The organism is Methylobacterium komagatae, assembly GCF_042661665.1.
Lineage (GTDB): Bacteria > Pseudomonadota > Alphaproteobacteria > Rhizobiales > Beijerinckiaceae > Methylobacterium > Methylobacterium komagatae.
The window spans coordinates 2,999,508-3,053,928 of sequence record NZ_JBHSWN010000001.1 but is presented as its reverse complement, the minus strand read 5'-3'; the positions used below and the strand labels follow the sequence as shown (position 1 = coordinate 3,053,928).

56 protein-coding genes, 1 tRNA gene, 5 pseudogenes and 1 riboswitch (2 of these 63 only partly in view) are annotated in these 54,421 nt (G+C 67.1%); of the genes and pseudogenes, 28 read left to right on the top strand and 34 right to left on the bottom strand.

The genetic code is table 11. The features are described from left to right. From egtD to ACFQE0_RS15175, 3 genes and pseudogenes are all read right to left on the bottom strand, one after another. Positions 1 to 455, bottom strand: the start of a protein-coding gene (gene egtD / locus ACFQE0_RS15185) for an L-histidine N(alpha)-methyltransferase (RefSeq protein ID WP_378971057.1). The gene continues 463 nt to the left of window position 1, outside the view; the window shows 455 of its 918 coding nt (coding positions 1–455); the start codon lies at positions 453 to 455; its stop codon lies off the left edge, out of view. Beyond that, positions 452 to 1,386, bottom strand: a pseudogene (locus tag ACFQE0_RS15180) (methyltransferase). Before ACFQE0_RS15180 ends, egtD begins: the two are co-directional and overlap by 4 nt. Positions 1,387 to 1,470: 84 nt before the next feature. After that, positions 1,471 to 3,465 (bottom strand): OPT family oligopeptide transporter, encoded by a 1,995-nt coding sequence (locus ACFQE0_RS15175; RefSeq protein ID WP_378971055.1) that lies wholly within the window; start codon positions 3,463 to 3,465, stop codon positions 1,471 to 1,473. Between the two features lie 106 nt (positions 3,466 to 3,571). Here ACFQE0_RS15175 and ACFQE0_RS15170 point away from each other — a divergent pair, with 106 nt between their 5' ends. After that, positions 3,572 to 4,219 carry a cysteine hydrolase family protein gene (locus tag ACFQE0_RS15170; RefSeq protein ID WP_378971053.1) on the top strand — a complete coding sequence of 216 codons (648 nt, stop codon included), beginning with the start codon at positions 3,572 to 3,574 and terminating at the stop codon, positions 4,217 to 4,219. A 44-nt stretch (positions 4,220 to 4,263) separates the two neighbouring features. Here ACFQE0_RS15170 and ACFQE0_RS15165 read toward each other — a convergent pair whose 3' ends face one another. Further along, positions 4,264 to 4,914: an SOS response-associated peptidase gene (locus ACFQE0_RS15165; protein ID WP_378971051.1), complete on the bottom strand. Its 651-nt coding sequence runs from the start codon at positions 4,912 to 4,914 to the stop codon at positions 4,264 to 4,266. A gap of 51 nt (positions 4,915 to 4,965) precedes the next feature. Next, entirely contained in the window at positions 4,966 to 5,205 is a 240-nt protein-coding gene (locus ACFQE0_RS15160; RefSeq protein ID WP_378971049.1) for a hypothetical protein, read from the bottom strand. A 135-nt stretch (positions 5,206 to 5,340) separates the two neighbouring features. On the opposite strand from ACFQE0_RS15160, the gene ACFQE0_RS15155 reads away from it, so the two are divergent. From ACFQE0_RS15155 to ACFQE0_RS15130, 6 genes are all read left to right on the top strand, one after another. Then, positions 5,341 to 6,420, top strand: coding sequence for a YeiH family protein (locus tag ACFQE0_RS15155; RefSeq protein ID WP_378971047.1), 1,080 nt, complete (start codon positions 5,341 to 5,343; stop codon positions 6,418 to 6,420). 131 nt (positions 6,421 to 6,551) lie between these two features. Next, on the top strand, positions 6,552 to 9,788 hold the full coding sequence (locus tag ACFQE0_RS15150; protein ID WP_378971045.1) for a PAS domain-containing protein: 3,237 nt from the start codon (positions 6,552 to 6,554) through the stop codon (positions 9,786 to 9,788). A 19-nt stretch (positions 9,789 to 9,807) separates the two neighbouring features. Next, positions 9,808 to 10,038, top strand: coding sequence for a hypothetical protein (locus tag ACFQE0_RS15145; RefSeq protein ID WP_378971043.1), 231 nt, complete (start codon positions 9,808 to 9,810; stop codon positions 10,036 to 10,038). A 145-nt stretch (positions 10,039 to 10,183) separates the two neighbouring features. Further along, positions 10,184 to 10,257 (top strand) — tRNA-Gln (locus tag ACFQE0_RS15140). 200 nt (positions 10,258 to 10,457) lie between these two features. Continuing rightward, a complete protein-coding gene (locus ACFQE0_RS15135) occupies positions 10,458 to 11,015 on the top strand; it encodes a sigma-70 family RNA polymerase sigma factor (protein WP_378971041.1) in 558 nt (185 codons plus the stop codon). After that, positions 11,012 to 11,719: an anti-sigma factor gene (locus ACFQE0_RS15130; protein WP_378971039.1), complete on the top strand. Its 708-nt coding sequence runs from the start codon at positions 11,012 to 11,014 to the stop codon at positions 11,717 to 11,719. The genes ACFQE0_RS15135 and ACFQE0_RS15130 overlap by 4 nt, the downstream gene beginning before the upstream one ends. Positions 11,720 to 11,839: 120 nt before the next feature. On the opposite strand, the pseudogene ACFQE0_RS15125 reads toward ACFQE0_RS15130, so the two are convergent. The 14 genes and pseudogenes from ACFQE0_RS15125 to ACFQE0_RS15060 all read right to left on the bottom strand — a co-directional run bounded on the left by ACFQE0_RS15125 (position 11,840) and on the right by ACFQE0_RS15060 (position 26,620). Beyond that, positions 11,840 to 12,389: pseudogene (locus tag ACFQE0_RS15125) on the bottom strand (fasciclin domain-containing protein). Between the two features lie 89 nt (positions 12,390 to 12,478). Then, positions 12,479 to 13,057 (bottom strand): glutathione peroxidase, encoded by a 579-nt coding sequence (locus tag ACFQE0_RS15120; protein ID WP_378971037.1) that lies wholly within the window; start codon positions 13,055 to 13,057, stop codon positions 12,479 to 12,481. An 89-nt stretch (positions 13,058 to 13,146) separates the two neighbouring features. After that, positions 13,147 to 13,800 (bottom strand): DJ-1/PfpI family protein, encoded by a 654-nt coding sequence (locus ACFQE0_RS15115; RefSeq protein ID WP_378975490.1) that lies wholly within the window; start codon positions 13,798 to 13,800, stop codon positions 13,147 to 13,149. Positions 13,801 to 13,913: 113 nt separating this feature from the next. After that, positions 13,914 to 16,598 carry an ATP-binding protein gene (locus ACFQE0_RS15110; RefSeq protein ID WP_378971035.1) on the bottom strand — a complete coding sequence of 895 codons (2,685 nt, stop codon included), beginning with the start codon at positions 16,596 to 16,598 and terminating at the stop codon, positions 13,914 to 13,916. A gap of 56 nt (positions 16,599 to 16,654) precedes the next feature. Further along, positions 16,655 to 17,689 (bottom strand): HD-GYP domain-containing protein, encoded by a 1,035-nt coding sequence (locus ACFQE0_RS15105; protein WP_378971033.1) that lies wholly within the window; start codon positions 17,687 to 17,689, stop codon positions 16,655 to 16,657. Between the two features lie 37 nt (positions 17,690 to 17,726). After that, entirely contained in the window at positions 17,727 to 19,142 is a 1,416-nt protein-coding gene (locus ACFQE0_RS15100; protein ID WP_378975488.1) for a TadE/TadG family type IV pilus assembly protein, read from the bottom strand. Between the two features lie 221 nt (positions 19,143 to 19,363). Beyond that, complete coding sequence (locus tag ACFQE0_RS15095; RefSeq protein WP_378971031.1) at positions 19,364 to 19,969, bottom strand: SOUL family heme-binding protein; 606 nt, start codon at positions 19,967 to 19,969, stop codon at positions 19,364 to 19,366. 66 nt (positions 19,970 to 20,035) lie between these two features. After that, a pseudogene (locus tag ACFQE0_RS15090) lies at positions 20,036 to 21,522 on the bottom strand (HWE histidine kinase domain-containing protein). Between the two features lie 152 nt (positions 21,523 to 21,674). Further along, positions 21,675 to 22,424: a COG3904 family protein gene (locus tag ACFQE0_RS15085; protein WP_378971029.1), complete on the bottom strand. Its 750-nt coding sequence runs from the start codon at positions 22,422 to 22,424 to the stop codon at positions 21,675 to 21,677. Between the two features lie 42 nt (positions 22,425 to 22,466). Then, entirely contained in the window at positions 22,467 to 22,721 is a 255-nt protein-coding gene (locus ACFQE0_RS15080) for a hypothetical protein (protein WP_378971027.1), read from the bottom strand. A gap of 249 nt (positions 22,722 to 22,970) precedes the next feature. Continuing rightward, complete coding sequence (locus tag ACFQE0_RS15075; protein ID WP_378971025.1) at positions 22,971 to 23,690, bottom strand: cytochrome c biogenesis CcdA family protein; 720 nt, start codon at positions 23,688 to 23,690, stop codon at positions 22,971 to 22,973. A 4-nt stretch (positions 23,691 to 23,694) separates the two neighbouring features. Then, on the bottom strand, positions 23,695 to 24,474 hold the full coding sequence (locus ACFQE0_RS15070) for a HesA/MoeB/ThiF family protein (protein WP_378971023.1): 780 nt from the start codon (positions 24,472 to 24,474) through the stop codon (positions 23,695 to 23,697). Positions 24,475 to 24,548: 74 nt separating this feature from the next. Then, positions 24,549 to 25,070, bottom strand: a complete 522-nt coding sequence (gene infC / locus ACFQE0_RS15065) for a translation initiation factor IF-3 (protein ID WP_243929520.1) — start codon at positions 25,068 to 25,070, stop codon at positions 24,549 to 24,551. 251 nt (positions 25,071 to 25,321) lie between these two features. Further along, complete coding sequence (locus tag ACFQE0_RS15060; RefSeq protein ID WP_378971021.1) at positions 25,322 to 26,620, bottom strand: glycosyltransferase family 4 protein; 1,299 nt, start codon at positions 26,618 to 26,620, stop codon at positions 25,322 to 25,324. 92 nt (positions 26,621 to 26,712) lie between these two features. Between ACFQE0_RS15060 and ACFQE0_RS15055 the strand changes: the two genes are divergently transcribed. Further along, positions 26,713 to 27,477: an alpha/beta fold hydrolase gene (locus tag ACFQE0_RS15055; protein WP_378971019.1), complete on the top strand. Its 765-nt coding sequence runs from the start codon at positions 26,713 to 26,715 to the stop codon at positions 27,475 to 27,477. Between the two features lie 2 nt (positions 27,478 to 27,479). On the opposite strand, the gene ACFQE0_RS15050 is transcribed toward ACFQE0_RS15055, so the two are convergent. Further along, the gene (locus tag ACFQE0_RS15050) at positions 27,480 to 27,764 is read right to left on the bottom strand and encodes a BQ00720 family protein (protein ID WP_378971017.1); all 285 of its coding nucleotides are present in this window, start codon (positions 27,762 to 27,764) and stop codon (positions 27,480 to 27,482) included. A 106-nt stretch (positions 27,765 to 27,870) separates the two neighbouring features. Beyond that, on the bottom strand, positions 27,871 to 28,299 hold the full coding sequence (locus tag ACFQE0_RS15045) for an Hsp20 family protein (RefSeq protein WP_378971015.1): 429 nt from the start codon (positions 28,297 to 28,299) through the stop codon (positions 27,871 to 27,873). A gap of 394 nt (positions 28,300 to 28,693) precedes the next feature. Here ACFQE0_RS15045 and ACFQE0_RS15040 point away from each other — a divergent pair, with 394 nt between their 5' ends. The 7 genes from ACFQE0_RS15040 to ACFQE0_RS15010 all read left to right on the top strand — a co-directional run bounded on the left by ACFQE0_RS15040 (position 28,694) and on the right by ACFQE0_RS15010 (position 32,807). After that, on the top strand, positions 28,694 to 29,176 hold the full coding sequence (locus tag ACFQE0_RS15040; protein WP_378971013.1) for a hypothetical protein: 483 nt from the start codon (positions 28,694 to 28,696) through the stop codon (positions 29,174 to 29,176). 35 nt (positions 29,177 to 29,211) lie between these two features. Further along, positions 29,212 to 29,673 (top strand): Tat pathway signal protein, encoded by a 462-nt coding sequence (locus ACFQE0_RS15035; RefSeq protein ID WP_378971012.1) that lies wholly within the window; start codon positions 29,212 to 29,214, stop codon positions 29,671 to 29,673. 126 nt (positions 29,674 to 29,799) lie between these two features. After that, positions 29,800 to 30,489: a MotA/TolQ/ExbB proton channel family protein gene (locus ACFQE0_RS15030; protein ID WP_378971010.1), complete on the top strand. Its 690-nt coding sequence runs from the start codon at positions 29,800 to 29,802 to the stop codon at positions 30,487 to 30,489. A 42-nt stretch (positions 30,490 to 30,531) separates the two neighbouring features. Further along, positions 30,532 to 31,002 (top strand): protein TolR, encoded by a 471-nt coding sequence (gene tolR / locus ACFQE0_RS15025; RefSeq protein ID WP_378971008.1) that lies wholly within the window; start codon positions 30,532 to 30,534, stop codon positions 31,000 to 31,002. Positions 31,003 to 31,010: 8 nt separating this feature from the next. Beyond that, a complete protein-coding gene (tolA, locus tag ACFQE0_RS15020) occupies positions 31,011 to 32,009 on the top strand; it encodes a cell envelope integrity protein TolA (RefSeq protein WP_378971006.1) in 999 nt (332 codons plus the stop codon). A gap of 211 nt (positions 32,010 to 32,220) precedes the next feature. Then, on the top strand, positions 32,221 to 32,547 hold the full coding sequence (locus tag ACFQE0_RS15015; protein WP_378971004.1) for a hypothetical protein: 327 nt from the start codon (positions 32,221 to 32,223) through the stop codon (positions 32,545 to 32,547). A gap of 8 nt (positions 32,548 to 32,555) precedes the next feature. After that, entirely contained in the window at positions 32,556 to 32,807 is a 252-nt protein-coding gene (locus ACFQE0_RS15010; protein WP_378971002.1) for a BrnA antitoxin family protein, read from the top strand. A gap of 29 nt (positions 32,808 to 32,836) precedes the next feature. Here the strand turns inward: ACFQE0_RS15010 and ACFQE0_RS15005 are convergent, their stop codons facing one another. Beyond that, complete coding sequence (locus ACFQE0_RS15005; protein WP_378971000.1) at positions 32,837 to 33,916, bottom strand: adenylate/guanylate cyclase domain-containing protein; 1,080 nt, start codon at positions 33,914 to 33,916, stop codon at positions 32,837 to 32,839. A gap of 165 nt (positions 33,917 to 34,081) precedes the next feature. On the opposite strand from ACFQE0_RS15005, the gene ACFQE0_RS15000 reads away from it, so the two are divergent. Beyond that, positions 34,082 to 34,921, top strand: a complete 840-nt coding sequence (locus ACFQE0_RS15000) for an aldo/keto reductase (RefSeq protein WP_378970998.1) — start codon at positions 34,082 to 34,084, stop codon at positions 34,919 to 34,921. Positions 34,922 to 34,927: 6 nt separating this feature from the next. On the opposite strand, the gene ACFQE0_RS14995 is transcribed toward ACFQE0_RS15000, so the two are convergent. Next, a complete protein-coding gene (locus ACFQE0_RS14995; RefSeq protein ID WP_378970996.1) occupies positions 34,928 to 37,126 on the bottom strand; it encodes a transglycosylase domain-containing protein in 2,199 nt (732 codons plus the stop codon). A 254-nt stretch (positions 37,127 to 37,380) separates the two neighbouring features. Here ACFQE0_RS14995 and ACFQE0_RS14990 point away from each other — a divergent pair, with 254 nt between their 5' ends. Then, positions 37,381 to 37,893: a hypothetical protein gene (locus tag ACFQE0_RS14990; protein ID WP_378970994.1), complete on the top strand. Its 513-nt coding sequence runs from the start codon at positions 37,381 to 37,383 to the stop codon at positions 37,891 to 37,893. A gap of 40 nt (positions 37,894 to 37,933) precedes the next feature. Then, on the top strand, positions 37,934 to 38,182 hold the full coding sequence (locus ACFQE0_RS14985; protein WP_378970992.1) for a PilZ domain-containing protein: 249 nt from the start codon (positions 37,934 to 37,936) through the stop codon (positions 38,180 to 38,182). 1 nt (position 38,183) lies between these two features. Here the strand turns inward: ACFQE0_RS14985 and ACFQE0_RS14980 are convergent, their stop codons facing one another. Beyond that, positions 38,184 to 38,555 carry an HNH endonuclease family protein gene (locus tag ACFQE0_RS14980; RefSeq protein WP_378970990.1) on the bottom strand — a complete coding sequence of 124 codons (372 nt, stop codon included), beginning with the start codon at positions 38,553 to 38,555 and terminating at the stop codon, positions 38,184 to 38,186. A gap of 99 nt (positions 38,556 to 38,654) precedes the next feature. After that, positions 38,655 to 38,760, top strand: a riboswitch (TPP riboswitch). A 70-nt stretch (positions 38,761 to 38,830) separates the two neighbouring features. On the opposite strand from ACFQE0_RS14980, the gene thiC reads away from it, so the two are divergent. Both thiC and ACFQE0_RS14970 read left to right on the top strand, forming a co-directional pair. Then, the gene (gene thiC, locus ACFQE0_RS14975) at positions 38,831 to 40,720 is read left to right on the top strand and encodes a phosphomethylpyrimidine synthase ThiC (RefSeq protein ID WP_378970988.1); all 1,890 of its coding nucleotides are present in this window, start codon (positions 38,831 to 38,833) and stop codon (positions 40,718 to 40,720) included. 235 nt (positions 40,721 to 40,955) lie between these two features. Next, complete coding sequence (locus ACFQE0_RS14970; protein ID WP_378970986.1) at positions 40,956 to 41,279, top strand: hypothetical protein; 324 nt, start codon at positions 40,956 to 40,958, stop codon at positions 41,277 to 41,279. A gap of 6 nt (positions 41,280 to 41,285) precedes the next feature. On the opposite strand, the gene ACFQE0_RS14965 is transcribed toward ACFQE0_RS14970, so the two are convergent. The 3 genes from ACFQE0_RS14965 to ACFQE0_RS14955 form a co-directional block, all read right to left on the bottom strand. Continuing rightward, positions 41,286 to 42,407, bottom strand: a complete 1,122-nt coding sequence (locus tag ACFQE0_RS14965; protein ID WP_378970984.1) for a glycosyltransferase family 2 protein — start codon at positions 42,405 to 42,407, stop codon at positions 41,286 to 41,288. A gap of 81 nt (positions 42,408 to 42,488) precedes the next feature. Continuing rightward, complete coding sequence (locus tag ACFQE0_RS14960; protein ID WP_378970982.1) at positions 42,489 to 42,875, bottom strand: thioredoxin family protein; 387 nt, start codon at positions 42,873 to 42,875, stop codon at positions 42,489 to 42,491. 69 nt (positions 42,876 to 42,944) lie between these two features. Then, on the bottom strand, positions 42,945 to 43,244 hold the full coding sequence (locus tag ACFQE0_RS14955; RefSeq protein WP_378970980.1) for a hypothetical protein: 300 nt from the start codon (positions 43,242 to 43,244) through the stop codon (positions 42,945 to 42,947). Between the two features lie 234 nt (positions 43,245 to 43,478). On the opposite strand from ACFQE0_RS14955, the gene ACFQE0_RS14950 reads away from it, so the two are divergent. The 5 genes from ACFQE0_RS14950 to ACFQE0_RS14930 all read left to right on the top strand — a co-directional run bounded on the left by ACFQE0_RS14950 (position 43,479) and on the right by ACFQE0_RS14930 (position 46,878). Next, positions 43,479 to 44,099: a TetR/AcrR family transcriptional regulator gene (locus tag ACFQE0_RS14950; RefSeq protein WP_378970978.1), complete on the top strand. Its 621-nt coding sequence runs from the start codon at positions 43,479 to 43,481 to the stop codon at positions 44,097 to 44,099. 80 nt (positions 44,100 to 44,179) lie between these two features. Next, a complete protein-coding gene (locus ACFQE0_RS14945; protein WP_378970976.1) occupies positions 44,180 to 44,641 on the top strand; it encodes a DUF2852 domain-containing protein in 462 nt (153 codons plus the stop codon). Between the two features lie 116 nt (positions 44,642 to 44,757). Next, on the top strand, positions 44,758 to 45,393 hold the full coding sequence (upp, locus tag ACFQE0_RS14940) for a uracil phosphoribosyltransferase (protein ID WP_378970974.1): 636 nt from the start codon (positions 44,758 to 44,760) through the stop codon (positions 45,391 to 45,393). A gap of 61 nt (positions 45,394 to 45,454) precedes the next feature. Then, positions 45,455 to 46,468 (top strand): NAD(P)H-quinone oxidoreductase, encoded by a 1,014-nt coding sequence (locus ACFQE0_RS14935; protein ID WP_378970972.1) that lies wholly within the window; start codon positions 45,455 to 45,457, stop codon positions 46,466 to 46,468. 110 nt (positions 46,469 to 46,578) lie between these two features. Next, the gene (locus ACFQE0_RS14930) at positions 46,579 to 46,878 is read left to right on the top strand and encodes a hypothetical protein (RefSeq protein WP_378970970.1); all 300 of its coding nucleotides are present in this window, start codon (positions 46,579 to 46,581) and stop codon (positions 46,876 to 46,878) included. A gap of 59 nt (positions 46,879 to 46,937) precedes the next feature. Here the strand turns inward: ACFQE0_RS14930 and ACFQE0_RS14925 are convergent, their stop codons facing one another. The 7 genes and pseudogenes from ACFQE0_RS14925 to ACFQE0_RS14895 form a co-directional block, all read right to left on the bottom strand. Continuing rightward, entirely contained in the window at positions 46,938 to 47,819 is an 882-nt protein-coding gene (locus tag ACFQE0_RS14925) for a 3-hydroxybutyryl-CoA dehydrogenase (RefSeq protein WP_378970968.1), read from the bottom strand. Positions 47,820 to 48,029: 210 nt separating this feature from the next. Next, positions 48,030 to 48,974: an electron transfer flavoprotein subunit alpha/FixB family protein gene (locus ACFQE0_RS14920; protein ID WP_378970965.1), complete on the bottom strand. Its 945-nt coding sequence runs from the start codon at positions 48,972 to 48,974 to the stop codon at positions 48,030 to 48,032. Between the two features lie 73 nt (positions 48,975 to 49,047). Further along, a pseudogene (locus ACFQE0_RS14915) lies at positions 49,048 to 49,798 on the bottom strand (electron transfer flavoprotein subunit beta/FixA family protein). A 161-nt stretch (positions 49,799 to 49,959) separates the two neighbouring features. Further along, positions 49,960 to 50,532 carry a cob(I)yrinic acid a,c-diamide adenosyltransferase gene (locus ACFQE0_RS14910; protein ID WP_378970963.1) on the bottom strand — a complete coding sequence of 191 codons (573 nt, stop codon included), beginning with the start codon at positions 50,530 to 50,532 and terminating at the stop codon, positions 49,960 to 49,962. A 42-nt stretch (positions 50,533 to 50,574) separates the two neighbouring features. Beyond that, on the bottom strand, positions 50,575 to 51,207 hold the full coding sequence (locus ACFQE0_RS14905) for an acyloxyacyl hydrolase (RefSeq protein WP_378970960.1): 633 nt from the start codon (positions 51,205 to 51,207) through the stop codon (positions 50,575 to 50,577). A 126-nt stretch (positions 51,208 to 51,333) separates the two neighbouring features. Continuing rightward, positions 51,334 to 51,519, bottom strand: coding sequence for a twin transmembrane helix small protein (locus ACFQE0_RS14900; protein WP_378970958.1), 186 nt, complete (start codon positions 51,517 to 51,519; stop codon positions 51,334 to 51,336). 103 nt (positions 51,520 to 51,622) lie between these two features. Next, a complete protein-coding gene (locus ACFQE0_RS14895) occupies positions 51,623 to 52,384 on the bottom strand; it encodes an MJ0042-type zinc finger domain-containing protein (RefSeq protein WP_378970956.1) in 762 nt (253 codons plus the stop codon). 205 nt (positions 52,385 to 52,589) lie between these two features. Here ACFQE0_RS14895 and ftsE point away from each other — a divergent pair, with 205 nt between their 5' ends. The 3 genes and pseudogenes from ftsE to ACFQE0_RS14880 all read left to right on the top strand — a co-directional run. Continuing rightward, on the top strand, positions 52,590 to 53,282 hold the full coding sequence (ftsE, locus tag ACFQE0_RS14890; RefSeq protein ID WP_378975486.1) for a cell division ATP-binding protein FtsE: 693 nt from the start codon (positions 52,590 to 52,592) through the stop codon (positions 53,280 to 53,282). Beyond that, positions 53,279 to 54,240: pseudogene (locus ACFQE0_RS14885) on the top strand (cell division protein FtsX). The gene ftsE and the pseudogene ACFQE0_RS14885 overlap by 4 nt, the downstream one beginning before the upstream one ends. Before the next feature lie 154 nt (positions 54,241 to 54,394). Beyond that, positions 54,395 to 54,421, top strand: the start of a protein-coding gene (locus ACFQE0_RS14880; RefSeq protein WP_378970954.1) for a YdcF family protein. Its footprint extends 771 nt past the window's final position; 27 of the gene's 798 nt are visible here — the first part of the coding sequence; it begins with the start codon at positions 54,395 to 54,397; its stop codon lies beyond the right edge, outside the window.

Below are 54,421 nucleotides of genomic sequence, written 5' to 3'. Positions count from 1 at the left end.
ATGCTGGTGCCGGGGAAGAAGCCGAGCACGAGTCCCTCCCCTCGCCCCACCGGCAAATCGACCCGCCGCGAGTAATCCGCCCGCACCGCGACCATGGCGATGTCGGGGTAATCCCCCGCGAGCGTCCTGAGCGACGCTTCGAGATACTCGCCTGAGATATCGATCGCGATGTAGCGAGCCGGGTCGTGCAGGGTGTCCAGCAGAACACGGATCTTCCGGCTCGCGCCGCTCCCGAATTCCACGATGGTCGCGCGCGGCCCGATCCGGTTCGCGATGGCCGGAGCCACGCGGGAGAGAAGGGCCATCTCGCACTGGGTCGGGTAGTAATCCGGGCTGCCGCAGATGCGGTCGAACAGAATCGAGCCCGCCTCGTCCCACAGGTACTTGCCCGGTAAATGCTTCGGCGTCTGGGAGAAGCCTGCGAGAACGTCCGCGAGGAAGGCGGGATCGCTCATGCCGTGGCCCGCGTGGCCGTGAGGACGACGAGAGCGATCCGCTCGGCCACCGCATAGGCGGGCTCGTCCAGTTCCTCCCCGTATTCGTCGGGGTCGAATTCGCGGTAGGTCCACTCAAGCCCAGCGGCTTCGCATGCGGCGATCGCCGCGGTCCGGAACGGGTCTTCGCCCTCCACGATCACCGCGCCGGTGAACAGGACCAGCGTTCCGCCCGGCGCGAGTCGGCTCGCAGCCGCCTCGACCACGGCGAGCGAAAGCCCTTCGCCCAGCGCACCGCCGCCGTCACGATAGGAGCGGCCCGCCCGGTCGATCATGAAGGGCGGGTTGGAGACGATGAGGTCGAACTCGCCCGAGACATCGTTGAGTAGATCGCTCTGCCGAGGCTCGACACGCACTCCGGCCAAGCGGGCATTGAGGGACGCGAAACGCAGCGCCGCAGGGTTGATGTCCACAAGGACGATGTCGGCCTCCGGTGCGCGTTTGGCGATGGCGATCCCCGCTGCGCCCGAGCCCGTGCCGATATCGACGGCGCGATGAATCGGCCGAGACCGACCGGCGATATGCTCGGTCACGGCGCCGACGAAGCGGAATGTATCCGGGCCGAAGAACACCACGTCCGCCGCACTCGGCGGGTAGGCGGAATGCAGGAACAGCTCACCGTCCAGGCTGGAGACGCGGACCGTCGCCCGCCACAACGCGCCTTCTCTGACGAGGAGGCCCGCGTCGCGCATCCGTGCAAACAGGGGGGCGGAAGCACGGCTTCCTCGAAGGGGCGGCTCCAGCCGAACACGTCGCGCAGGCTGCGCGCCCGCTCAGCCCCGGGCCGGGCGTTGACCCGCGCATGTGTCGCGGGCGTAACCGTGGTAAAGTCGTAGCCGAGGTCCTTGAGCCCATCGACGAGGGCGATGAGCGCGGTATCCGAATCTTGCATCGTGGAGCGATCTCGTGCCGGATGGTCCCCCCGTCTCGTCACGTCACCCGTGAACCCCACGCGAGAGCGCAGCGTTCCTGCCCCTCACGCCGGGCGTGAGACGAGACGATAGGTGACGGCGAGACCGGCCGCGAAGGTCGCTGCCCCGAGCCACGCGGCGGCGCGGTAAAAATCCGGCCCCACCAGCGCCAGCGACGAACCCCGCCCGACTGCAAGGTCGGCCCCCGCGAGAAGCACCCCGACGAAGCTCTCGCCCACAAGGAAGCCGGAGGCCAGCAGCACGCCCCGTCGTCTTGCATCGGCCACGACCTCGTCCCGCCGGTCTTCCCCGGTGGTCGCGCGCAGGCGCCTTTCCGCGAGCCAGCCGAGCACGCCGCCGATGGCGATCGTCACCTCGACGGAGAGAGGGAGATACATGCCGATGCCGACCGTGAGCGCCGGGAAGGTCAGGCCGCGCTTCTGCAGCCTCGTCTCCACGACGACCAGAACCGCGCCGAGCCCCGCACCAATCGCCACCATCGTCCAGGGCAGGCGTCCGTGGGCGATGCCATCCGCGATTTGCGTCATCAGGGCGGCCTGAGGCGCGGGCATGGCGCTCGCCCCATCCTGCCCCTCATGCGCCGGGGCACCGACGAAGCCATAGGCCTCATAGAGCAGGGAAAGGAGCGGTGCGATCGCCAGGGAGCCGACGACCACGCCGATGAGCAGGGCGACCTGCTGGTGCCAGGGCGTCGCGCCGACGATCTGCCCCGTCTTCAGATCCTGCAGATTGTCGTTGGCGATGGAGGAGGTGGTGACGATGAGCGCGGTGAGGAGCAGCGCCGTGCCGGTGGCGAAGTTCTCGCCGTCGGGCCCGGTGACCGAGCCGATGACCCATGTCAGTAGAAGCGTCGTCGCCATGGTGGTGAGGACGCCGATCCCCGAAATGGGGCTTGATGAGGAACCCAGCAGCCCCGCGAGGTAGCCGCAGGCGGCAGCCATCAGGAAGCCGAACAGCACCGCGAATAACGTGACGCCGAGGACGAGAAGCGCGAGACCCCCGCCGAGCCCCGCCCCCCAGGCGAAGGCGGTGAAGGTCGCGGCGAGCGGCAGACACAGGATCGCGATCCCTGCGGCCACCCAGGTGATCGGCAGGTCGCGCTCCTCCCGCGGGAGGTCGTCGCGCAGCGCGCCGGAGCCGCCACCTGCATCGGACAGGGCCGAGCGGATGCTGTCGAAGATCGGCTTGCCCAGCGAGACGACGGTCCAGAGGCCACCGACCGCGATGATCCCCGCTCCGATCAGGCGCACCTGATCGGACCAGATCGCTTCCGACAGTTCCTTCGCGCTCTTGCCGTCGTCGGGGGACAGGGCGGTCAGGACCGGAACAGCGATGCCCCAGGCGATGACGACGCCCGTGAACAGGGCGAGACACGCACCGATGCCGACGAGGTAGCCGACGCCGACCAGAGCGAGGGAGAAGCCCGTGCCGCTGCGGAATACCGCGCCGCCGAGGCTCACCGCGCCGCTCACGCTCTCGCTGAGGAGCTTCAGTCCGTTGGAGGCAAGCCCGATCAGTCCAGCCGCCCCAGCGGCGCCGAGGAGGACGCGCAGGCCCCTCGCCCCCGCTTCGCCCTGCCCGGTTTTCAGCACTTCGGCAGCCGCGACACCCTCCGGGTAGGGCAGGCCCGCGCCCGAGACGAGGGCGCGACGCAAGGGAATGGAGAAGGCGACCCCGAGCAATCCGCCGATTCCGCAGACGGCGGTGGTCTGCCAGAACGGGAAGCCGTGCCAATGGCCGATCAACACGAGGCCGGGCAGCGCCAGGATGATGTTGCAGAGGGTGCCCGCCGCCGAGGCCTGCGTCTGCACGATGTTGTTCTCGTGTATGTCCGCCCCGCCCATCAGGCGCAGCGCCCCCATGGAGATCATCGCAGCGGGGATCGAGGACGAGAACGTCATGCCCGTCTTCAGGCCCATATAGACGTTGGCGGCCATGAAGATGATCGTGATGGCCGCGCCGAGGATCACGCCGCGGATTGTAAGTTCGGCGGGGTTCGCCTCGGCCTTGTTTGGCCTCGTCGCGGTCTGCGCGTCCATTCCGGCCCCTGGCTGATCCAGGGTGAACCACCGCTCGCGCTCGACCTTTCCCGGCGGCCGGTCGTCGCCACCAGGAACGCGCGCTCCGCGGCGTGATTGCGCAGGAATGAGTGAATCCTGTCTCCCCTCCAGCGGCAACTTCGCCGACGACGACGTCACAACGGTTGTCGAAGACCTGACTGGCACCTGCCTTCATCTCTGCGTGGACATGCAACGCATGTTCGCGGAGGGGACCGAATGGCGGACGCCCTGGATGCCGAGGGTGCTACCCCGGGTCGAAAGGCTCGTCGCGGCCCACCCGGACCGGACCATTTTCACGCGCTTCCTCCCCGCCGACCGGCCGGGCGAGGGCAAAGGGACCTGGGCCTCATACTACGAGCGCTGGGCGAGCATGACCGCCCAGAACCTTGCACCGGGCCTCATCGATATCGTCCCGAGCCTCGCGCGATATGTGCCGCCCGCCGACATCCTCGACAAGCGAGTCTATTCCCCCTGGCTCGGGACCAATCTCGACGAGCGCCTGCGGGCGCGCGGCGTCGACACCCTGGTCGTGACGGGAACGGAGACGGATGTCTGCGTGCTGGCGGCCGTGCTCGGCGGGGTCGATCTCGGCTACCGGATCATCCTCGTCTCGGACGCGCTGTGCTCATCCTGCGATGAAGCCCACGATGCCCTCATGGTGATGTACCGGATGCGCTACCGGCATCAGGTGCACACGCTCACCACGGAGGAAGTGCTGGAGCGTTGGCGGTAAGACCTGCGCTCGCAATGACGAGAAGGGTTTGCATCCAGGAGACGCTAAGGATCGTGCCGGGCGCCGCGCGCGACCTCGATCATCTCGTCATCCGGGAGCGGGCGTTGAAGTTTCAGGGCCTCGGCGGTGGGGGCTTCGAGCCAGGCTGCCCATTCCTCGGGCTTCGTCAGCAGGACCGGCATCGCCTTCGGATGGACCGGCCCCACAACGCCGTTCGCGTCCGTGGTGAGGAACGAGAACAGCCTATGCTCGGCTTCCGCTCGGTCGGGATTCTCCGCCTTCGTTCCCCGCACGCCTGTCCAGGGGCGCCAGATCCCGGCGAAGGCGAAGAGAGGCCGGTCCTCGTTCAGGGCGAACCAGACCGGTGTCTTGCGCGGCTTGGTGTCGGCATATTCCGAGAAGGACGCCGCAGGAACGAGGCAGCGATAGGCTGGCTTGAGCCACGGCCGCCAATGCGGCGACGCGACGTTGCGGACATTCGTGACCGGATGCTCACCGAAGGCCTTCGGCCCGGGAATGCCCCAGCGCATCATCGTGAGGGTTCGCCCGCCCTCCCCCGCGAGGATGACGGGTGCCATCTGGTCGGGAAAGATAGCCGGAAGCTCCGGCATGTTGCCGGTCTCGTCCTGCTCGGCACCGAAGTAGGCGCGCAGGGCAGCGGGGCCCTGACGGCCCAGAGAGTAGAGATTACACATGAGAACGCCCGGTCACCGCACCTTGCGGCGTCCCGGGCGGAATAGCATCCGTCAGTTGAAGCTGACGAGCTGCGTCGCGTAGGCGAGAACCGTGTGCGCCTCGGGCAGATCCGATGCGTAGATGCGGCCCGCCAGGATCGCGAGCGCAAGGCTCCAGAACACGGCGCCCCCGATACGGCGCGCGGTGCGGTCGCCTGCGCTGGTCGTGCAGGCGCGAGCTACGCCCTCGGTGACAGGCTCACCGAAGGGATCGTAGGCAGTCTCAACCTGAAGGGACGACGTGTTGCGCATGAGCAGATATGTCGCGCCCAGGGCGGTTTCGTGCAATGGACGCGTATTCCGAAGTTCGGGCGGATGGGAGAGTGTCCTTCTCCCCGACGGCCCGACGACGACCATTTTCTTTTCCGGTGGGGCGGAAGGCTGATCGTGAGCTCGAAAGCATCCTCGCACACGCCAGGTCAGGCCGAGGCCGCCCGCTCCCACTCGGTTCTGCCCGGTATCGGCCTGTGCCTCGCCATTTCCGTGGTCGCCATGTCGGGACAGGCGGTCGAGGAAAGGATCTTTTCTCACCCCTATGTCGAGGCCCTGGTCCTGGCGATCCTGCTCGGCATCGCAGTGCGCACGGTCTGGTCGCCGGGAGCGCGTTTCCGAACCGGCATCGCCTTCTCGGCCAAGCAACTGCTCGAGGTCGCCGTCACCCTGCTCGGCGCCTCATTAAGCCTTGGAGCAATCCTGGCGTCCGGCCCGCTGCTGATCGGCGGAATCGTGGCGACCGTCGCCATCGGGATCACCGCAAGCTACGGGATTTGCCGTCTCCTTGGCCTGCCGGAACGGATGGCGATTCTCGTGGCCTGCGGCAACGCCATTTGCGGAAACTCGGCCATCGCCGCGGTCGCCCCGGTGATCGATGCCGAGCCGAAAGACATCGCCGCCTCCATTGCCTTCACCGCCGTACTCGGCGTGCTGATGGTGCTCGGATTGCCACTGTTCGTGCCGCTGGCCGGCCTCAGCGACAACCAGTACGGCGTGCTCGCAGGATTGACCGTCTACGCCGTGCCGCAGGTGCTGGCGGCGACCGTGCCGGTGAGCCTGCTCGCCACCCAGGTCGGCACCCTGGTGAAGCTCGTGCGCGTGCTGATGCTCGGCCCGGTCGTCGTGGCCTTCTCGCTGATCGCCCCGCACTTGCCCCATGACCAGAGCCGTCCTGCGGGCACGGCTGTTCGCAAGGGGCGCCTGTCCTTCACCAAGCTGGTGCCGTGGTTCATTCTCGGCTTCCTCATCCTTGCGAGCTTGCGCTCGCTCGGCTTGATTCCGGATGCCGCCGTGCAACCGATCACCCATCTCGCGGGGTTTCTCACCGTGCTGTCCATGGCGGCCCTCGGGCTCGGCGTGGATGTGCGCGTCCTCGCCAGGGTTGGCGGCCGAGTGACCCTCTCGGTGACGGCTTCCCTCGTGGTGCTCGTCGCGATCAGCCTCGCACTGATCCGGCTTCTCGGCATCGCCTGACGAAGGACACGTCTGTGAGGCTTCGTCGCGCTTGCGTACGGCGACGCCCTTGGTCATAGGCCCGTCCATGCGGCTCGCGAACATCGTACCCGTCATGGCGTCATGGATGTCTCCCGCGCGGGGCCGGTACGTTGCCTGAGTCCCTCCCCTTCCTTGCAGGCGGCGGTGAAGCCGCGCGGATGATCCGGGAGCGAGACTGGACCGGCCATCCCCTCGGCGCACCCGAGACGTGGCCGCCGGAGCTGCGGACGGCCCTGAGCCTCGTACTCAATTCACCCGAGTCGATGATCCTGGCCTGGGGGCCGGAGCTCAGCTTCTTCTTCAACGAAACATACTTTCCACTGCTCGGCCCCCGCCTGCCGTGGGCGATGGGTGAGCGGTTCGACAAGGTCTGGGCCGACGGCTGGGATCAGGCCAAGCCGATCATCGACGAGGCCTGCGCGGGCCGTTCGACCCGCTTCCAGGATCTGCCCTGGACGCTCGATACGGACCGGGGCGATGCACAGACCTGGTGGAGCTTTTCCTATTCACGCGTCCTCGATGCGGAGGGGCGGGTCGCGGGTCTGTTCATCCTCACCAACGAGACGACGGAGCGTGTGAAAGCCGAGCGCCGACAGCGCGACTTCGAGGATGCCCTGCGGGCGGAGCGCGACCGGGCGCACGACGTGCTCGACAACATGGGTGAGGCCTTCGCCCTGCTCGGGCGAGACATGCACCTCGTGGACATCAACGCCGAAGGCCTGCGCATGGACGGGCGCAGCCGGGACGAGATCGTCGGGCGCCCCTATCGCGAGGCCTATCCCGACGCCGATCCGGTGCTGGAAGCGGCCTATCTCGAGGCCCTCGCCGAGGCGAAGCCCTTCACCATGGAGCATGCCGCGCAAGGCGAGGACGGGCGCGTCAGCTGGATCGATATACGCGCCTATCCGGTGAAGGACGGGCTGGCGCTGTTCTATCGGGACATTACCGCACGCCGGGTTCAGCAGGAGCGCCTGGAAGTCAGCGAGGCCCTGGCACGGGAGAACGTGGACCGCGTGCAAATCGCCCTCGCTGCAGGGGCGATCATCGGTACGTGGTTCTGGGACCTCTCGAACGACCGCTTCACCGTCGACGAAGCGTTCGCGCGCAGCTTCGGGCTGGACCCGGTCATCGGCCGAACAGGCTTGAGCTTCGCGCAGATCGCCGCCACCGTGCATCCCGACGACAAGCCCGGCTTACAGGCGGCGCTCGACGAGGCCATCGCGCGCGGCGGTCACTACTCGCACCAGTACCGTGTCCGCCGGGCGGACGGGAAATACTATTGGCTCGAAGCCAACGGCCGGGTGGACCTGTCCCCGGATGGGAAGCCGCTCGCCTTCCCCGGCGTCCTCATCGACCTCAACGAGCGCCGGACTCTCGTCGCCGAGCGAGACAAGGTCCGCGCGGCCCTGCGCGAGCAGGCCTTCGAGTTCGAGGTCCTGGCCGACAACATCCCGATCCTGTGCTGGATGAGCCGGGCGGACGGGCATGTCTATTGGTGTAGCCGCCGCTGGTACGATTACACCGGCGCCCCGCCGGATTCCCTCCTCGGCTGGGGGTGGACTGCCGCGCACGATCCGGCCTTCCTTCCCGAGGTGTTGAGCCGGTGGAACCGCTCGCTCTCGACCGGCGAGCCGTTCGAGATGACTTTCCCCCTGCGCGGCCGGGACGGAACGTTCCGCCCGTTCCTGACCCGCATGGTGCCGATCCGGGCCGAGGACGGCACGATCGAGCGCTGGTTCGCCACGAATACCGACATCGCTGAGCTCCGCGCCGCTGAACAGGCACTGCGCAACCTCAACGCGACGCTTGAGCAGCAGGTCGCGGAGCGCACCGCCGAGCGCGACCAGATCTGGAAGGCTTCCACCGACCTCCTCTGCGTCGCGAATTTCGAGGGCTACATCGTCAGCCTAAACCCCGCCTGGAGCGCCACGCTCGGGTGGAGTGCCGAGGACATGAAGGCCCGGCCGTTCTTGGAGTTCGTCCACCCGGAGGACGTGGAAACCACCCGCGCTGCCGCCAACGGCCTCGCGCGGGGCGCCTCGCAATTCGCTTTCGAGAACCGTTATCGCCATCGTGACGGCCACTATCGCTGGCTCTCATGGAACGCCGTCTCGAAGGACGGCAAGATCTACTCGACGGTGCGCGACGTCACTGTGATGAAGGAGCAGGCGGAGGCGCTGGCGATTGCCGAGGACGCCTTGCGTCAGGCGCAGAAGATGGAGGCGGTCGGCCAGCTCACCGGCGGCGTCGCCCACGACTTCAACAACCTGCTGACGATCATCCGCTCCTCGGTGGATTTCCTGCGCCGCCCGAACCTGCCGGAGGAACGGCGCATCCGGTACATGGACGCCATGTCGGACACGGTGGACCGGGCCGCCAAGCTCACAGGCCAGCTCCTCGCCTTCGCCCGGCGACAGGCTCTGAAGCCCGAGGTGTTCGATGTCGGCGCACGCCTCGATGAGGTGGCCGACATGCTCAATTCGGTGACGGGTGCCCGCATCAAGGTACGCACCGAGCAGCCTACGAGCCGCTGTCATGTCCGTGCCGATGCGAGCCAGTTCGAGACGGCCCTCGTGAACATGGCCGTCAACGCTCGCGACGCCATGCGTGGCGAGGGCGAGATGGCGATCCGCGTCGGGCGCGGCCAATCGCTTCCCCCGATCCGCGGCCATGCCGGTGCGTCGGGTCCGTTCGTCGCCGTGTCGGTGGTCGATCAGGGCTGCGGGATTCCACAGGAACACCTATCCCGCATCTTCGAGCCGTTCTTCACCACGAAGGAAGTGGGGCGAGGCACGGGGCTTGGGCTCAGCCAAGTGATCGGCTTCGCCAAGCAATCGGGCGGTGATGTCGAGGTGACGAGCACTGTGGGGCACGGCACGGTCTTCACCCTCTACCTGCCCGAGGCTGAGGCCTCGGCCTGCCCGGTGCCTGAGGACGCTGATGACGTGCAGGAGCCGGAAGGCCGAAGCCTCTGCGTGCTGGTGGTAGAGGACAACCTGGAAGTCGGGCGCTTCTGCACCCAGATTCTGGAGGATCTCGGACACTCCACCGTGTGGGCGCACAACGCCGAGGAGGCCCTGGCCGAGATCGAGCGGGTGCCGTTCCGATTCGAGGCGGTTTTTTCGGACTGCGTGATGCCGGGGATGGGGGGTATCGAACTCGCCAAGCGGCTTCGGATCAGCCACCCGAACCTGCCGGTCGTGCTGACGTCGGGCTACAGCGACGTTCTCGCCCGTGAAGACGACCACGGCTTCGACCTCGTGCGCAAACCCTATTCGGCGGAACAGGTGGCGGGCGCGTTCCGAAAGATCGCCCAAAGCGGACGGTTGCGCAGGCGCAGTCCTTGAAGACGGGCGGGAGGCGAGGATGAAACGGCCCGACGAGCGAGACTCCGGCCTTCCTGAAAGCCTCACGCGGCATCTGGGCGGACGCAAGCGCGCGATCTGGCCGACACCGGATGATCGCAACCGCTACAATACCGGCGCTCACCGCCCTCGCCTGCCGAGCAAGGTGTTCAGGGGGGTCTGGTTGTGGGCCGCGATCTTCAACCTCGCGGGCGGTGCCATCCTCGCCCTCCTCTGGTCGAGCATGGGCTAACTCGCGGCGACGCGCAGAAAGGCCCGTCAAGCCAGTTGACCCGTCGATCCTTTCCCCCTATCTGACCGCATCCCGGCGGCAACGCCCGGGCACCTCTCCCGGCCACCACACACCGACGGGAGACGAAGCCGAGACATCGGCTTGTTGGGGGATAGTTTAACGGTAGAACGGTGGACTCTGACTCCTCTAGTCCTGGTTCGAATCCAGGTCCCCCAGCCACCTCTCTTTAAACCGTTATCTGCAAAATCCGAGACCGATAGAGACAGGCCCGTGGCCATCTCGGCCGGCGCGCGGCGCCGTGAGTCCGGTGCTTCTTCCGTTTCCAATGCTGCTTTCTCCGTGAGCCTCGCGGCAAACCTGTGCTATGGCGCGCGGGAAATGCGGGGCGGCCAAGTCGCACCTGCCATAGAGGGGGAGCGTTGCTGAACCGCGAGCGGGGGGCCGATGCTGATCTGGGTCGGTTGATCGGCGCCGTGGGACGCGGCGACCGCGTCGCGTTGCGTTCGCTCTATGAGGCCGTAGCCCCGAAACTTCTCGGGATCATCGTTCGTATCCTGCAGGATCGAGGCGCGGCGGAAGACGCCCTTCAGGAGGTCTTCGTGCGCATCTGGCAGCGGGCAGGCAGTTACGATCCCCAAGCCGGCGCGCCGATGCCGTGGCTCGTCGCCATCGCCCGCAACCAAGCCATCGATCGTTTTCGCCAGGACAAGTCCACGCGGCTGACCCAAGTCGAAGACGGTGTTCTGGAGCGTTTGCCCGATGGGCAGGACGGTGAAGCCGACCTCGCCCAGCGCGATGCGCTGACAACTTGCCTCGAACGGGTGGAGACGCCCCAGCGCGAGTGCATCGTGCTCGCTTATTGCGAGGGTTGGTCGCGCGAGGAACTCGCGGCGCGCTACGACTGCCCGGTCAACACCGTGAAGACCTGGCTGCGCCGGGGTCTCATCAGCCTGCGCGGCTGCCTGGAGGCCGCATGAGCGCCTCCACACCCTGGACCGACGATCCGGAAGGGGCTGCGGGCGAATACGTCCTCGGCACCCTGCCCCCGGACGAGCGTGACGCTTTTGCCCGTGCCATGGCGCAGGATGCGAGCCTACGCGCCCGTGTTTCCGCATGGGAGGCGCGGCTTCTGCCGCTCGCTGGAACTATCCCGACCATAACGCCCGCGCCTGGAACCTGGAGCGCCATCGAATCAAGGACAGGCGGAGCGCTGGAAGGATTCGAACGTGCTCGCTTGGCAAAGCTCGAAAGGGGCTTGCTGCGCTGGCGGCTCGCGGCGGGGGCAGCGACGGCCCTGGCGGCCGGGCTCGCCCTGTGGATCGCCATCAACCCACGCCAAGCGGTCGATGAGACGCGTTACCTGGCCGTGGTGGATCGGGGCGGCGCGCTTCCCGCACTGATCGTGACGGTCGATCTCGGGGGAAGCACGGTGCAGGTGCGCAGCCTCGCCGCCGAAACGCCGCCGGATCACAGCCTGGAGCTTTGGTATGTCGGTGCGGGTGCGGCGCCGCGTTCGCTCGGGCTCGTCAGCGCTGCGACGGCTCGCCTACCGGTTCCGGCCGCTCTGCGGGAAGGGGCCGAGGGCGGAAGCCTTGCTGTATCGGTGGAACCGAAGGGCGGCTCGCCGACCGGATCACCGACCGGGCCCGTAATCTATTCGGGCAAACTCGTCCGCGAATAAAAGCCTCTCGCAAAACACCCGTTCACCGGGAGTTCTTCCCCGGCCTCGACGGCTCAGCGGGAGTTTTGTGAGAGGCTCTGAGTGGGGCGGGCCCCGGTAAGACCGGGACCCGCAGCCTGATTACGGCAGCAGAACGCCGTTGATGACGTGGATGACGCCGTTCGACTGGCGCACGTTCGGAATGGTGACCTTGGCCGTGTTGCCCTTGGCATCGGTGACCATGACGGCCTTGCCCTTGGTCGTGATGATGAGCGGCTCGCCCTGCACGGTCTTCAGCTCGGCCTGCCCGCCGCCCTGCTTGACCGCAGCCATGGCTTTCCTTGGCACCGTAGACGCCGGGGACGACGTGATAGGTCAGGATGGCAGTGAGCTGCGCCTTGTTCTGCGGCTGAACGAGGTTCTCGACCGTGCCCGGCGGCAGCTGCGCGAAAGCGGCGTTGGTCGGCGCGAAGACGGTGAAGGGGCCGGGGCCGGACAGCGTGTCGACGAGGCCCGCCGCCTTCACGGCAGCGACCAGCGTGGTGTGATCCTTCGAATTGACGGCGTTCTCGACGATCGTCTTGTTCGCGTACATCGGCGCGCCGCCGACCATCGGGTTCTTGGCCATGGCCGGGGCGGCGGCGAAGGCGAGGCCGAGGGCGAGGCCGACGCGGAGAAGGGTCTTGGACATAGTGGCTCCCTGAATGAAGCGCCCGCACTGGGGCGTCAGGGGCGGTACGGAGGTGGGCCGCCGGAAAGTTTCAGCGGCCTTAAAAAATCTTACGCTGCGGGAAGCTGGCTTGCGATGGCCGTGATGATGCGCGGATCGGACGGATCCACCGTGTGCGGGAACGACGCGAGCAGGCTGCCGTCGCGGGCGACGAGATACTTGTGGAAGTTCCAGCCCGGTGCCGAGCCCGGTTTCTCCGTGGCCGCCCAACGGTAGAATGGATGGGCCGAGGGGCCCTTCACATGCACCTTCGACACGACGGGGAAGGTGACGCCATGGTTCTTACGCGCCGCCTCTGCGATGGCGACGCCGTCCAGCGGCTCCTGGTTGCCGAAATCGGGCGACGGCACCGCAATCACCATGAGGCCGCGCGATCCGAAACGCGTCCAGAGCCCCTGAAGCCCGACAAATTGGCCCGCATAGCCGCAGGCCGTCGCAGTATTCACGACGAGGATTGGCTTGTCCGCGTAGTCCGAGAGCGGCAGCACGCCGCCTTCAGGCTTCTCGAATGAGAAGGTGGTCGCCTTCGTCTCGCCCGCTATCGCGCGGCCGATCCCGCCGGCCATGGCTGCGCCAACGAGGAAAAGCGCCTGACGGCGCTGGACGACACCGGTGACGAATGAGGTCATGGCTGGGCTCCCCGATCGTTTGGGATGCGCTGCATTGCCTGGAAAATCTAGGCGGGTTCCCGGGCTTGGCCAGAATCCGCGACGGTCGGTCACCGAGCCTTCGCGGCGGCCAACGAACCGGCGACGAGATCGGCGAGGATCGCCTCGGCTCCCCGCGTGACGGCTGGACCCGCCGCAGCGGGGCTTCCCGCATCGAAAGGGGGCTGTGGCGCGTATTCCGCCACGAGCTGCGCGGTGCGAGCATACTCGTCGCCCCGCAGCCGCGCGGCCAGGGCCAGCGCGAAATCGAGCCCCGCCGAGATTCCTGCTGCTGTGATCCGGTTGCGATCGGTGACGATCCGGTCCGCAACAGGAATAGCACCCAGCAGGGGCAGAACGCTGTCTCGCACGCACCAATGGCTGGTGGCGCGGTAGCCATCGAGAAGGCCGGCCGCGCCGAGGATCAACGAGCCGGTACAGACACTGGTGACGTAGCGGGCACGGCTCGCCCGGTCGCGCAGGAACGCGAGGGTCGGTGCGTGGCGCATTTGCTTGGGTGTCCCGTCGCCACCGGGCACGAACAGGACATCGAGGTCGCGCGGGCATTCCGCGAAGCTCGCGGTAGCGATCAATCCGAGACCTGTATCGCTCTCGATCGGCCCCTTCGTCTCCGCGACCAAGGTGAGGCTGCCCGCCGAAAGACCGGCCAGCAATTCCTGAGGCCCCACAAGGTCGAGGGCCGTCATGCCGGGATAGAGCAGCATGGCGATCGACACCGGCTGCTCACTTGCCCTGACCGGGCGTGCCGCCAGCACGCTCACGGCGGCCAGGGTCGCGGCGATCTCGCGGCGGCTGGGGGACGAAGCCATGCTGCACCTCAGGCAGCGGCCCGGCTCCTCTCCGTCCGCTGGTCGAGGAGTAGGATGGTCGCGGTGAGCAGCTTATCCAGGGCGTCACAATCGCCCGGTGTTCCGGCATAGCTGCCCTCGCGTCCGGCCATCTCGATGGTCTTCAACTGCTCCACCAGAACAGACGCGCCGATGTTCGCGCTCATGGATTTCAGGCTGTGCGCTGCCCGCGCGATGGCCTGCTGGTCCAGGACGGCCACCGCCTCACGCAGAGCCACGAGCGCAACGGGCGCTTGGCTGCGGTAGAGGTCGACGATACGGGTGAGGAATTCGCCATCCCCGAGGCTGAGCAGGCTTTCGAGAACCTCTTCGTCCAGTAGCCCCTCCGGCACCGCCCGCGTCTGAAGCGGTGCGACGACGATGCCCGAGTCTGCGTTCGCTCCCTCGGCATAGCGTTCGAGCAGGGCTGCGAGCTGTTTCAGTGTGAAGGGCTTGGCAAGAATCCCGTCCATCTGCGCCGCCTCGACGGCATCGGCAGCATCGGCAAGCACATGGGCCGTCAGGGCGATGATCGGCGTGCGGCGGCTGCCCCAGGCGGATTCCTGTTCGCGGATGGTGCGGGCGGCGGTGAAGCCATCCATCACCGGCATGCTGCCATCCATGAGCACGAGATCGAAAATCTGCGCTCCCACGGCTGCGACGGCGGCGGCGCCGTCCTCGACGGCCACCACATCGGTCACGCCGCAGCGGGATAGGGCTTCCAGGGCGACCTCGCGATTGACGGCGCTGTCATCGGCCACCAGCACCCGCATTCCGGGGAAGCGAGGGAGAGCATCGGCTTGAGCGATGCGCGTCCCCGGCATCGCGAAGGCGCGGCCTTCCGCCAGGGCGGAGAGAGCGGGCTGCCACTCCGCCTGGGTGACTGGCCAGCGCAGGATCTCGTCGGCGAGACCTTGCCGCAGGGCATCGTCGGCCGCGCCCTCCCCCGGCTGTCCGAGGACCAGGATACGCTCCGCACCTTCTGGCCGCCTACCCTGGGCGACGAGGGCTTGCGCGTCGAGAAACCAGTGGGCCGGTCCCTGCCCTTCCACCTCGCTCGGGGCGAAACCCGCGGACTTCAGGCTCGCCATGAGAACCGCCCGCGTCGCGGAGCCGCCCGCCTGGACGACGATGTTCATCGGCACATCGGGGCGACGCTCGATCTCCGCGGATGCCTCTGCCGCGTCGACGGGTATGCGGGCGAAGAAGGTCGATCCGACTCCGACCTCGCTGGTGACGCCAACGCTGCCGCCCATCGTCTCGACGATGCGCTGTGCGATGGAGAGGCCGAGCCCCGTGCCGCCGAAGCGGCGGGTGGTCGATTGATCGGCCTGCGAGAAGGCCGAGAAGATGGTCGCGAGCTTGTCCTGCGGAATGCCGATGCCCGTGTCGGTGACGGCGAGCACGAGGAAACCGTCGGCGGGATCGATGTCGAGGCGCAGGGCGACATGCCCCTGAGCGGTGAATTTCAGCGCGTTCGAGACGAAGTTGCTCGCCACCTGCCCGAGCCGAACCGGATCGCCGAGAATGGCCCGGGGCACATCCGGTGCGACGCTCGCCGCGAGGTCGAGCCCGGCGCTGCGGGCCCTTTCGGCGAACAGCGTCACCACCGTATCGGCCACCTCGGACGGGCTCACCGGCACGCGCTCCAATTCGAGCTTGCCGGCCTCGACCTTTGCGAAGTCGAGGATGTCGTTGATGATCGCGAGTAGCGATTTGCCGGAACGCGCGATGACGTCGGCGTAACGGCGCTGGCGGGCGGGCAGGTCCGAACTCGCGAGGAGTTCGGCCATTACCAGCACTCCGTTCATGGGCGTGCGGATCTCGTGGCTCATCGTCGCGAGGAAGGTCGATTTCGCGGCGTTGGCGCTCTCAGCCACCTGCTTGGCTTCGCTCAGGTCCGCCGTGCGGGCACGGACTTCCTGTTCGAGATGAGCGCTGTGGGCGGCGAGGCGATCATCGCGCTCGTTCACCGCCGAGAGCAAATCGTTGAAGGTGCGGGCGAGGCGCCCGACCTCGTCATCCGCCGAGATGGGTGCGCGGCGGGTGTAGTCGTGGCGCAGGCGCACCGCATCCATGGTTCCGGCCAGCTGGGCCAGCGGCCGCGTGACGCTGCGCTGCATCTGGAGGGACACGCCGATGCCGATCGCCACGGCGAGCAGGGCGACCAGCAAAGTGTTCTTCGCCGCTTCCTTGACCCTGTCCGAGATGTATTGGGATTCGTTGATGAGGATCACGCGGCCGATGACGGCGCCATTCTCCTTGATCGGCGCCTCGACCTTCAGGGTGCGCGTGCCGAACAGGCTCATCAAAGAGAGGTCATGGCCGTCGAGTGCCGTGTCCGAACTCAGTCGCAGACCAAGGCCCTGCTCGCCCAGCACCGAGCCGTCCGGCCGCTCGATCGCTCCGTAGACGATGCCCTGCCGCCCACCGATGGCGCGCAGGGTCGCGTTCGCGGCGGCGGCGTCGTTCTCCAGGGCGGCACGGGCGCTGCCGGCGGCGAAGACCTCCGCCATGGTGGTCAGGGCCGCTTGCTGCTCGTCACCGATCCGGTCGAGTTCGTTCCAGACCGACAGGATTGAGGTGAGGACCAGGGCCGCCGTAACGGCCGCCGTGACGACGAGGGCGATGCGCCCGGCGATGGAGCGCCCCGGCTTCAGCCACCTCCTCTTCATGCTCTGCATCCGCCCGGTCCCGTCTCGTGAGGTGGTATCGCCCGGGGGCGTTGGGTCTAGGCAGCCTGCGCCCAAGTCTTTTCGACGTCGTCCCACCCTTCGAGGAAGGCCGTGACGCAGCGCGGATCGAAATGCTGGCCCGATTGCTCGGACAAGAAGGCGCGCGCCCTCTCCAGCGGCCAAGCCTTCTTGTAGGGGCGCTCGGACACGAGGGCATCGAAGACGTCCGCCACCGCGACGATGCGGCCGGAGAGCGGGATCTCCTCGCCCTTCAGGCCGCGCGGGTAGCCGGTGCCATCCCAGCGTTCGTGGTGGCTCTCGGCGATCTCGGCGGCGAGCTTCACGAGATCCGACTTGCTGCCTTCGAGGATCCTGCGCCCGCGCTCGGCGTGCTTCTGCATCTCCTCCCGCTCCTCGACGGAGAGCGGGCCCTGCTTGAGCAGAATAGAATCGGGCACGCCGATCTTGCCGACATCGTGCATGGTGGAGGCGAGCTTCAGCGTCCGCAGCCGATCGGGATCGAAGCCGAGGTTGCGTGCGATCACCCCGACATAGGACGAGACGCGGGCGATATGATCGCCGGTATCGGTGTCGCGATGTTCGGCGGCGCGCATGAGCAGGGCGATGATCTCCTGCTCACGGGATTCGATCACGGCGACCGCCTTCGCCACCTCACGGGCGAGCCAAGCGGCGCGGTCCTGTTCCTGGCGATGAGCCGCGCTGATCTTCATCAGATTGGTGATGCGGGCCTGGATCTCGATCGGATCGCAGGGCTTGCCGAGGAAGTCGGTCGCGCCGGCCCGCAGCGCCTGATGGCGCAGGCTGCGCTGGTCGAGGCTCGTGACCATGACGATCGGCACATGGGCGAAGCCTGGCACCGCCCGCGCGGCCGTGATGACGTCGATGCCGGTGAGCTTCGGCATGTCGTAATCGGTGATCACCACGCCGATTTTGTCGGCGTTCTCGCGCAGATAGGCGATGCCCTTTTCCGGGCAGGTGAAGGTCACGGGCTCGCAATCCGCGACCGGCTTCAGCGCCTGCACCATCAGCAGGTTATTCATCTCGGCGTCGTCGAGAATCAGCGCGAGCACCACGAGCCTCCCGTCAGTCCGGCCGCGTAAGACAGCATCATTGCGACAGCACCACCCTGCCGCTGAGGGGGCCAACACCCTTCGGCACGGGTACGCTGGTCCCCTCGTAATTGGCGTTCAGATACAGGTTCGGTCCCTCGTAGAGATTGACCTGCCGGGCCACCACGACGGTGTAGGCCGACTGGTCCGACACCGGCCGACTCGCATCGATCACCAAGCGGCCCGCCGGCAGGTATATCGTGCCGAGCATTGTGCGAGCATTGTCACTGATGATCCGATAGCTGCGCATCGGCGTCGTGCTGCCGAGTGGCGGAGGCGTCAGCGAGACGGGGCTGATCGGCAGAAGGGCGTTCAGAAGGATCGCCGGATCAAGGATGCTGCCGACCTGGGTATCCTCCATCATCAGAAGCCCGGCCATCACACCCGTGGTCGGCGCCGTCAGGCTGATGGTGCTGCCTTTGTTGAAAAGCAGGCCGGTATTGTTGCCGCTGAAATAGAAGCCGACATCCGTGCCGCTGAACGTGGCCGAATTGGTCACGAGAAGCGGCCCCTCCTTGATGACGTAGATGCCCGGCTTCAGCGTGACGTGCGCGTTGCCCATCACGTAGATGCCGCCGCAATAGGTGCCCGGTTCCAGGGTCGTGTTCGAGACGATGCGCATCCCGCCGAGAAGCGGTGTCAACAGGTTCGCCAGGGTAGAAGACGGGCATGAACCGGACGATGGCGCCGGCCGGTCCTTGAGCGGATCGGCGATGGGCGGGCAACTCGTCTGCGGCGTCGGTGAGAAATTCGCGCGCACGCCGAGATAGCCGCCCGCCGAGCAGATCGTCTCGGCCCGCGCCATCGAGTTGTCGCCGCCGACCATCCCGGCCGTGTTCACGGAATCAGAATAGAGCGAGCAGCCCTGCGCGGTGACCTGAGCATTCTTTTGCAGATTGAACACGCCCGGCGCCATCGGATCGAGGGTAAGCATGCACAGGCGCATCTTGCCTACGATGCTCACCTTCGCCTGGGCCGCGACACTCTGCGTCCCGAGGCCGATGAAGCGGCCGAAGGACAGCGGTACGCTATCGACGGCCCTGGCGAAGACGCTGGTCCTGTCGCCCCCCACCTCGACGGCGATCGCCAATTGGCGATCGGGCGGTGTCCGCGCGTTGGTGACGACCATCTGCTCGACGACGCCCTTGACCGAGGCGTCACTGGATGAGGCGAGCTTGAGCGCGTTGCCGCCCGCCAGCACACCCGTATCCACGGCATTCTGCAATTGAGATCGCCGCGCGACGAGCGTGGCGTAGTCGATGCCTCCACCGACGAGGCCGAGAAGCACCGGAAGCGACAGGCCGAAGATCAAAGCGACGCCGCCGCGCCGCTCGCTCGCGAAGGCGTCGGCGTATGCGCGTGCTCGCCGGACAAGGCCCGGCAATACGCCCCTCACACCCTCAGCCACGCCCATCATCCCTGCGATCCGGTTCGGAATCCCGGTCTCGTCTTTTCATGGAAGTATGGTGCGCTCGTTAATTGCAGGCGCCAGAAACGAGGTTGCAAACAGTTCTTTGAGCTATCTCCACAGCATTGCGTGCATCGCCGCCTTGCGCCACTGAATGGTTTCCCGATCCCGAAGCGTGCATGACTTTGAAGGGCGCCAAAACCTCCGGGCACCACCGGAATACAACTTCAAGATGAAGTGAGGCGGCCTGCAACTTCGTTGCGGCGGAGGAACGGGATTGCGAAAGGCGGGTCGTAGCCGAGGAAGAACGGTGCACAGCACAACTTGTGATGAGAGGCGTTCAAAACGTCGACAAGAATACGTTCCTGCTCGGCCCTGACCTGCGGCGAGGCGGTGCCGCTGAAGCGCAACGCGGCGATTTTCTCCGCGGGGACCTGTACGATGCGAACGCCCGGCTCCGTCGGCTCGGGAGTCCCCGCTTCGGCGACTTCACGCGGCAGGAAGAAGCGCATCGTCCCCGGCGCACCCTGCTCCACCGGTACGGTCATGGCGATGCGCTGGCCGCTCGCCTCGACGGGCGCCGTCATCGCGATGCGTCCGCCCGTGCGGTTGGCGCCCGTGATGTAACGAAACAGGCGGCCGAAAGCCTCGCTATCCCCCTGCCCTCTCGCATCGGTCTCGACCGCGAGCCGCCCCTCATAGGCTCGGATCTCGACGCCCCGATTGAGCCGCTCGACCACGGTGTAGCGCGGCTGCTCGTACAGGGCCCGCACACCGAAGATGCCGAGCACGGATTCGAGCAGGGTGAGCGCGTAGTAGAGGAACTTGTCCATGGCCGTACCATCCTGCGGCAACGGGCGAGGATGTAGGGTTGCCTTCGGCCTTGTCCTGGCTGTGCTTCAGCCGGGCTGCGTCCCGGCGACCGGGGTAACCTGCTCCGGCAGCGGGGCTTCCAGGGTGAAGACGACACCGTCCACGGCATAGTCGATCTTTGCCGTGCCGCCGATCTCGGCGGCCAAAGCCCGCTCGATGAGGCGCGAGCCGAACCCGCTGCGGGCGGGGGCCGTCACGGGCGGCCCATCGACCTCCGCCCAGCGCAGCTTCAGCTGTGCCGGATCGGTGCCCTCGACCTGCCAGCGCAAAGTGACACTGCCGCGATCCACTGACAGGGCGCCGTACTTGACGGCGTTGGTGGCGAGTTCGTGCAGTGCCATGGAAAGAGCGAGGGTCAGGCGTGGTGGCAGCCACACTTCCGGTCCCTCAACATGGAAGCGTTGTTCGGCACCGCCCAGGAAGGGGCGCAGCGCCGCGTCCACGATCTCGTTCAGCGGCGCGCCGACCCAGCTGACCCGCGTCAGCACGTCATGCGCGAGGGAGAGCGAGCGCAGCCGCGCGTCGAGGGTCGTCTGCGCATCCTCCAGCGACCCGGCATTGCGGAGCGTCTGGTGCGCGATCGACTGCATCGTCGCCATCGAGTTCTTCACCCGATGGTTCAACTCGTCGGCGAGCAGCGTTCGGTGCTCTTCGGCGCGCTTGCGATCCGTGATGTCGATGGAGATACCAGCCATGCTGACCGGCGTGCCATCCTCCGCATGGGAGACCTGACCGCGGATTTGCACCCAGCGCACCTCTCCGTTCGGCCAGCGAATCCGGTATTCGATGTCGTAATCGGCTTGCCCTTCGAGCGACGCCTCCACGGCCGCCTGCATCCTCGTCCGATCTTCGGGCAGGATGGCTGCCAGCAATTCCTCGTACGGGAAGGGCTTTGCCGGATCGCGGCCAAAGTTCAGTTTGCATCCCTCGGACGCGATGAGCTTCAGCCCGTCGATCTCCAGAGTCCAAGAGCCAAGGCGACCTGCCTCCAGGATGAAGCGGAGCCGTTCCTCGCTCCGCGTCAACTCTTTCGTGCGCCGCTCGACCTCCTGTTCCAGGGCGTCGCGGTCACGCTGGATGCGGGCAAGCTTGTCTCGCTCCAGGGTCACGTCGAATTGCGAGGCGAAGAAATAGGTCAACTCGCCGTCCCGGCCGAAGACCGGCGAAATGAGAAGGCGGTTCCAGAAGAGTTCGCCGTCCTTCTTATGATTCAGCAGATCGATCTCGATCGGCACGCGCTGTGCGATCGCTTCGCGAATCCGGGCCACGTCGCCCTGATCGGTCTCCGGCCCCTGGAGGAACCGGCAATTCCGGCCGACGATCTCCCCCGGCTGTACCCGGTGAGACGCGAGAAGGCGTCGTTGACGAAGACGATCGGGTTGTCCGGCTGGTGCGGATCGGTGATCACCATCGGCATGCGCGTGGCACGGACAGCCGAGACGAACGGGTCCGAACTCGCATCGCTACGGGCGAACTCCGTTTCGAAACGGCTACGATCCGGGTGGTTCGTCAAACTCCGCCGCCCTTCACGCGACTACCGGCCGTTGCACGTCACCGCCGGTCTAGCGTGGCCTTATCGCGGAACGGTTAGGTTGCGCGCAAGCTCTCCGTGAGCACGATGCGGTGGATCGGACCGAACGGGTGCGGGGGCGTCGCGATACGGTTTTACTTCATTACCGCAATCCTTGTCGCTGCACCGCTGCGATGTCTTGGGAAAGAGCTAGCGATTTGCATTCCGGGCTGCCCTTCCAGTCTCGGCTTGGAAGCGGTGAGGATTCCGGCTGCGCGCAATTGTCCTGGGTCCGGAATCCAGATGTCGGCGGGGGCCACGCGCATGACGCGCTCCACGAAGGCGCGTGGGAGGCCGGCGGCTTGGTACGCGGCTCGCTCGGGAGCTGGATCGACCGCGAGCTTGCGGCCATCCGGCCCGATCTCGTAGGGCGCATGGAAGCCGAGGCGGCCCTCCGGCCCCAGGGTTCGCCTACGCCCTTGCAAGAAGATCAACGTGCAGGCCGAGGCACAGGCATCCGCGACATGCGTGGACAGGTGGCGCTTTCGAACCAGCCGTCCGATGTCGATGGCTTCCTCCACGAGCCCGCCATCGCTGTCGAGGTGAAGGCTTTCGACCTCCGGATGCGATGACAGAAAGGCCGCAAGCCGTACGGCGACGCCTTCGGTCAGGTCACCACTCAGCCGCAACTCCCGACCGCCGGGGGCGAGGTCGAGGCGCGCCGGCACTTCGCGATCCTCAGGCGCGAGAGTGCTCGCCGGCGGTGGCACGGCAAGGGCAAGACGCTGCGTTTCGGGCGGCGCGAGATGGAGGCTGTTCGTGGGTACGAGGGCGGCGAGCGTGAGTGCGAGGCCGAGCGCAGCCACCCGAGCCGGGCGAGCCCGGCCGAGAGAAAGGATAGACATGGGAAAGTGTCCCTCAGCGGGCGGGAGAGGCCGAAGCGGGGCCTACTGAAGGTAGGAGACGAACATCTCCGAGACGGCGCGGGAGGCATAGCTCTCGGGGCTCTCACCCCATCGCACCGGGAAAGCCTCGGCGACCCGGCGGCCTGCGAGGATGCGCGAGACCTCATCGGGCATCAGGCCGTCCTCGAAGGCGTTGGCGAGGGCGGCGCGCTCGAAGCGCGGATGTGTGTGAATAGCCTCCGGCAGAAGCACGCCGGGGTCGAAGGTCAGTTGCGGGGCGAAGTCATGAGACGGCATGATGGTGGCTCTCGTGTCGGTAATGCTGCGAAATACGGTTCTCCTTCTGCGAATGCATGCAGGCACAACACGAGAGTTTGGCCATGGTCATCTCGAAACGGGTCATCGTTGCCTCCTCTGGGTTCGACTACCTGTCGACCCATGAAGAGTAGCGATAACGGCTGAGAAAGTGCTGCCAAATGCACGGTGGCGGCGAGAGAAGTTCGTTCGCCCGCACCGCAAAACGGAGCATAAGCGTCGGGCGGCGCTTCAGAACCGCGTGGTGAGCGTCGTCAGCCAGTCCGGCGAGGCCTCGACCAGGACCGCTTCGACCTTCTTGTCGAGGCCGGTGGCGATCATCATCCCCGTCATCACGAGGACGAGGCCGAGCGCCGCCTTCAAACCCTTGCCGAGCCCCATCATCCGGTCGCGCCAGCGCATCAGCACTTCACGTGACAGCGACCCGAGCAGAAGCAGCGGCAGCGCCGCGCCGAAGCCGAAGACCAGCATGGTCAGCGCCACCGCGCCGAGGTTCTGCCCCTGAGAGGCGAGGAGCGATGCCGCTCCCAAGGTCGGCCCGACGCAGGGACTCCACACTGCCCCAAGCAGCAGCCCCACCCCGAACTGGCCAGCGAGGCCGGCCGTGGAGAAGCCGCCGAAGCGACGCTCCGCCCAGTCGCCAATCGGGCTCGCGGCGACGGAGAACCGCGTCTGCGCGGCTGGGATCATGAGTACGAGGCCGATCAGAATCAGCATCATCGCCGCGACGATGCGGAAGATCCCCGCATCGAGCCCAATGGCGAAGCCGATCGTGGCGACGAAGAGACCGATGGCGACGAAGGAGACGGCGAGCCCGCTCGCCAGGGCCGCCGGGCCGAGGCGGTGTTCGGAAGCCGCCGCGCCGAGCACGAGCGGCAGGAGCGGAAGCACGCAGGGCGAGAGGATCGACAGGAGCCCCGCAAGGAAGGCGAGGCCGAGGGACGCGATCATCGCGTCAGGCCTGCGGCGTGCCGCTGAGGGAATTGTCCGGGTCCCAGCCGTAATGGAGCGTCTCGAAGCGCATGGAGCGGGCATCGACCATGAGCAGCCGCCCGACGAGGGGTTCGCCGAAGCCCGCCACGGCGCGGATCACCTCCATCGCCATCAGCGAGCCCATGACCCCGGCCAAGGCACCAAGCACGCCGGCCTCCGCGCAGGGTGGCACCGTGCCGGGCGGGGGCGGGCTCGGAAAGAGGCAGCGATAGGTCGGGTTCGGGCGTCCGTCTGCACCCTTCTCATGGGCGCGGATCGTCGTGAGCGTGCCATCGAACCGGCCGAGCGCCGCCGTCACGAGGGGGCGGCGAACGTGGAAGCAGGCATCCGAGACGCAGTAGCGCGTGCTGAAATTGTCCGAGCCGTCGGCGATCACGTCGTATTGCGCGATCAGGTCGGCGGCGTTGTCGGGGTTGAGCCGTAGGGAATGCCCCTCGACGCGGACATGGGGATTGAGGCGGACCACGGCCTCAGCGGCGCTCTCGATCTTCGGCCGACCGATATCGGGCGTGCCGTGGATCACCTGCCGTTGCAGATTCGAAAGGGACACGGTGTCGTCATCGGCAATGCCGATCGTGCCGATGCCTGCCGCTGCGAGATATTGGATGAGGGGCGCGCCGAGGCCTCCGGCGCCGACCACGAGGATCCGCGCCGCCTTCAGCTTCGCCTGCCCCGGACCGCCGATTTCGGCGAGAACGAGATGGCGCGCGTACCGTTCGATCTCGTCGCTGTCTAAAGCCATTGAGCTCGAATCGAGGCTCTAAAGATTACGCGCCGTCCGGGGGACGGCGCGCCATGCACGATGAGGCGACGCGATCAGCGCGGCGCGAGGATCATAATCATCTGGCGGCCTTCGAGCATCGGCTCGCTTTCCACCTTCGCGATCTCGGCGGTTTCATGCTTCACGCGCTCGAGGAGCTTCAGGCCCAGGTCCTGGTGCGCCATCTCACGGCCGCGGAAGCGCAGAGTGACCTTGACCTTGTCGCCTTCCTCGAAGAAGCGCTGCACCGACTTCATCTTGGTGTCGTAGTCGTGCTTGTCGATACCGGGGCGGAGCTTGATCTCCTTCACCTCGACCGTCTTCTGCCGCTTGCGAGCCTCGTTCTGCTTCTTCTGTTCGTTGAAGCGGAAGCGCCCATAATCGAGCAGCTTGCAGACCGGCGGGACGGAGTTCGGCGCAATCTCCACGAGATCGAGGCCGGCTTCCTCAGCCAGGGCCAGCGCGTCGAAGAAGGGCACGACGCCACGGTTCTGCCCGGTATCGTCGATCAATTGCACGTCTCGCACCCCGCGGATGTCGCGGTTGGCGCGCGGCCCATCCTTCTGCGGGGCCGGCATGGCTCTCATCGGTCTACGAATGGCTGTGGTCTCCTGCTTCAACGACAAACGGCGGCCGAGCTGAATCCCTCCCGGAATCCCCTGACCGCCAGCCGTTCCGGTCTTTCCCGGAAAAGACACCTTGACGCAAGCGCACCAAGTGTCAACGGGGTTGCGTGACGAATTGGCTCACCGGTCAGCGCGCGAAACGCCGATCGGTTCCACCTTGACCTTGATGTGTAGCCGCGGCGGGCTCGCCGCAAGGTGTGGCTTCAGCCGTTCCGGTCAAGCAATTCGGCGTAGACGCCTAACGTATCGCCGACCATCCGCTCCAGCGAGAAGTTGGCTTCCACATGGGCCCGGCAGCGGCGCGCCAGGGCGTCGCGGGCACTGGCACCGAGCGACAAAGCCTCAGTGAGCGAGGCGGCGAGCGCGGCGGCGTCGCCTGCAGGGACACGCCAGCCGGTCCGTTGGCCCGTGGGGACGTCGGGCGGGGCGAGAACCGTTTCCGGCACGGCACCGAGATCCGAGACGACCACGGGCGTGCCGAGAGCCTGCGCCTCGACTGCCGACCGGCCGAACGCCTCGGGCTCGATCGACGGCACCGCCACCACCGAAGCCGCGCGGAAGGCGGCGGGCATATCCGTGCAATGGCCGACCCTTCGCACGATGCCGTCGAGCCCGCGCGCGGCGACGAGGGCGTCGATCTCCCGCTCGTAGCTGGTGCGTCCCTGCGGATCGCCCGCCAGCACGATCGCAAGATCCTGCACGCCCTGCTGGCGCATCAGCGCCGCTGCCTCGATCAGGCAGCGATGGCCCTTCCAGGCGGTCAGCCGGGCGGCCAGCAGAACCACGCGGTGATGCGGCTCCACGCCCCAGGCGCGGCGGAGGGCCTCGACCCGGCCGGGCCCCACCGCGTGCGGGTTGAAGGCGCCGAGATCCGTGCCACGATAGATCACCCGCAGGCGGTCCCCCGCCTCGGCCGGATGCAATTGCTGAATGAGCTGAGCCGTGTAGCGAGAATTGGCGATTACCACATCGCCCCGCGCCATCACGGAATTGTACAGAACCTTCACGCCGGTGCGGCCGGAATAGCTGCCGTGATAGGTGGTGACGAAGGGGATGCCGAGGCGCCGCGCGGCGCCGAGCGCCACCCAGGCCGGAGCGCGAGAGCGGGCGTGAATGAGGTTCACCCCCTCGCGACGGCACAGGGCCGCCAGGCGCAGGGTGTTGACCGCCATCCGCAGCGGGTTCTTCGCGGCGGCCGGGAAGCGTAACCAATGGCCGCCCTTGGCCTGCAACTCTCCAACGAGGCGCCCGCCCTCGGTCGCGACGAGCGCACGAGCCCCCGCCGCAGCGAGCCCGGCGGCGACATCGACCGTCGTCCGCTCGGCGCCGCCCGCGTCGAGGTCGGGGATGATCTGAAGCACGGTCGCCCCGGCAAGGCGGCCCTCGCCCAAGGGAAAGCTCGGCGTCGCCCTCGCCTCCTCGGTCAATGCCGGTCCTCCCGTGAGAAGCCGCCCGAAGGCGGCTGTTCGCTGCCACGTATCCACGTAAGAACCTGTCCCCATCGGCGCAGCATGGCGGTTGCGCTTTACGGTCCCGTAAACGGACTCTGAAGCTCAACCGTTCGTTTCACATCCAATTCGCCAAGGAACCCGCAATGGCTGAATCCAGCTTCACCATGACTGTCGAGGGCCATGGCCCCGCGCGCGATATCGCCGTGCGGGTTCGCGACGGCGCCGGTCCCCCGGTCGTGTGGCTCGGCGGATTTCGATCGGACATGAACGCCACGAAGGCAGGCGCCATCGATTCCTGGGCGGAAAAGGCCGGTCGGCGCTTCGTGCGCTTCGACTATGCCGGGCACGGCATCTCCGGCGGGCGCTTCGAGGATTACGTGATCTCGTCCTGGCTGGACGATGCCCGCGCGGTGATTGCGGCCCATGCCGACGAGGCGCCGGTTTTGGTCGGCTCGTCGATGGGTGGCTGGATCGCCTGTCTCGCAGCGCGGGAGCGGGCGCGTCAGGGCAAGAGGACCGCGGGTCTGGTGCTGATCGCTCCGGCCCTCGATTTCACCGAGGAGCTTCTCTGGGCCTCAATGGACGAAGGCCAAAGAAGCGCGATGCAGGCGAAGGGCGGCATCAGCGTGCCGAGCGAGTACGATCCGCGCCCAACCGTCTTCACCATGGGGCTGATCGAGGACGGCCGGAACAACTTGATGCTCGACGGCCCGGTCGAGCCGGGCTGTCCGGTGCACATCCTTCAGGGAGGGCGCGATCCGGATGTCCCTTCCTCTCACGCGTTCCGGCTGATGGAGCGGCTTCCGGCCGAGGGCACGGTGCTGACCTTCATCGCGGATGGCGACCACCGCCTGTCCAGGCCGCAGGATATCGAGCGGCTGGTGTCGGCGGTGGCCGGGATCGCCTAGAATCAGTGCAGGCTGACCGTGTGCAAATCCTGCGCGAGGGCGTTAGCCAGCACGGTCTCACGGGAGTCGGCGAGCATGATCGGCGCGCCGCTCGCGGAGAGCAGAGCGAACAGGTCGAGCCCGGGAGTCAGGGCCGGCGCCTGCGGGAAGAAGCGACGGACTTCCTCGGACCGGATCGGGCGGACATAGGCGATGTGCCCTTCGCCGAGGACGGCGAGATCCGCCGGCTGAAAAGCCGAAGCGTCGAGATCGGCGGGGGTCAAAGGTGCAGCGTTCAGTTCGGACATGGATGCCCTCCTTCGAGGCAGAGCGTCGGTCCCGGCCCCAGATGGCGACCGGGGGGTACAATCCCGATGTGGTGACGGCCCCCGATGCGATCAATCTCCCCCGCGATCAGTCGCGGGCGAGGATGTCGATCCGCCGCACGACACGCTCCGGCTCCGGCCGTACGAGATCGATGGAGAGCAGGCCGTTCGAGAGGTCGGCGCCCAGCACCTCCATCCCGTCGGCCAGGAGGAAGACCCTCTGGAACTGGCGAGCCGCGATGCCGCGATGGAGGAAGTGGCGCTCCCGGTCGTCCACCTGGCGACCGCGCACGACGAGCTGATTCTCCTCCAGCATCACGTCGAGCTGGCCACGGGTGAAGCCCGCCACGGCCAGGGTGATGCGCAGCCGCTCCGGCTCCTGTTCCGTGCGGGCCAACCGCTCGATGTTGTAGGGGGGATATCCATCGCCCGCAGCCTTCGACACCCGGTCGAGGGCCTGTTCGATCTCATCGAAGCCGAGCAGGAAGGGGTGCCCGAAGGGCGACGGTCGTGACATCGCGGGACGTGTTCCCTCAATGCGAAGCCTCAGACCTGCGGGCGTCCCGCGCCCGGCAAGCCAATGAGCGCTCCGGCGCCACGGAGCCCGCGCAAGGCAGCACTCCGCCCGGCGGGCCCGCCGGGACAGTCGAGATATGGCCGAGCGGTTCCGGCCCATCAAGGGATCGCCCAGTCGCCGTTTTCTGTCTCCGCACGAAAGGCGGGAATCCTGCGCAAGGGCCAGCGGCACTTGAGGAATTCGCGGGACGAAATCGGCCGGTTGCCGAATGATCCCGCTAACAGTTTGGAACCGCTCTGATTTTTGCTCCGGCCCTTGATGCGCCGGGCTGTTCCCGATACCTCCCGAACCGCAACGCGGCGCCATCCCGGCCGCTCTTCCGCAGGAGGTGCGATTGCAACCGTCGATCCCGCCTTCCGGCAATCCGATGCGCCGGGTCTCCGAGGCCTGCCGCGACGAGGCCGAGATTCTGGCACTGTCCGTCGCTCGCTTCGTGGCGGCGGGCTACATGACCGGGGATGTCGCCTGCTGGGATGCCGCCTTCAACGGTGCCGAGGAATTGCTCGGCTCGCACGAGGGGGGCCGCTTCGTGGCCGGCATGGTCGGCATCGTGCGCGCTCTGCGGATCGAGCGCGATGGCGACTGGTCGTTCATGCCCGCGAGCTGCTGCCGTCTGACCGGCCATGAATGCGCGCTCGTCGCCCTGATCGGGCGCGGCCGTCGCGGCGCTTGGGACGAAGTGGCGCAGGACGCCGCTGCCCTCGCCGGTCGAGAGGCGCCGCGCCTGACGGCCGCCGTCCGCGCCGCCGCCGGGACCATCGACGCGGCGGCCACCCGCCTCTCACCCGCCTATCCCCGGTCTAACGTCCTCCATTGAGGCGGGCCGGATCTGAGCAAGAGGACCTTTCGACTGTGATTGACCGGAGTTTCTCGTCCAGCCGCATCGGCGCGGCGCTCGTCTCGGGCTTCGTTGCGATGGCTCTCGTCGGTCCGGCGATCGCCCAGGAAGCAGGGGCCGAAAAAGCCGCGCCGGTGAAGCTTCAGCTGAACAAGACTGAGAGCGCGGGCGATGCGTGCCGGATCACCATGGTGGTCGACAACAGCAAGGGTCCGGCGATGAAGACCTTCAAGGTCGATCTCTTCGCCTTCGACACGGACGGCGTCGCTCAAAAGCGCGTGGCCGTGGAACTTGCACCGATCGCTTCGAATAAGACCAGCGTCAAGATTTTTGACTTCCCCGGCATCGCCTGCGGGAAGGTGGGGCGCATCCTCCTCAACGACGTGCTCGCCTGCGACGGCGGCGAGGGCGCACGCGAAACTTGCCTCGCTCGGACCGAGACCGAGAGCAAGGCCGGAATCTCGTTCGACCGCTAGCGCGGCCGGACTGACACGATCACCCCGGCGTCCGGGCGGCTTCCGCTCGGGCGCAGTCGGCTTTGATGGCGCACGCAGATGTGGGTCGCAGGGCCGGTCGCAATCACCCGACGTGAGGAGCCCGACATGGATCCGACCCAGGCCGCCCCGATCGAAGCCCACGATTTCTCGTTCCTCGGCCTGTTCCTGCAGGCTGACCCGATCGTGAAGGGCGTGATGATCCTTCTCATCGTCGCCTCCATCGCCTGCTGGACGGTGGTGTTCGAGAAGATCGTGCGGCTCGCGGCGGCGCGGCGTCAGGCTAAGGCATTCGACACCATGGTCCGCTCCGGCGGGGCGCTCGATCAGACCTTGAAGGGCGTCGCCGGGCAGGTGGTGTCGGCGGCGATCGAGGCGTGGCGAGATCAGGACTCGACCGAGACCCGTGCCGAACGCCGGGAGCGGATCGAGCGGGCCATGCGCGTTGCGCTCGGCCTCGAGATGAAGCGCCTGCGCACGGGCCTTTCGCTGCTCGCCACCTCGGGTTCGACAGCGCCGTTCGTCGGCCTGTTCGGCACGGTCTGGGGCATCATGAACTCGTTCTCGTCCATCGCCCGCAGCCAGGACACTTCGCTCGCCGTCGTGGCGCCGGGCATTGCGGAAGCCCTGTTCGCCACCGCCATCGGCCTCGTCGTCGCGATTCCGGCGGTGATGGCCTACAACAAACTGACGGGTGACGCAGGCAGCATCCAGAGCTCCTTCACCTCCAGCATTTCCATCCTCGGCAACCGCCTCGCCCGTGACCGGGCGGGCCAGCACCGCGCCGCGGCCGAATAGGCCGACTGAGCGGCAGCGCGACGGAAGCTTGGAGGACAGCCGATGGCAATGGGATCGATCAAGGCGGGCGGCGACGACGAGGACGGCCTCGACGCGGCGCCGATGGCCGACATCAACGTCACGCCCATGGTCGACGTGATGCTGGTGCTGCTGATCATCTTCATGGTCGCTGCGCCACTGATGACGACCGGCGTGCCGGTGCAACTGCCCAAGACGAGTGCGCAGAAAGTCGCTCAAGCCAAGAAGCCGCTGGAAATCACCGTCGACAAGGACGGCAATCCCTCCATCGCCAAGGAGGTGTTCACGATGGACAGCATCGTGCCGCGCCTGCGCGAGATGGCCGCCGAGAACAAGGACCAGGTGATGCTGGTGCGTGGCGACCGTGATGTGCCCTACGGCAAGGTGATGGAAGTGATGGGCCTCGTCGGGCAGGCGGGCTTCTCCAAGGTATCGCTCATCGCCCAATCGCCCGGCGGCGCCGCGCCCGCCCCCGCTGCCAAGACCGCTCCCTGATCGAGCCGATGACTTCGCTGACCTCGACGTCCCTGCCTCCGCGCCGCCCGACTGGGTTGGTCGCCGCCTTCCTCGTGGCCATCGGCCTGCATGCTCTCGCCCTGGTGGGGATGATGTTCATGCGGTTGACGCCCCCGGCGCCTCCCGGCGAGCAACAGGTGACGATCGACCTCGCCCCCGTGATGACCGAGGCGCCGACCCAGGCTCCGGCGGAACAGGCAGCCATGGCCGCCGCACCGCCCGAGGCCAAACCGGTCGAGGAGCCCGTCGAGGAGGCGACCCAGCCGCCCCCGCCCACCGAGATGGTGCAGGCGCCGCCGGAGGAGAAGCCGATCCCGCCGGAGGAGACGAAGCCGGTCGAGGCCGTCGAGGCGAAGCCCATCGAGCCGCAGGATCAGGTCGTCACCTCGACCGCCGAGCAGGCCGAGCCGCTTGCCGCGCCTCCGGAGCAGATCGCCAAGCCGGTCGAGCCCGAGAAGCCCAAGGTCGATCTCGCCAAGCTCAAGGCCGAGAAGGAGGCCAAGCTGCGCAAGGCGCGCGAGGAGAAGCGCAAGGAAGAGGAGCGCCGTGAGCGGCTCGAAGAGATCCGCGAGGCCAAGGAGGCGAAGGCCAAGGCCGCCCGCGAATCCCGCACCAAGGCGGCTCAGGAGCGCCAGGGCGACACCCGCGATTCCGCCGCCGCTTCGAGGCAGAGTTCGCAGGGGCGCGCCGCCGCGGGCAGCGACCCAAGCGCCATGCGTCAGTGGACCGGGGCAATCAGCGCCGCGATCCATAGCCGCATGAATCCCGGCGCGGCCTCTGGCACGGCGGGTGGCACCGCGGTGGTGCGCTTCACCGTGATGCGGTCGGGCTCCGTGACGGCAGCTGGGCTCGCCCGGTCGAGCGGTGTCGGCCAGATCGATAGTGCAGCCCTCGCGGCGGTGCGCGGAAGTCTTCCGGCGGCCCCCGCCGGGGTGACGCAGCCGAGCCTTTCCGTCACCATCCCACTGAATTACCGCGTGCGTTGAGCAGTCTTCGGGGCTTGGCGGATTCGCCAGACCCCGTGCCGGCATGCTAAAGGCTTTAACATTCCGTCTCGAAAGGGCCGTCACCCGGCGGTTTTGTAGAGGCGGACCATCCGGCCATCCCTCTGCCCTCCTCAAACCGGCCGGGCCCGCCCTGATAGCCGCGCCAGCCTCGATGCGGCTTGCACCCCTTGAGCGGGACGAAAGGGACACAATGAGCGACGACATCGAAACCGACCTCGACGAGGCGGAAGAGATCCGGGCGGCGGAGACCGAGGCGCGTGTAAAGGCCGAGAACAAGGCCGAGCGTGCGGAACGGGCCGAGCGCATGGCTCGCGAAGGCGCCCAGGCCATGGCCGAGCATCTGGCCTCCCAGGTGGCTGTCGATGAGCGCACGAAGCGCCTTCGCGCCCTGCGGCTGGCCAAGGAGGCGGCCGACGCCCAGACCGCCGCGACCGCCAAGAAGGAGGCCGACGAAGCAAAGGCGGCCAAGGATCGCGCCCGGAAGACCGCTGCGCGCAAGTCGGCCAAGAAGGACTGAGACCCGCCATGGTGGAGAGCCGCGACCGCCGCCGCCCGACCGACGCCCGCGCGGCGGCCGAGGCGGCTTTCCGCAAGGCGACCACCAAGCCGGCCGCCGCCGCCCCTGCGCCAGCGGCACCCGCTGCGGCGCCGGGCGTGCGCGAGATGGTGAGCCTGCGCCTCGACAGCGCTGTGTTGGAGCATTTCCAGAAGGACGGTCCCGGCTGGCAGGATCGTATCAACACCGCTCTGAAGGGCATCATCGCCCGCGAGGGCTGAGGCCACCCTTCCCTACAGGCCATACCGTCTCAGCGAGCGCGGGCGACCTTGAGTGGCGCCGCGCTCGTATTGTTGGCTGCTTCGGCGACGGCTGGGCCGCGCTCCAACGTCGAGACCGCCTGCGGCGCGCCGCGTCCACGCAGGGCGTGGGAGCCCAACGACCGGGCGCGAATATCGGCAGGGAGGCTGCCGAGCCTATCCAGCAGATCCTGCGAGATCAGGATTCCGACGCCGAGGGGGCGGCACAGAGCCTCGATCCGCGACGTGACATTCACGGCATCGCCGAAATACGCGATCTTGTGCCGGTCGACCCCGACTTCCGCCGTCACCACCGGGCCGCCATGCAAAGCGGCGCGCAGGCGCGGCACCGTGCCAAACCGCACCTTCCAAGCCTCGGCATCGGCCTCGATCCGGTCGAGGACGGCAAAGAGGCAAGAGACGCATTTGGCGTCGGCCAAGCCGCGGTCCATCGGCCACGTGATCATGGCGAGGTCGCCGATGTAATCGTCCACCGATCCGCTGTGCCGCCGCACCGGCTCCGCGAGCGCCGCGAAGACGGCGCCGAGATATTCTTGCGCTCGGAGATCGCCATGGGCTTCCGCGAAGGCGGTGGACCCGACCACGTCGAGAAAGAGGAAGATTCGCTCCTCCTCCACGGGGCGGTGGTAGCGACCGATCATGAAGTTCACGAAGACCTCGCCGCCGATGAGGTCGCGCATGCGGATGACGAAGACGAGCATCGCGGAGACGCCAAGCGAATAGGCGAGCACCCGCGGCGTCAGCCTCGTCGCTGTTGAGAGGTCGTCCGTCGTGAGCCCGAGCGCCCAGACGACCGCCCCGCCGAGGGCACAGCCCGCCGCGATCATCAAGACGTAGGCCGCCTCCGCTGCCGGGACGTAGGCCCAGGCGGGCCAGCGGCGAATCCGGGCCTGCAATCCGGCCAGGATCAGCCCCCGGTCGAAGGCGAGCACGGCCACGCCCATGCACAGACCATAGGTGAGCCCGGCGAGCGGCGAGGCGCCCGCTGCGAAGATGAAATTGTAGAGGAGCCCGGCTGCGCCCGCCGCAAGGACGATCAGCACCCAGAACCAGCGGTGAGGCGGCAGCATCAGCGCACCTCGCGATTTGCGTCGAGCGCAGAGGACACGGCTTCGACCCTAGCCAAAAGTCTACGGATGCGCGTAGCGTCGGGTCCTTGCTCACCCGGCCATGATGGCGTGAGTAAGGCGCGACGGTAAGCCGCCGTTCGAGCGGTGGATCGGGGAGACGGCGTCATGCACGCGAGGGGCTTCGGGGCGGCACGCGTGTCGGTGCCGGTCATCGGCCAGGGCACGTGGCGAATCGACGGCGCCGACCGCGCAGAAGCGGTGCGAGCCCTGCGCGCGGGCGTCGATGCAGGCATGACCCATATCGACACGGCCGAAATGTACGGCGAGGCCGAAGCCATGGTCGCCGAGGCCATTTCCGATTGTCGGGAGGAGATCTTCCTCGTCTCGAAGGTGGTGCCCAGCAATGCAACACGCCGGGGCGTAGTGCGGGCCTGCGAAGCATCGCTCCGCCGCCTGCGGACCGACCGGATCGATTGCTACCTGTTGCATTGGCCGGGAAGCCACCCACTGGCCGAGACGGTGGCGGGGTTCGAGGATCTCCGTCGCGACGGCAAGATCCTGTCCTGGGGCGTCAGCAATTTCGACGTCGATGATCTGGAGCGGCTGCTCGCCATCGCGGGGCCGGACCGCATCGCCTGCAATCAGGTCTATTATTGCCCCACAGAGCGGGCCATCGAGCATGCGGTGCTCCCCTGGTGCACGGCTCACGGCGTCGCGCTCGTCGGCTATTCCCCGTTCGGCAGCGGCGACTTTCCCGAGCCCGCGAGCCCGGGCGGACGCGTCTTGCAGAGCATCGCCGACGCGCATGGCACCTCGCCCTACGCGATCGTGCTCGCCTTCCTGCTGCGCCTGCCGAACACCTTCACCATCCCCAAGACGGTGCGGGCTGAACGCGCCGTCGAGAACGCAGCGGCGGCCGAGATCCGTCTCGACCCCGCCGAGATCGCCCTGATCGAAAGCCATTTTCCGCGCGGTCCCAGGCCGCGCGTGCTCCCGATGCTCTAGGCCGGATCAGTCGTTGATGCCGAACAACTTCTCGAAGAAGTTCGGTTCGGCGCGCTGTTGCCGCTGGCGGCGAACGGGGGCCTCAGGCTGAGGCGCGGGGGTCAGACCGTCGATGATCTGGCCGATCACGTCGGCCGGTCCCGCATTCGCGACCGAGGCAGTCGTCTCCGGCGCCCGGCGCCAGCGATTGATGTTGGGCAGCGGCACCGGGTTCTGGCCCTTTAGGGCCTGCGCCATGTAGGTCTTCCAGACTTCCGCAGGCAGGTTGCCGCCCGTCACCTTCTTGGTCAGCTCGCCATCGTCGTTGCCGAGCCAGACACCCGTGACGAGGCTGCCCGAGAAGCCGATGAACCACGCGTCGCGGTAATCCTGGGTGGTGCCGGTCTTGCCGGCGAGGTCCCACCCCGGAATGTCGGCCTTCTTGGCGGTGCCGCTGACGAAGGTCTCATGCATCATGGCGTTCATCATGCCGTCGGCATCTGGACTCATGACCCGGCCGAGCCCGCTCTCGGTGCGCTTGTAAAGGAACTTGCCGTCCGACCCCTTCACCGACGCGACCACGTAGGGAATGACGCCCATGCCGCCATTCGCGAAGGCGCCGTAGGCTCCCACCATTTCCAGAAGCGTCACCTCCGAAGTGCCGAGGGCGATGGAGCCGTTGGCCTGCAACGCCGAGGTGATCCCGAGCTTCTGGGCGGTCTGCACGACGGCTTTGGGGCCAACCTCCTGGCCGAGGCGGACCGCGACGGTGTTCAGCGAATGGGCCAGGGCCGAGCGGAGGGTGACGGCACCTTCGTAACGGTGCGAGTAATTTTCCGGCGCCCAATTGCCGATCTTGATCGGCGCATCCTCACGCACCGTGTCGGGCGTCGCCCCGCGCTCGACGGCGGCGAGGTAGACGAAGGGTTTGAACGATGAGCCAGGCTGGCGCTTTGCAGTGGTCGCCCGGTTGAACTGGCTCTGCGCGTAGTCGCGGCCACCGATCAGCGCGCGGATCGCCCCGTCCGGACGCATCGAGACCAGGGCGCCCTGGCCGACGTTGAAGCGCGAGCCCTGCTTGTTCAACTCATCGACGAGCGACCGCTCGGCCGTGGCCTGCAGCGAAGGATCCACCGTGGTCTGCACGGTGATATCGCTTTCGAACTTGCCGACGTAATCGTCGAGCACGTCCATCACGAGGTCGGCGACGTAGTTGGCGGACCCGCCGCCGCGCACGCTCGCGGGCCTCGCGGGCTGGGCCAGGGCGACCTTCACGTCCTGGGGCGCGGCGAAGCCGAGTTCCTGCATCGCCGCCAGCACCTGGGCTGCACGGGCCTGGGCTGCGGGCAGGTTGCGGTTCGGCGCCAGCCGCGACGGTGCCTGGACGAGGCCGCCGAGCATCGCGGCCTGCGCGAGGCTGACATCCTTGGCAGGCTTGCCGAAGTAACGCTGTGCCGCCGCCTCCACGCCATAAGCGCCCGCGCCGAAATAGACGCGGTTGAGGTAGAGCTCGAGTATCTCGTCCTTGGTGTATTTGTGCTCGAGCCAGAGGGCGAGGATCGCCTCCTGGATCTTGCGGGACGCCGTGCGCTCCTGCGTGAGGAACAGGTTCTTGGCGAGCTGTTGCGTCAGGGTCGAGCCGCCCTGGGCCACGCCCCGCCGGGTCAGGTTCTGGCCGATGGCTCGGACGATGCCGACGGGGTCGATCCCCATATGACTGTAGAAGCGCCGGTCCTCGATCGCCACGAAGGCGCGCGGCAGGTAAGGCGGCAATTCCTTGATCGAGACCACACGTCCGCCCGTCTCGCCCCGGTTGGCGAGGAGCGTGCCGTCGCTCGCCAGAATGGCGATGTTCGGCGGACGCTTCGGCACGGAGAGCTGGTCAATCGGCGGAAGTTGCGAGGCGTGATAGGCGATCAGCCCGGCAAGACCGATCACGGCCCACAGGCCGAGCACCACGCCCCCATAGACGATGCGGCCGAGCCACGAGCGGCGGCGCTTCTGGCTCCGCCCGCCGCCCCGGCCGGACGAGCCCCTGCCCCCGGACGAACCGCGGGACGAAGAGGATCGCTTGCCCGTCTGCTTGCTCACGCGACCCTCGCTCCCTGTGTCGCCGCCGCCCGCCCGGTCCTCCCGGGAGAGGCGCAGGTCGAGGTCGCCGCGTCGTCCGGGCCGCCCTTCTGGCACGTCGAAATTCGGCTCGGCCCTGCCACGCTTCTGAGCCATCGACACCCGCTACGAAGCTCGCTTGCCCGCGCACGAGGCCGCGCAACCCGAGGTCGAAACGACATCGCGGCGGCCCTTCGGACGCATTCTGAGACGATGTAAATGCGGCGGTTTAAGGGGCCGTTAAGGGAGCCGAACGCTTTGCAAAAAGCCTCTGATTTTATGGCTCGAGGCAATATTCGGCGGACGGCCCCTGGTTTCCACGTAGGTCCATCCGTATGGTGCCGCGCGTTTCAGAGGGGGAGATCGATCTGGTGCGGGCAGCAATCCTCGTCGCGGCGGCAGCCATCGGTCTCGGGAGCTTTCCCGCGCTGGCCGAGATCAAGCTGGATACGGTGAACACCGTCCCCTGTGCCGAAGAAGGTGGCGTCTGTAAGATGCCCTACCCCACCAACGTCTATTTCGGCGTGCCCGGGAAAACCAATGGCCGCCCGTTCCAGCAGGGCGGTTCGGTGCCATGCAACGTCCAGAGCTTCGGTGACCCCGCTCCCAACCAGCGCAAGACCTGCTGGTACGCGCCCCGCCTGACCGAGAGCGGTGGCGTCGGCCGCTATCGCAACGACGACCGTGGCCGTGACGATGGCCGCTACCGTCGCAATGATCGGGACGATGACCGGCCCCGCGATGTCTACCGTTCGCGCGACGGCTATCGCGACGAGGATCGCCCCCGCCGCGACTACGACCGGGATTATGATCGCCCTCGCCGTTCCTATGACGATGACGGGGCGGTCCGCCGCCGCTATCGCAGTGTGCCGGACGATGAGTGATCCGGCCGCGATGCCGGACCGGCGCTGAGCGAGGCACGACATGTCCGAGGAACGGCGCGGTTCCTATCGCCGCAATGCCTTCACCTTCGGCACCGTCGAAGGTGAAGACGGCGAGATCGACTGTCTCGTCTGGGATGTGACACAGGCGGGCGCGCTGATCGAGATCGAACGATCGGTCGATCTGCCGGAGCAGGTCCGAGTGCGCCTCACGCCGGAGACGGCGATGCGCGAGGCGAATGTGGCTTGGCAGCGCGGCAAGCGGGCGGGGCTGACATTCGTCTCGTCGTGATTCAATCCCGGCGCCGCCCGCTCCTGCGGTCCCTCGTCATGCGGGTCGGGGCGTAGAAATCGTCCGGTTTCGTGCGCACCCATTCCACGAAGCGCGCGAGTTCCGGATCGGCCCGCAACGCATCGATATCGGCAAGGCGCCGGGCGATCTCGGCCTCGCTGTAGCGGGCATGGATCGCCGAGTGGCAGACCTGATGCAGCCGCACCGTGCCGCGATGCGTCCCGCCCTTCAGCTTGGGCGTCAGGTGATGGAGGCTCGATTTCGCCCCGTGCGGGATCGGCCGCTCGCAGAGCGGGCAGATGACCGGTGGCGCGGCCTGGGGGCCGTGCGTTGTCGGGTCGTCGTCGCGCCATAGGCGGTCGCGTCTGCCCAAGTCATTTGCTCCGTGATGGATCTGGCAGGCGAGTACAGGGCGCTGTCACTGGGCTCCGTGCGGCGGCATTGACAAGACAAGGCAAACCTCGGAGGTTCGAACCGTTCCGAGGGGGGCCCGTAAGGGGCTGAGATTGGGCGTAAATGCCCTGACCCTTGAACCTGATCCGGTTCGTACCGGCGGAGGGACAGGAACTCTGCGGCTTCTTCGGCGAGGCTGCACCTTTCCCTATCGTCGTCGCGCAATTGGACCGCTCCAGCGCCAGGAGAGGCCAGATGAACGCACCCGTGCTGCCCAAGGATGTGAAGGGAAGTCCCGAGACCGTGACCACAGGTCCGGTCACCGGCTCGCGCAAGGTCTACGCGCCGGTCGCAGGCCGCGAGGATATCCGCGTCCCCTTCCGAGAGATCGTGCTGACCGATCCGAAGGAAGCTCCGGTGCGGGTCTACGACCCGTCTGGTCCCTACACCGAGACCGACGCCCGCATCGATCTCGCCGCCGGTCTTCCGCAGGTCCGTGCCCCGTGGATCGAGGCGCGTGGCTACGAGGCGGCGACGCCCCGCGAAGTGAAGCCCGAGGATAACGGCTTCGCCTCCGCCGACAAGCTTGTCGCCCCCTGCCCCGCCGAGCGCGTGCTGCGCAAGGCGTCACCCGGCCAGATGGTGACGCAGTACGAGTTCGCGCGCGCCGGCATCATCACCGAGGAGATGATCTACGTCGCGCACCGCGAGAATCTCTGCCGCGAGCAAATGCTGGAGCGCGCCGAGGCAGCCCTCGCCGACGGCCAGAATTTCGGTGCCTCGGTGCCGCCCTTCATCACGCCGGAATTCGTTCGGGATGAGGTGGCGCGCGGTCGGGCCATCATCCCGGCCAATATCAACCACACCGAACTCGAGCCGATGGCCATCGGCCGCAACTTCCTCGTGAAGATCAATGCCAATATCGGCAACTCGGCCGTGACCTCTTCGGCCGCCGAGGAAGTCGAGAAGCTGGTCTGGTCGATCCGCTGGGGTGCGGACACGGTGATGGACCTCTCCACCGGCCGCAACATCCACAACATCCGTTCCTGGATCATTCGCAACTCGCCCGTGCCGATCGGGACCGTGCCGATCTATCAGGCCCTTGAGAAGGTCGGCGGCGATCCGCTCAAGCTCGATTGGGAGGTCTTCAAGGACACGCTCATCGAGCAGGCCGAGCAGGGGGTCGATTACTTCACGATCCATGCGGGCGTGCGCCTAGCCCATGTGCCGCTCACCGCGCGCCGTGTGACCGGCATCGTCTCCCGCGGCGGCTCGATCATGGCGCGCTGGTGCCTCGCCGGGCACCGGGAATCGTTCCTCTACGAGCGGTTCGACGAGATCTGCGACATCATGCGGGCCTACGACGTGTCGTTCTCGCTGGGAGACGGCCTGCGCCCCGGCTCGATCGCCGACGCCAACGACGCCGCACAATTCGCCGAGCTGGAGACGCTGGGCGAACTCACCAAGATCGCCTGGGACAAGGGCTGTCAGGTGATGATCGAGGGCCCCGGCCACGTGCCGATGCACAAGATCAAGGTGAACATGGAGAAGCAGCTTCGCGAATGCGGCGAGGCGCCTTTCTACACCCTTGGCCCGCTGACGACGGACGTGGCCCCCGGCTACGACCACATCACTTCCGGTATCGGCGCGGCGATGATCGGCTGGTTCGGCACGGCAATGCTCTGCTACGTCACCCCGAAAGAGCATCTCGGCCTGCCGGACCGCGACGACGTGAAGGTCGGCGTGATCACCTACAAGATCGCCGCCCATGCCGCCGACCTCGCCAAGGGCCACCCCGCCGCGCAGCTGCGTGACGATGCCCTCAGCCGAGCCCGGTTCGACTTCCGCTGGGAAGATCAGTTCAATCTGAGCCTCGATCCGGATACGGCCCGCGCCTACCACGACGAGACCCTGCCCAAGGATGCCCACAAGGTCGCGCATTTCTGCTCGATGTGCGGGCCGAAGTTCTGCTCGATGAAGATCACGCAGGATCTTCGCGCCGAGGTGCTGGCGATGGAAGAGGCGGGTCAGGTCATCGGCCAAGCTCCCGCCATGTCCAAGGCCGAGGCGGAGGCCGGGATGCGCGAGAAGTCTCGCGAATTCCTGGCCGAGGGCGGCAAGCTCTACGTCGACGCGGCGGAGTGAGAATAGTCGGCGCGCTCGTCACGTGACGGGCGCGCCGCACCGGCAATTGACGGTTTTCGTGGCAAAAAACAATCCAGCGCGGCTGCGATAGCGCGGATTTGAGGGTTGTTAGTAACCCGATATTCATCGCGAGTCCTAAACCCGCTGTCGAAGACTGGCGCGGCACGGGGGAATTAAGCCCCGCTTAATGCGACAGGCGCGTAATCCGTCCATCACAGGATCGTAGGAGCCTGTCATGGACGTTCGTAGTGTTACCAGTCCGGCCTCCGGACCGCAGGGCCTCGAAGCCCTCGGCGCCACCGCCGCCCCTCAGCCCCGCGAGCCCGAGACGCCGTCTAAGGCGCTCGAACCAGCGGTGAAGCTCGATATCGGCACGAGTTCGCGGGAGACGCGGTTCATCCGCGACACCGATACCCGTGCCATTGTCTTTCAGGTCGTGGACCCCGGATCCGGGGACGTTCTGGCGCAGCTGCCGAGCGAAACGGCGCTGCGCAACCGCGCCTATGCGAATGCCGGCACGCAAAATACCGCGAACGGCAACGTCACCCGCGTGGCCTGAACCCGTTCAGGCCGTCCTCGCCGTCACCGGTGAGGCGGTGACGGCGTTGCGGCGCTTGTCGCGCAGCTTGGTCAGGGTTCGAATCGCTACAAGCGCGATGCGTGCGAGGCGGATCTGCCGCGGCAACTGGCGCGGGCCGATCGGGCTATAGGCGAGTCGTGGGCTGGCCTTTTCGGCCTCGGAGATGGCGTGGCCGAGGGGAAGGCTAGCGATGCGCGCGGTATCCGCCTGTGACAGGCCGAGCCATTCGGCCCAGGCGCTTTCGCGCGCGAGGGCACCGGTCGCGTGCATCTGCCGGAATTTCGCCCGCCACAGATAGCGGCGCACGCACCGGGGGAATGTCTCCATCCGCGCGTCGCAAAGGGCGTCTGGCTCTTCGCAGCGGGATCGGATCGTGTCAGCGACACCGCCCGGCGCCCGGCCGGTGAGGCGCGCGGAGATCGTCACGCACACATCCGTCGCGTGCCGCACGCGTTTGCCGTGCGCGATGAGCCTCGCGATGAAGGCGCCATCCTCCCCAAGGGGAATCTCCGGCATGCCGCCGACGGCCAGATACGCATCGCGGGTGACCGCCAGCGTTGCGCCGATGGTGGTGCGGTGGCAGGGCCAGGGATCGTGCGGATCGGGGTCGATCCGCGCCTCGGCTTCGGTGATGAGGGCGTCGTAGATATCCTCCAGGCGACCCCGCGCGTGCAGCATATCCGGCAGGAGCTTGCCCTCCTCCACGTCGAGTTCCACGCGGCCCGCGACGGCATCCGCCCCGGCGGCAATGGCTGCCTGTGTGCGCGCCACCCAGTTCGGCGGGACCCGGCTGTCGGCATCCGTCGAGAGGATCGCTCCGCCGGCTTCGCCGAGCCACGCGGCGGCGGCATCCATGGCCTTGCGGCGCGCCCATCCGGCATGGGCGCCGGAAAAGTCCTCATTCAGCACCTTCACCGGCACCGAGAGGGTCGGGACCAGACCTGCAACGATCGACTCGGTCCCGTCCATGCAATTGTTCAGGAACAGTACCACCCCCAATGAGCCAGGGCTCAGGCCTTCCTGCGCATCCAGAGCGCGCAGGCAAGCGGCGATCCGCTCGGCCTCGTTTCGCACCGGAACCGCGACCACGGCGGTGGGATTCGACATCGGACTCGTCTCGTCAGCGCCGACCATGGCGCGCGTCCGCTTATCCTCCGGGCGACCTGAACGGGAACCGAAAGCCGCAGGTCAGAGCGTCTTTTCGACCAAACCCTCGATCCATTCGGGCTGCGTTTCCCCGACGGAACGGCCAACCTCCGTCTCGCCCTTGAAGGCGATGAGGGTGCTCTGCATCCGGGCCTTGAAGCCCTTCAGCACGTCCTTGCGGCTGTCGAAATCGATGTCAAAGACTTGAAGGTCCTTGAAGCGCGGATCCTTCGTGAGCTTCGCGATGACGGGCTTCTGCGCCTTGCAGATCGGGCACCAGGGCGCGCTGACCTCAATGAGGATCGGCTTGCCCGCCTTCTGGGCGGCGTCGAAGGCAGCTTGCTCGAACGGCACCGGATCGGCCGCCATGGCGGGGGAGATCGACAGGGCAAGCCAAGCGACGGCGAGGATCTGGCGGCGTGTGGTCATCGGCGTTTCCGTGGACTCTCGTAGTCCTGCCTCGATCCTACACGCGAGGATGGACGATACGCATCGCCATCACGCCGCACCCGTGGGGCCTGCCTTCTCCTCCTCGGCCAAGTCAGCGATGTCGTCGGCCGTCACATCCTCCATCACCTTCCGGATGCGCAGGGCACGGGTCGGCTGACCCACGCGCATGACGAGAACGATCGTCTCCATGTCCGGGCATCCCGGATCGGCGCAGGCGATCTCGTTGACCGACAGGGAATCATCCGGACCGAGCCCGAGCGCCGGGGCGATCTCGCCCTTCAGGCGGGCGGCCAGGGCCGAACGTTCTGCGGATCGGGCACGCCACGCCTTGAGGCTCACGAAGGCCATCGGATCCTCCCGCGCGGCTCGTTTGAACGCGTCGCGCTTGAAACAATGTTACGTCCTGTCCGTCAAATCAGGCCCGCGTGAGCCACGGATTCGAGGGCAATTTTCCGTTTTCCCCCACTGCTTGCGGCCGTTCGGAAGGTTGTCTTGCAACAAACCGGCCCGTCGCCCGTAATGCACTGCGGGTCCGCTGGTAGAGGCGGATAGTCCGGGGTCTGTAGCGGGAGAATCGGTGTCTTGCGACACTGGCGGGATGGGCCGGGCGACCGGCGCAATTATCATCACGGCAATCTCAAAGAGGCTTTGGTCGAGGCCGCGCGGCGCTTTATCGCCGAGCGCGGCATCGGGGGCTTCACCCTGGTCGAAGCTGCCCGCCTCGTCGGTGTAACGCCCGCTGCGCTGTATCGGCACTTCCGGGGGCGTGAGGCGCTGCTTGAAGAATTAGCTGGACGGGGCTTCAACGAACTGGCGAGCCGCCTCGCACGCGCCCTCACCTCGCGTGGGACGCCGCTTGAGCGCTTCACCCGCATGGGTGAGGTCTACCTCGCCTTCGCCGAGGAAGAGCCCGCCTATTACGCGGCGATCTTCGAAACACGTGGCATCCATGCGGCGGAGATGCCGGAGGGTCGGCCGAGCCCGTTCGATCTGCTTGTCGAAGCGCTGCAGGCGACGTTCACAGATGGGTTCGGTGGGGTGACGCCGCGATTCATCGCCCTCGAAGTGTGGGCGCTCGCCCATGGGCTGGCGACCCTTTCGGCCGCCGGGCATCTGCCCACCGGCCCGGGTATTCCCGACAAATATGAGCTACTGCGCGCAGGCGTTCTCGCCCTGGTGCACGGGGCGACGAGGCGCGAATAGGAGCCGAACTCGGCTGCCCTTGAAAGCCCCGACTCCCATCCGCATGTTAACGCTGTTCACATGAGATGCGGAGCTTGCCCGTGAACACGACCTCGACACCTCCCTATGCCACCGGCCGTTCTTGCCGGACTGGTCCATTTCCCCGCCGCTCGATCGAGATCGGCGCCATCGTCCTCGGTTTCGTCTACTGGTGGCCGGTGGGACTCGCGCTGCTCGCGTGGAAGCTGACGGGCTATCCGGCCGTCGGTGAAATGCGAGATGCGGCCCGTCGCAACTTCGGCACCTGGGACGAGGCGCGTCCCGTGTCGCGCTTCGCTCGTGCCTTCGAGGCCGCCAATCGCGGCACCGGAAACGCGGCTTTCGATGAGTATCGCCGCGCCGAACTCGATCGCCTCGAAGCCCAGCGCCGCGCTCTCGAAGAGGAGAGCCGCGCCTTCACCGCCTTCGTGGAGGAGCTGAAGCGCGCCAAGGACCGCGAGCAGTTCGACGCCTTCATGGCCCAGCGCCGTGCCGGCGGCCAGGAAGGCCCGCGAAACGTTTGAGTCCACAGGCCGCTCACCCCTCTCCCCGCCCGCGGGGAGAGGGAATGGTGCCGATCCCGTTGCGCCCGCTCTCCGCCTCCGGCAATGCTCACGCCGGGACGCTTGAGGGAGAGAGAATGTCGGGCGGGCGAGTCACAGTGGTCGATCACCCGCTGGTGCAGCACAAGCTCACCCTGATGCGGGATAAGGATCGCTCGACGCAGGGCTTTCGCCGCCTGCTCAACGAGATCGGCATGCTGCTCGCCTATGAGGTGACGCGGGATCTCCCCCTTGAAGACATCGCTATCGAGACGCCCATCGGCCCCATGTCCGGCCGCCAGATACAGGGCAAGAAGCTCGTCCTCGCCCCGATTCTGCGGGCGGGCGTCGGATTTCTCGATGGAATGCTGTCACTCGTGCCTTCCGCACGGGTGGCCCATGTCGGGCTTTATCGTGACCCCGAGACGCTCGAAGCCGTCGAGTATTACTTCAAGGCGCCGTCCGATCTCGCCGACCGCACCGTGCTGGTGCTCGATCCGATGCTGGCCACGGCCAATTCGGCGGTCGCGGCCCTCGACCGGCTGAAGGCGCGCGGCGCTGTCGACCTTCGCTTCGTCTGCCTGCTTGCGGCGCCGGAGGGACTGGCCCGGCTTGCGGCAGCTCATCCCGACGTGCCGGTCTGGACGGCTTCCATCGACAGCCACCTCAACGAGCATGGCTACATCGTGCCCGGCCTCGGCGATGCCGGCGACCGTATGTACGGCACACGCTGATCCGGCCTTGCCGGAAAGCTTATCGCCGACACTTATCTCCCCGATTTCTCGGAGACCTGACATGGCCAGCGCCACCCTGCCCGAAACCATGCGCCGGATCCGCTACGACGGTAAGGGCGGCCCGGAGATCATCGCCGTCGAGACGGCGCCCGTTCCGCAGCCGGGGCCGGGCCAGGTGCTGATTGAGGTCGTCGCGGCGGGCGTGAACCGGCCGGATGTCGCTCAGCGCGCGGGCAGCTACCCGCCGCCGCCCGGCGCAACCGAGATCCCCGGCCTTGAGGTGGCGGGGCGCATCGCCGTTCTTGGCGAGGGTGTGCAGGGCTTGTCCGTGGGTGATGAGGTCTGCGCCCTGGTCATCAGCGGCGGCTATGCCGAATTCGCCGTGGCCGAGGCGGGCCATTGCCTTCCGCGCCCTGCCGCGATCTCGCTCGTCGATGCGGGTGGCCTGCCGGAGACGTTTTTCACGGTCTATTCCAACGTAATCCAGCGCGGACGCCTGTCCGAGGGCGAAAGTTTCCTCGTTCATGGCGGATCGAGCGGCATCGGCGCGACGGCGATCCAGATGGCGAAGCTATTCGGCGCTACAGTCTATGCCACGGCTGGCTCGGCCGAGAAGTGCCGCTTCTGCGAGGAACTGGGGGCCAAAGCCGCCATCGACTACAAGCAAGCCGACTTCGCCGAGGAGATCCAGCGGCTCACTGACAAGCGCGGCGTCGATGTGATCCTCGACATGATCGGCGCCAGCTATCTGCAGCGCAATCTCAAGTCGCTCGCCCGGGACGGCCGCCTCGTGATGATCGCCCTGATGGGTGGCTACAAGGTCGATGGCCTGAACATCACGCCGATCATGACCAATCGTCTGACATTCACCGGATCGACGCTGCGTCCGCGCTCGAAAGAGGACAAGGCCGCGATCGCTGCCGGACTGCGCAAGGACGTGTGGCCGCATCTCGAAAGCGGGCGCATTCGCACGGTGACGCACGCCACCTTCCCGCTGGAGCGCGCCCGCGAGGCGCACGAGATGATGGAATCGAGCGCCCATCTCGGGAAGATCATTCTGACCACCGGCCGCTGAGGTTTGCGGCGACCGGAACTCCCTCCCCGCCCTCGCGTTGCCGAGCGACAACATTTTGAAGTTGCCGACGGCGTCGCGAGCGCGTCGCGTAACGTGAGCGAGGGATCCCGATGGTCGAAAAACTCACCCCCACGGAGAGCCGCCAGGGCCAGCGTGGCAAGCCGGTGCTTTATGTGCTCCTCGGCAGCCTCGCGCTGCTCGCGGTCGCCACGATCGGTCTGCTGACGTGGAACGGCGCGAATTCGCCGAAGGATTGGGCTTCGCAGAGCCAGGACGCTTCGCGCAAGGAGATCACTGGCTCCGTGACCGGCACATCCAGCCCGTCCTCCGGCAACGCGACGTCGGTGCCGAGCGATAACCCGGCCTATCCGCAGCCCGCGCAGAAGGGTGCGAACGGCGAAGCCAAGTAAAATTGGACGTAACAACGGCTCTCGCGATCTGAAGATCGCGGGGGCCGTTGCTGTTCGGCTCAGCGCGTCGGAACGGGGTTTACGCCTCGGTAATCGTAGAAGCCGCGCTTGGTCTTTCGCCCGAGCCAGCCAGCCTCGACATACTTCACCAGAAGCGGGCACGGCCGGTACTTCGAATCGGCCAGACCCTCATAGAGGACCTGCATCACCGAAAGGCAGGTATCAAGGCCGATGAAATCCGCCAATTGCAGCGGCCCCATCGGATGGTTGGCGCCGAGCTTCATGGCGGTGTCGATGGATTCGACCGAGCCCACGCCCTCGTAAAGCGTATAGATCGCCTCATTGATCATCGGCAGCAGAATGCGGTTGACGATGAAGGCCGGGAAATCCTCCGACATCGTCGCCGTCTTGCCGAGCTTGCCGATGAAGCCCTTGGCCGATTCGTAGGTCTGATCTTCCGTCGCGATGCCGCGAATCAGCTCCACGAGCTGCATCACCGGCACCGGGTTCATGAAGTGGATGCCGATGAACCGCTCGGGCCGGTCGGTGGCCGCCGCGAGGCGGGTAATCGAAATGGACGAGGTGTTGGTCGCCACCATCGTGTCCGGACCGAGCACCGGACAGAGGCTCGTGAAGATGTCCCGCTTGGTCGCCTCGTTCTCCGTGGCGGCCTCGATCACCAGATCACAGGGCGCCAAGCCCGCAAAGGTGTCGATCGAGGTGATGCGCTCGCGGGCGGAGCGGCTATCCGTCTCCTCCATGGCACCCTTCGACACGAGACGGGCATATCCCTTCTCGATCGAATCGATACCGTTGGCGAGGCGCGCCGGGTCACGATCATTGATGAAGACGTCGAGGCCGGCTGCAGCACACACCTGCGCGATGCCGCTTCCCATCTGGCCCGCGCCGATGATGCCGACCCGCTTGATCTCGATGCCCATCTGAAGACCTTGCCCCCGATCCGTGCCTGCTCCGCCGACGGCTCGCGGCTTCGCCGAGAGCACTGAGGCGGCACGTTGAATTCAATGCCGTCTCAGCTTTCTAGACCATTCGCAAGGGATGAAGGAACCCAGGGAAGGCGTGCAGTGCAATAATCCGTTCCGCACGTCGCTCGGAGGGCCCGTGCAGAACGCTGGTGCCTAGATCGGCCCTTACTTGGCCTTGGCGATCTCTGACTGGAAATCGGGCACGACCTGGAAGAGGTCGCCCACTAGCCCGTAATCGGCCACCTGGAAGATCGGCGCGTCCTCATCCTTGTTGATGGCGACGATGACCTTCGAGTCCTTCATTCCGGCGAGGTGCTGGATCGCCCCCGAAATGCCGACCGCCACGTAGAGATCGGGCGCGACGACCTTGCCGGTCTGGCCGACCTGCCAATCGTTGGGGGCGTAGCCCGCGTCCACCGCAGCGCGCGACGCGCCCACGGCCGCGCCGAGCGTATCGGCCAGGGGTTCGATCAGCTCCTTGAACTTGTCGGCTGAGCCGAGCGAGCGTCCGCCGGACACGATGATCTTCGCCGAGGCCAGTTCCGGACGGTCGGACTTTGCGATCTCTTCGCTCTTGAAAGTCGAGCCCGCAGCCGGGGTCGAGGCCGAGATCGGCTCGACGGCAGCGGCCGAACCGCCCTCGCCCGCCGCCTTGAAGGCGGCCGTGCGGACGGTGATCACTCGCTTCGGCCCGGGGGCCTGAACGGTCTGGATGGCATTGCCCGCGTAGATCGGGCGCTCGAACGTGTCGGCCGAGACGACCTTGATGATGTCCGACACCTGGGCGACGTCGAGCAGCGCAGCGACGCGTGGCAGGACGTTCTTGCCGGTGGTGGAAGCCGCCGCAACGATGGTGTCGTAGGGCTCGGCCACGGACTGGATCAGGGCCGAAACCGGCTCGGCGAGATCGTGGTCGTAGGCGCCGTCCTCGGCCACCAGCACCTTTTCGATGCCTTCGAGCTTGGCGGCGGCCTCAGCGGCGGCCTTCGCGCTGCTGCCTGCCACCAGGGCGTGCACAGGGCCGCCCATCTGGTTGGCGGCCGAGAGCGCCTTCAGCGTCCCGTCCTTGATCCGTCCGTCGGCATGCTCGACGTAAAGAAGCGTGGTCATGTGCGGAAAATCTCCCTTGCGTGGAAGCCGCGCTCGACCCTCAGAGGGAGCGCGGCTCGGCGTGACGTGAGGGTCAGATGACGCCGGCTTCGATCTTGAGCTTCTGCACCAGTTCGGCGGGCGAACCCACCTTCACACCGGCGGAGCGGCCCGGAGGCTCGGCGGTCTTCAGCACCGACAGCTTCGGCGTCACGTCGACGCCGAGAGCCTCGGGGGACTGTTCGTCCAGCGGCTTCTTCTTCGCCTTCATGATGTTCGGCAGCGACGCATAGCGCGGCTCGTTGAGGCGCAGGTCGGTCGTGACGATGGCCGGCATCTGCAGCGCGACGGTCTGGAGGCCGCCATCGACCTCACGGGTCACGTCGATCGTGCCCTCGCCCATTTCGAGCTTGAAGGCGAAGGTGCCCTGCGGCCAGCCGAGAAGGGCGGCGAGCATCTGGCCGGTTTGGTTCGAATCGTCGTCGATGGCCTGCTTGCCGAGGATGACGAGCTGCGGGCTCTCCTTCTCGACAACCGCCTTCAAAAGCTTGGCGACGGCCAGCGGCTCGCAATTCACGTCGGTCTTCACGAGGATCGCACGATCCGCGCCCATGGCGAGGGCGGTGCGCAGGGTCTCCTGCGCCTGCTGCGGGCCGATCGACACCGCGACGATCTCGGTCGCCTTGCCCTTTTCCTTCAGCCGGATCGCCTCTTCCACGGCGATCTCATCGAAGGGGTTCATCGACATCTTAACGTTCGCCAGGCTCCACGCCGGAGCCGTCCGCCTTCACGCGGATCTTCACGTTGTAGTCGACCACCCGCTTGACGGGCACCAAAACCTTCATGAGGATTGTATCCTTCCCGCTGTTTTTCTTGGTGGACGGGGATTGGTGCGGCGCTGAGCGCGCGCGACGGCCTCCCCGCGAAAGGCGGGCGGACCGTAACGGCCACATTTCTGCCTTGTCAACGCGGCGCGGCGGAGCAGCACTGATCCGCCGCGATAACGTCAGCGGTTCGCGCCGGGCACCCAGAGAACGTCGTCGGCGCCGTTGTTGTTCGCCGCGCGGCTCGCCACGAACAGGAAGTCCGACAAGCGGTTCAGGTACTGGATCGCCTCGGGGGATACGACCTCACCTTCGGTCCCGGCGAGGTGAACCGCGAGCCGCTCGGCCCGGCGGCAGACGGTGCGCGCGAGGTGTAGATAGGCCGCGCAGGGCGAGCCGCCCGGCAGAACGAAGGACTTGATCGGCGGGATCGTTGCGTTCAGCGCGTCGATATCCCGCTCAAGCCGCTCGACCTGCGAGGCCACGATCCGCAGGGGCTCGTAGGGCAGCGGCTCCGGCCCCTCGGGCGTCGCGAGGTCGGCGCCGAGATCGAACAGGTCGTTCTGAACGGCGCTCAACATGCGGTCGAGATGTTCGTCCGCATGCAACCGGGCGAGACCGATGCAGGAATTCGTCTCGTCCACGGTGCCGTAGGTTTCGACCCGCAGGTCGGCCTTCGACCGGCGCTGGCCATCGGCCAGGGCAGTGGTGCCCTTGTCGCCGGTGCGGGTGTAGATCCGGTTCAGCTTGACCAAGGGGTGCTCCCGCCCGTCCCCCGGCGGAGCGGCCGGAGGCTCTTAGAAAGTGTAGCCGATCTTGCCGCCGTAGTTCGTCAGGCCGCGGTTGTTGGCGCAGAGGCCCGCGTTGGACATGTGCTCGACGGTGGCCATGATGCTCCAGTGCTCCGTAAGGCGATAGCCGAGAGCGGCGGCCTCACGGAAGAGCGGCGAGCAGCCGAGGGTGTTGAAACCGTAGGGCGTCCCCGCCTTCGGGCCGGTGTAGCCGTTATGCGCGGCGCCGCCGAAGAAGCCGTCGATGAACACCTTGCGGCCCAGCGTCTCCGGGAAGACCTCGATGGTCCAGGTTGCGCCCAGATAGGCGTAGCTGGTGCGGCCACCGGTGTTGTAGCTGCCGCCGATGGTCGCCCGCGGGATGAAGGCCTGCCAGAAGGAATCCTGAAACACGATCGGCTTGGCGAACAGGATTTCGCCGTTGATGTTCTCTTTCGAGAAGCCGCGCGCCTTGCCCTCGGCACTGCCGGGATCCTGCACCGCGCCGCCGATACGGATTTCCGAGACGATGCTGAGCGGCTGGACCGGGGGCGCGTAGTAGGACGGCGCCGGGGCGCTACGGAGGTCCGCAGCGGAGGCGGGTGCCAGGGCCGAAGCCGTGGCGAGGCCGGCAAGGAGGGCGCGGAAGGTGGCGGTCATGCGGGCTCGGTCGACAACGAAGCTACTGTTCGCCGCGAGCGTATCACGGAGCTGAGCCGTTGGGCCGCGCTTCATCCGTCACAATTTTGAAAACCGGCGCCTGCGGCACGTCGGTCACAGTGTAGGTTAGGCGGACCGCCACCAGACCACGCCCATGATCAGAACGATGGCGACGAACTGAAGCAGAACGCGCAAGCGCATCAGTCTTTGGGAGACGCTTGCACTGCCGCCGCGCATCATGTTCGCGAGGCCAAGCAAGAGAACGACGGCCACGGCGAGGCAGGCGACGAGGACGAGGCTATTGGACGACATCGCAAAGGGTCCCGGTCGGCGCATCCCTGAAGGGCTTGCGTGAGACCCTATAGCGGGCGACGCGAGCCCGCGCAGCCCAGTGCCCGCAGCGGAGTGTCGCGGCTCAGCGCTTGGCCGTCGTCGCGTCTGCGAATCGAAGCATCACGGCCCTGCCTTGCGCGGGCGGATCGGTGAGCTTCGCGCGGAAGCGGGCCGACTCGCCTTTTCCGAGGTTTGGCTTCGGCGCTGAAGCCGGGAACGACCTGATCACCTTGCCGGCAGCATCGCTGATCTCGATGCGCAGTCCCGGGACCGACACGTTGGCCCGTCCGACGCCGACGAGGTCGCCCTCCACTACCAATTCGGCCGAGCTCTCATCCCCGCCGGGATTCTGGAAGGCGACGACGTCGCGAATCTCCAGGCCTCGCCGATTCACCGGCATGCCGATGGCGGCAAAGACCGAGGCCGTTTGCGGAATGAGGCCGACGAGACCGGTGCGGGCAAGACATGCGACCGGCAAGGCAGCCAGCAGCGCGAGACCGAGGACCACGGGCGGCGACAGGAAGGCCTTAGCGGCAAAGGGGTTCGCCTTCGCCGTCTTTTTCCCCTTCTTGGGTGGGGATTTGCGCTTGCTAGGCTTCGGCTCCTCCGGAGGAGCTTCCGGCTCGGCCGTCTCTCGCACGGCGGTGGCGGCTTCGGCCCAGGCCGCGTCGGACACCTCATCGGACGGGCCGAGGCCCGGCTCCGGCGCTTCCTCGACGGCCGCATCGGGGGTAAGGAACCATGTCTCCCGGCAGGCGGCGCAGCGCACCGAGCGTCCCTCCGGCCCGATCTTCGCCGCATCGATGCGGTAGCTGCTGGCGCAGGTCGGGCAGGTGATCAACATCGGCGAGAACTCGACGCGGTCGCCCCCGTCCTCGCAAGAGAGCCGTGGGGGAGAAAACTCTTGAGAAATGGTGCCCGAACGGGGTTAACCTCGCGTGAAGCCACGAGGGCTGGCCCCGCCCCCGCGCGGCAAGGCCCGCGAGGCGAGCTTTTCGAACCCTGCCTTCGGGCGTAGCGGCGGGACGGCGTTGAACGTTCAGGCAACCATGAAGAGCCTGCTGCCGGGTGCCGAACGGCCCGTGGTGCAGTTCGAGCATGTCGGGATGCGCTACGGCCTCGGGCCGGAAGTGCTGTCGGACGTGAGCTTCCGCATCGCGCCCCACTCCTTCCAATTCCTCACCGGCCCCTCCGGCGCGGGCAAGACCACGCTGCTGCGGCTGATCCTGCTCTCCGTCCGCCCGACGCGCGGCACCGTCGCTATCTTCGGTGAGGAAGTGTCGGGCATTTCGAGCGAGAAGCTCACCATGCTCCGGCGGCGGATGGGGGTGGTGTTCCAGGATTTCCGCCTGCTCGACCATCTCACCACTTACGAGAATGTCGCCCTTCCCCTTCGCGTGCAGGGCCGCGCCGAGACGAGCTACCGCGCTGAGGTGGTGGAATTGCTGCGCTGGGTCGGCCTCGGCGAGCGCATGCACGCTTTACCGCCCCTGCTCTCCGGCGGTGAGAAGCAGCGCGCGGCCATCGCCCGCGCGTTGATCGCCCGGCCGGACCTCCTGCTGGCCGACGAGCCCACCGGTAACGTCGATCCGGCCCTGGGCCGTCGGCTGCTGCGGCTCTTCCTCGAGCTGAACAAGCTCGGCACCTCCGTGATCATCGCCACCCACGATTTTGGCATCATGGATGCCGTCAACGCCCGCCGCATGGTGCTGAACGCGGGCCGCCTTCGGATCGAGGAATGAACATCGCCGCCAGGGCCCGGGCACGCGCTGCGGCTGCGTTCCCGGCGGACCCGACCCTCCCCGCCAACCTGAGGCGCAACGCGCCCTCGTCCCGACCGATACCGCCGCGGGTCGCTCGCTCGCGGCGGTCATCGCCATCCTCACCTTCCTCGCCGGGCTCTGCGCGGGCGCCGCCGAGATGGTCGCCGCCAATGCCGGGCAATGGCAGGCCAGCGTGGCGCAGGAGGTGACGATCCAGGTCCGCCCCGGCCCCGGCCGGGACGTCGATGCCGATGTCGCCCGCGCGGATGGCATCGCCCGCGCGGAGCCGGGCATCGCGCGCACACGGATCTTCTCCAAGTCCGAGTCGGAACGGTTACTCGAACCCTGGCTCGGCACCGGGCTCGACCTCACCGACCTTCCGGTGCCGCGCCTCATCGCGCTCAAGATGTCCGGCGACAAGGCCGACCTTGGCCGCCTGCGCACGAAGCTGACCGACGCTCTGCCGGGTGTCGCCAGCCTCGACGATCACGCCCTCTGGTTGCAGCGGCTTTCCACCGCTGCCAACGCCTTCGTCGGTGCGGGCGTCGCCCTGGTGATGCTGGTTCTGGTCGCGACCGGACTCGCGGTGACCTTCGCGACGCGCGGCGCCATGGCAGGCAACAAGGAGGTGGTCGAGGTTCTCCACTTCGTCGGTGCGGGGGACGACTACATTGCCCGTGCGTTCCAGGCCCGCTTCTTCGGCCTGGGCCTGCGTGGCGGCGGCATCGGCGCAGCCTGCGCCATTCTCGCCTTCCTCATCGCGGGGCTCATCACGGGATCGTCCTCCTCCGGCCCGGCGGGCCAGGAGATCGAGGCGCTGTTCGGCGCCTTCCAGATCGGCTGGCGGGGCTTCGCGAGCATCGCCCTGATCGGGGGAATCGCGTCCCTCGTCACGGGTGCCGTCTCACGCATCACCGTGCGGCGGTACCTCGCTTAGTTGCGGTCGAGAGTGACTAACAATCCAAGGCGGCGAACTGCCGACGATTCTTAAGTGTTTGGCAACCAGTTGGGAGAGTGATCTGTGGGCAGCCGGACGCGGCTGCCTCCACGGCGCCTCATTCGGCGCTAGGCTCCGGAGGATGAACACGCGGATGACGCGCGCTCCCGTCTCTCTCGCG

Bases quoted from the DNA above. Each gene is read 5' to 3' on its own strand.
- ACFQE0_RS15080 (WP_378971027.1), bottom strand. From the start codon at position 22,721: ATGCCGTCTCATGACTTCGCCCCGCAACTGACCTTCGACCCCGGCGTG.
- ACFQE0_RS14930 (WP_378970970.1), top strand. From the start codon at position 46,579: ATGGTCGAAAAACTCACCCCCACGGAGAGCCGCCAGGGCCAGCGTGGC.
- ACFQE0_RS14970 (WP_378970986.1), top strand. From the start codon at position 40,956: ATGGACGTTCGTAGTGTTACCAGTCCGGCCTCCGGACCGCAGGGCCTC.
- ACFQE0_RS15060 (WP_378971021.1), bottom strand. From the start codon at position 26,620: ATGGGGACAGGTTCTTACGTGGATACGTGGCAGCGAACAGCCGCCTTC.
- ACFQE0_RS15055 (WP_378971019.1), top strand. From the start codon at position 26,713: ATGGCTGAATCCAGCTTCACCATGACTGTCGAGGGCCATGGCCCCGCG.
- ACFQE0_RS15005 (WP_378971000.1), bottom strand. From the start codon at position 33,916: ATGCTGCCGCCTCACCGCTGGTTCTGGGTGCTGATCGTCCTTGCGGCG.
- ACFQE0_RS14995 (WP_378970996.1), bottom strand. From the start codon at position 37,126: ATGGCTCAGAAGCGTGGCAGGGCCGAGCCGAATTTCGACGTGCCAGAA.
- ACFQE0_RS14925 (WP_378970968.1), bottom strand. From the start codon at position 47,819: ATGGGCATCGAGATCAAGCGGGTCGGCATCATCGGCGCGGGCCAGATG.
- ACFQE0_RS14935 (WP_378970972.1), top strand. From the start codon at position 45,455: ATGGCCAGCGCCACCCTGCCCGAAACCATGCGCCGGATCCGCTACGAC.
- ACFQE0_RS15145 (WP_378971043.1), top strand. From the start codon at position 9,808: ATGAAACGGCCCGACGAGCGAGACTCCGGCCTTCCTGAAAGCCTCACG.
- ACFQE0_RS14955 (WP_378970980.1), bottom strand. From the start codon at position 43,244: ATGGCCTTCGTGAGCCTCAAGGCGTGGCGTGCCCGATCCGCAGAACGT.
- ACFQE0_RS15160 (WP_378971049.1), bottom strand. From the start codon at position 5,205: ATGCGCAACACGTCGTCCCTTCAGGTTGAGACTGCCTACGATCCCTTC.
- ACFQE0_RS15050 (WP_378971017.1), bottom strand. From the start codon at position 27,764: ATGTCCGAACTGAACGCTGCACCTTTGACCCCCGCCGATCTCGACGCT.
- ACFQE0_RS15075 (WP_378971025.1), bottom strand. From the start codon at position 23,690: ATGATCGCGTCCCTCGGCCTCGCCTTCCTTGCGGGGCTCCTGTCGATC.
- ACFQE0_RS14920 (WP_378970965.1), bottom strand. From the start codon at position 48,974: ATGACCACGCTTCTTTACGTCGAGCATGCCGACGGACGGATCAAGGAC.
- ACFQE0_RS15170 (WP_378971053.1), top strand. From the start codon at position 3,572: ATGAGTGAATCCTGTCTCCCCTCCAGCGGCAACTTCGCCGACGACGAC.
- thiC (WP_378970988.1), top strand. From the start codon at position 38,831: ATGAACGCACCCGTGCTGCCCAAGGATGTGAAGGGAAGTCCCGAGACC.
- ACFQE0_RS15165 (WP_378971051.1), bottom strand. From the start codon at position 4,914: ATGTGTAATCTCTACTCTCTGGGCCGTCAGGGCCCCGCTGCCCTGCGC.
- ACFQE0_RS15115 (WP_378975490.1), bottom strand. From the start codon at position 13,800: ATGCTGCTCTATCCCGGCATGACGGCCCTCGACCTTGTGGGGCCTCAG.
- ACFQE0_RS15085 (WP_378971029.1), bottom strand. From the start codon at position 22,424: ATGTCTATCCTTTCTCTCGGCCGGGCTCGCCCGGCTCGGGTGGCTGCG.
- ACFQE0_RS14900 (WP_378970958.1), bottom strand. From the start codon at position 51,519: ATGTCGTCCAATAGCCTCGTCCTCGTCGCCTGCCTCGCCGTGGCCGTC.
- tolA (WP_378971006.1), top strand. From the start codon at position 31,011: ATGACTTCGCTGACCTCGACGTCCCTGCCTCCGCGCCGCCCGACTGGG.
- ACFQE0_RS15095 (WP_378971031.1), bottom strand. From the start codon at position 19,969: ATGGACAAGTTCCTCTACTACGCGCTCACCCTGCTCGAATCCGTGCTC.
- ACFQE0_RS15010 (WP_378971002.1), top strand. From the start codon at position 32,556: ATGGTGGAGAGCCGCGACCGCCGCCGCCCGACCGACGCCCGCGCGGCG.
- ACFQE0_RS15120 (WP_378971037.1), bottom strand. From the start codon at position 13,057: ATGACCTCATTCGTCACCGGTGTCGTCCAGCGCCGTCAGGCGCTTTTC.
- ACFQE0_RS15175 (WP_378971055.1), bottom strand. From the start codon at position 3,465: ATGGACGCGCAGACCGCGACGAGGCCAAACAAGGCCGAGGCGAACCCC.
- ACFQE0_RS15110 (WP_378971035.1), bottom strand. From the start codon at position 16,598: ATGAAGAGGAGGTGGCTGAAGCCGGGGCGCTCCATCGCCGGGCGCATC.
- ACFQE0_RS14905 (WP_378970960.1), bottom strand. From the start codon at position 51,207: ATGACCGCCACCTTCCGCGCCCTCCTTGCCGGCCTCGCCACGGCTTCG.
- ACFQE0_RS15130 (WP_378971039.1), top strand. From the start codon at position 11,012: ATGAGCGCCTCCACACCCTGGACCGACGATCCGGAAGGGGCTGCGGGC.
- ACFQE0_RS15015 (WP_378971004.1), top strand. From the start codon at position 32,221: ATGAGCGACGACATCGAAACCGACCTCGACGAGGCGGAAGAGATCCGG.
- ACFQE0_RS14965 (WP_378970984.1), bottom strand. From the start codon at position 42,407: ATGTCGAATCCCACCGCCGTGGTCGCGGTTCCGGTGCGAAACGAGGCC.
- ACFQE0_RS14895 (WP_378970956.1), bottom strand. From the start codon at position 52,384: ATGTTGATCACCTGCCCGACCTGCGCCAGCAGCTACCGCATCGATGCG.
- ACFQE0_RS15070 (WP_378971023.1), bottom strand. From the start codon at position 24,474: ATGGCTTTAGACAGCGACGAGATCGAACGGTACGCGCGCCATCTCGTT.
- ACFQE0_RS15045 (WP_378971015.1), bottom strand. From the start codon at position 28,299: ATGTCACGACCGTCGCCCTTCGGGCACCCCTTCCTGCTCGGCTTCGAT.
- ACFQE0_RS15000 (WP_378970998.1), top strand. From the start codon at position 34,082: ATGCACGCGAGGGGCTTCGGGGCGGCACGCGTGTCGGTGCCGGTCATC.
- infC (WP_243929520.1), bottom strand. From the start codon at position 25,070: ATGCCGGCCCCGCAGAAGGATGGGCCGCGCGCCAACCGCGACATCCGC.
- tolR (WP_378971008.1), top strand. From the start codon at position 30,532: ATGGCAATGGGATCGATCAAGGCGGGCGGCGACGACGAGGACGGCCTC.
- upp (WP_378970974.1), top strand. From the start codon at position 44,758: ATGTCGGGCGGGCGAGTCACAGTGGTCGATCACCCGCTGGTGCAGCAC.
- ACFQE0_RS14960 (WP_378970982.1), bottom strand. From the start codon at position 42,875: ATGACCACACGCCGCCAGATCCTCGCCGTCGCTTGGCTTGCCCTGTCG.
- ACFQE0_RS15030 (WP_378971010.1), top strand. From the start codon at position 29,800: ATGGATCCGACCCAGGCCGCCCCGATCGAAGCCCACGATTTCTCGTTC.
- ftsE (WP_378975486.1), top strand. From the start codon at position 52,590: ATGAAGAGCCTGCTGCCGGGTGCCGAACGGCCCGTGGTGCAGTTCGAG.
- ACFQE0_RS14985 (WP_378970992.1), top strand. From the start codon at position 37,934: ATGTCCGAGGAACGGCGCGGTTCCTATCGCCGCAATGCCTTCACCTTC.
- ACFQE0_RS15100 (WP_378975488.1), bottom strand. From the start codon at position 19,142: ATGGGCGTGGCTGAGGGTGTGAGGGGCGTATTGCCGGGCCTTGTCCGG.